The sequence below is a fragment of the Paraburkholderia acidipaludis NBRC 101816 genome, from assembly GCF_000684975.1.
Lineage (GTDB): Bacteria > Pseudomonadota > Gammaproteobacteria > Burkholderiales > Burkholderiaceae > Paraburkholderia > Paraburkholderia acidipaludis.
This window is the reverse complement of sequence record NZ_BAXZ01000026.1, coordinates 54,018-99,090: the sequence shown is the minus strand read 5'-3', so window position 1 is coordinate 99,090 and position 45,073 is coordinate 54,018. Positions and strand designations below refer to the sequence as shown.

Below are 45,073 nucleotides of genomic sequence, written 5' to 3'. Positions count from 1 at the left end.
GATCATGCTGTCCACGAGCTTCGCGTCGCCCATGCGGAAGCCGTCGCGCGAGCCCGGCAGCACGTGCGGCGCCGCGCTCATGTTCTCCTGGCCACCCGCCACCACGATCTCGGCGTCGCCCGCGACGATCGCGTTCGCCGCGAGCATCACCGCCTTCAGGCCCGAGCCGCACACCTTGTTGATCGTCATGGCCGGCACCGAGGCGGGCAGCCCCGCCTTGATCGATGCCTGGCGCGCGACGTTCTGGCCCGAACCGGCCGTCAGCACCTGACCCATGATCACTTCGCTCACCTGCTCGGGCTTGATGCCGGCGCGCGCCAGCGCTTCCTTGATCACCACCGCGCCCAGCTCGGGCGCCGCAATCTTCGCCAGCGAGCCGCCGAATTTGCCCACCGCCGTCCGGGCGGCCGATACGATCACAATGTCAGTCATTTCCAGTTCCTCCGGTCAGCACAACGTCGCGAACGACGCTGACCCGTCAAGTTAAAAACCATTGCCGCAGCATGACGCATTGACCCGCGTCACTCGCGCTGCTGCACGTAACGCCCTGGTGCCGGCTCGATCTCCGGAAACTCCGCCGATCCTGCCTGCGCGCGCGGCTTCACCTTCTTGCCGCCATACTGATCAAGCCATTCTGCCCACGTCGGCCACCAGCTGCCAGGCTTTTCCTGCGCCGTGTCGAACCACTCGTCGGCGCCTTCGGGCAGGTGCTTCGCGTCGCCCTCGATGCTCCAGAAGCTGCGCTTGTTCTTGGAAGCCGGATTGATCACGCCCGCGATGTGGCCCGACGCCCCTAGCACGAAGCGCAGCGGTCCCGAAAGCAGCGGCACCGACGCGTACGCCGTGCGCCACGGTACGATGTGATCCTCGCGCGAACCATAGATGAACGTGGGGACGTCGATGCGCGAGAGGTCCACCGCCTCGCCGCAAACCGTGAGCGCGCCCGGCTCGCGCAGCTTGTTCTCGAGGTACGTATTGCGCAGATACCACGTGTAGGCCGGGCCGGGGAAGCTCGTCGAATCGCTGTTCCAGAACAGCAGGTCGAACGGGGCCGGCGTGCGGCCCTTGAGGTAGTTGTCGACGACGTAATTCCAGACCAGGTCGTTCGGGCGCAGGAACGAGAACGTGTTGGCGAACTCGACGCCGCGCATGAGCCCGGGTTTCGTACCGTTCTTGCCGCCGATGGTCTGCTCGCGCATCTGCACGTGCGCCTCGTCGACGAACACGTCGAGCACGCCCGTGTCCGAGAAGTCGAGCATCGCCGTCAGCAAGGTCAGCGACGAAGACGGATGTTCGCCGCGCGCGGCTGCGACGGCGAGCGCGGTGGCCAGCATCGTGCCGCCGATGCAGAAGCCGAGCGTGTTGATCTGCTCGCGGCCGCTGATGCTGCGCACGGTGTCGATGGCCTTGAGCACGCCGTCTTCGATATAGTCGTCCCAGGTTTTATCGACAATCGACGCGTCGCCGTTGTGCCAGGACACGAGGAACACCTGCTGGCCCTGCTCGAGCGCGTAAGCAACGAGCGAATTCTCGGGCTGCAGGTCGAGAATGTAGAACTTGTTGATGCAGGGCGGCACGACGAGCAGCGGCCGCTCGTGCACGGTGGCCGTGCGCGGCTTGTACTGGATCAGCTGGAACAGTTCGTTCTCGAACACGACCGAACCTTCGGTCGTCGCGAGATTGCGCCCCACCACGAAACGCGACTCGTCGGTTTGCGAGATCTTGCCGCGCGTGAGGTCGGCGAGCAGGTTCATCACGCCCTGGCGCAGGCTCTCGCCATGCGTCTCGAGCAGCGTGCTCTGCGCGTCCGGATTGAGCGCGAGGAAGTTGCTGGGCGATGCCGCCGCCGTCCATTGCTGCACCGCGAAGCGAATGCGCTCGCGCGTCTTCGCATCGGTATCGATGGCGTCGACGAGTTCGTGCAGGTAGCGCGCGTTCAGCAGATACCACGCCGCCGTGAACGCATAAGCCGGCGTGGTCTTCCATGCCTCGGAGCTGAAACGACGATCCTTCAGTTCGGGCGCTTTGGGTGTGGTGTCCGACGCCTGACGCAGCAGATCGATCGCGTCGCGCGAGTATTCGGCCTGGAGCTGCTGAAGGCGTGCGGGTTCGACCACGACACCCGGCAACCGGAACGCGTCGAACGGCGTACCCATGCCGGCACCGCTCATACCGCTTGTGCCGCTTGCACCGTTGGCGACCGGAGGCCACCAGCCGGTGCCGAACGGCATCTGCCGGGTCGCCGCCTCCTGAGCCTGCTGCGCGGCATTCATGGCATTGCGCCACGCCACCGTCCACGCGTCGAGTATCTGCTGCATTCCGGCGGCATCCGGAGTGAATTGCTGCGCACCGCTAGTTGAAGCGCCCGTGCCCGGGGAATTCGTGGAACGTTCAGATGCCGTCATGCCTGCTTTTGACCGGTGTGCCCCGAAGGACTGGTTGAGAGGCAGGTGGTACGCCGACGAAGCGCGCGTTGCGCCCTGTCGCGTCCTGTCCCGTAGGTGAAGGACATTCTTGCTCCCCACTGCGAAGCGTGTCAATGCTTGTGCCCGATTTTGCCGCACTGCGATATTTTTTTTATTATCGTTTTCCCGATGTAAGCAATGCTTAAAACGCGGCAAGTCATGCGCAATAAGGCCTGCCCATAAAAAACCGCCATGGGGCCAAGCGCTTGCAATGCGAGGCAACTCGCGTTCACGCAATCGGTATCGAATTACGTGCTGCAATTCGCCGCGTTTCGCCGCTTTCGATGCAGCGCAGCAAAACGCGGGCAAAAGCCGTGGCAATAGAGTGAAATACGGAGCTGGATGCGTCCGCTAGTCAGGCAGCCAGCCAGACGAGCGCCGCCATGCGGCCCGTGACCCGATCCCGCCGATACGAGTAGAAAGCGTCGCGCTCCGTGTAGGTGCACCGGTCGCCGCCGCCCACGCGCGCGATGCCGAGTGCCGCGAGCCGCAGGCGCGCGAGCGCGTTGAGATCGGCCAGATACTTGCCGCTCGCCGCGGGCCTCGCCGCAAACGCGGCCGCCGTTGCGTCACGTTGTGCGCCGCCGACATCGGTTGCATGGGTCATGAACGCGTCACGCACGTCTGCGCCCACCTCGAAGGCCGTCGGACCGATGGCCGGGCCGAGCCAGGCATGCAGTTCGTGGATGGCGCAACCGGCGAGGGCGGCCACGCGAGCGGCCGTCCGCTCGATCACGCCCGCCGCCAGTCCGCGCCAGCCTGCGTGCGCGGCACCGACCGCGCGGCCCGCGTCGTCGCACAGCAGCACCGGCATGCAGTCGGCGACCATGACCGTGCAGGCGATGCCCGGCCGGTCCGTCACGCTCGCGTCGGCGGCGAGCGGCTCGCCCGCGCGCGCGGCGGCGAGCGCGTCGGCAGCGTCGGCCACGTCGGCGCCGTGCACCTGCCTGAGCCACGCCGCCGGCACGCCCGCGTAGGCGAGAAGGCGCACCCGGTTCGCCTCCACATGATCGGGCTCGTCGCCCGACAGCCTGCCGAGGTTCAGACCGCCCGGCAGGTCACGCCCCTCCCCGCCCGCGGCATCGGCCTGCCAGCGGCCGAACGGCGGCGCGCTCACGCCGCCGTTGCGGGTCGTCACCAGCGCCCGCACGTTCGAAGGCGCGCTCCAGTCGGGCAGCAGCAAGTCGGCGGAATTCAGTTCATGGGGCATGCTCATGCGCGGCGGTCCTTGCTGTCGTCGTGCTCGTCGTGCTCGTCGTGCTCGTCGTGCTCGTCGTGCTCGTCGTGCTCGTCGTCTTCGTTGTCTTCTTCGTCGCTGCCGATCACGAAACCTTCATCCGTATAGGCACTGTCGAACATCTCTTCGTCGAAGCCGTATTCCTCTTCCTCCGAGCCGAAGCCCAGCGCGGCGATCAGCTCATCCATGTCGTCGGGCACGTCGGCGCGCCACTGCATCGCGCGGTGTGTGACCGGATGGATGAGGCCGAGCCGCCACGCATGCAGCGCCTGGCGTGCGAAGCCGCCCGGCAATGCCGCGACCGAGCGCCGCCCGCGCGCGTGCCCGTACACGGGATCGCCCAGCAGCGGATGACGAATGTGCGCGCAATGCACGCGGATCTGGTGCGTGCGCCCCGTTTCCAGATCGCAGTGAATCGCGCTCACCGGCTGGCCGTGCCACAGGGTCGAATCGACGCGCCGGAAATGCGTGCGCGCAGGCTTGCCCGAAGCGCCCGCGACGACCGCCATGCGCGTGCGTTCGCGCGGATCGCGGCCGATCGGCGCGTCGATGGTGCCCTCGTCCGGCATGTTGCCCCATACGAGCGCCAGGTAGCGGCGCTTGACCGTGCGTGCCTGCAACTGGCGCACGAGGTCGGTCTGCGCCTCCAGCGTGCGCGCGACGACCATCAGCCCCGAGGTCTCCTTGTCGAGCCGGTGGACGATGCCCGCGCGCGGCAAGCCAGCGGCCGCCTCGCCGTAGCGATGCAGGAGGCCGTTGAGAATCGTCCCGCTCCAGTTGCCCGCGGCCGGATGGACGACGAGCCCCGCGGGCTTGTTGATGACGACGATGGCGTCGTCCTCGTAGATCACTTCGAGCGGAACCGGTTCGGGCGTGAATGCGAGCTGCTCGGGCAGCAGGTCGGGCACGAGCTCGATCGTCGCGCCGAGCGGCACCGCCTGACGCACCTTGGCGGGCGCGCCATCCACGCGCACGCGTTGCGCTTCGATCCAGCCCTGCAGACGGCTGCGCGAAAATTCGGGAAAGACCTTCGCGAGCACCTTGTCGAGCCGCTCGCCGGCAAGCTCGTCGGGCACCTGGACGCGCCGCGGCGCTTCACTGCCGCGGCCGCCGCTTTGCCCGGCACTTTGGCCAGCGCTTGCGCCTGATAAGCCGGCCGCAAGCGCCTCTCCGCCAAGATCGTCGTCGAGCGACTCACCGGACGCTGCGTCATCGGGCACTGCGCCTAGGCTATAATGGTCGATGCTGTTTTGGGCGCCGGGGGCGCCGCCTCCCGGAAGAACTGAACGGGTCATTGAGTCTGGGTCACCTGGGACCTGAAGCTGAACTGGAAAATGCGAGCCTTGAACACGATTACGAAACTGGCCCAACATGCTATTGCCCGGAACGCGGCTCTGAACACGGCGACCGGATCGACGATCCGCAAGGTCGGTAACGTCGTTCGCCTCGCCGCGTGCGGCGCCGCGCTCGCCGTCGTGGCGGCCTGCCACGGCCTGCCGGAGAAGACCGACGAAACGGCGACGTGGAACAACAACAAATTATATACGGAGGCCCAGGACGCGCTCTCCAGCGGCGACTGGAGCAAGTGCGCGAAGTACTTCGAGTCGCTCGAAGGCCGCGATCCGTTCGGCCACTTCGCCCAGCAGGCGCAGATCAACGTGGCCTACTGCAGCTGGAAGGACGGCGAGAACGACGCCGCCGACGAAGCCATCGACCGCTTCATCCGCCTGCACCCGGATCACCCGGACATCGCGTATGCCTATTATCTCAAGGGCATGATCCACTTCAACGACGACCTCGGCCTCTTCGGCCGCTTCTCGGGCCAGGACATGAGCGAGCGCGATCCGAAATCGCTGCGCGAAGCTTATGACGCGTTCAAGCAGGTGGTGGACAAGTATCCGCAAAGCAAGTACGCGCCGGACGCGGCGCAGCGCATGCGCTACATCGTCAACGCGCTCGCTTCGCACGAAGTGCACGTCGCCGACTATTACTACCGCCGCGGCGCCTACGTGGCCGCGATCAACCGCGCGCAGCTCACGATCACGCAATACAAGAGCGCGCCGGCTATCGAGGACGCGCTGCACATCATGATCCTCTCGTACCAGAAGCTGGATCAGCCGCAGCTCGCCGACGACACCCGCCGGGTGCTGGCGTCGACGTTCCCGGACAGCCCGTACATCACCGGCCATGCGCGCGCGAGCAGCGGCAGCAGCAACAGCAAGCCGTGGTGGCAACTCTGGTAAGACCGCTGCGCCGGGCCTCTGCCTGGCTGACGCCGGAAGAAAAAAACCCGCCTCGGCGGGTTTTTTCATTCGTGCGTCGGGCGGGCGCCCGGCACCAGCCTTCAGCGCTCAGTCGCGCTCGAACAGAGCGATCGATTCGACATGCGACGTATGCGGAAACATGTTCACGACGCCCGCGCCCTTGAGCCGGTAGCCGGCCTCGTGCACGAGCAGGCCCGCGTCGCGCGCCAGCGTCGCCGGGTTGCACGACACGTAGACGATGCGCTTCGGCAGCGGGCCCTCGCCGCTTTGCGCGATGTCCGCAAGCGCTTTGGATACCGCGAGCGCCCCTTCGCGCGGCGGATCGACGAGGAACTTGTCGAATGCGCCCAGGGCGCGCATGTCGTCCGCGGTCACTTCGAACAGGTTGCGGCACGCAAAGGACGTATGGCCGTCCACGCCGTTCGCGCGCGCGTTCTCGAGCGCGCGCGCCGTCAGCGTGTCGCTGCCCTCGATGCCCACCACCTCGCGCGCCAGCCGCGCAAGCGGCAGCGTGAAATTGCCGATGCCGCAGAACAGATCGAGCACGCGATCGCCCGGCTCGGGTGCGAGCAGCCGCAGCGCGCGGCCGACCAGCACGCGATTGATCTGATGATTGACCTGCGTGAAGTCGGTCGGCTTGAACGGCATCCGGATGTCGAATTCGGGCAGCGTGTAGTCCAGCTGCGCATCGAGCGGATAGAACGGAAACACCGTGTCCGGGCCCTTCGGCTGCAGCCAGAACTGCACGTTGTGCTCGTCGGCGAAGGCGCGCAGGAGCGCTTCGTCGGCGGCCGTGAGCGGCTCCAGGATACGCAGCACGAGCGCCGTCACGCTCGAGCCCACGGCGAGTTCGATCTGCGGCATGCGATCGCGAATCGACAGCCCTTCCACAAGCGCACGCAGCGGCACGAGCATCGCCGAAACATGCGGCGGCAGCACTTCGCAACTCGTCATATCGGCCACGTAGCTGCTCTTCCTTTCGTGGAAGCCGACCAGCACCCCGCCCTTCTTCGGCACATTGCGCACGGTCAGGCGCGCGCGGTAGCGATAGCCCCACGACGGCCCGTGTATTGGCCGGAACAGCGTTTCGGCGCGCACTTTCGAAAGATGCGCGAGGTTGTCTTCCAGCACGCGCTGCTTGACGGCAATCTGCGCGCGCACGTCCAGATGCTGCATCGAGCATCCGCCGCAGGTGCCGAAGAACGTGCATTGCGGCTTCGTGCGGATTACGCTTTCGCGCAGCACGTCCACCACCTGCGCCTGCTCGAAACTCGGCTTTCTGCGGTAGCTGGAGTAAGTCACGCGTTCGCCGGGCAGCGCGCCTTCGACGAAGATCACCTTGCCGGGCTCCCCGGTTTCGGTCACGGTGCGACCGACGCCGCGCGCTTCCATATCGAGCGATTCGATCTCGAGAATCGGGGCATGAAGCACCGACGCGTCGGCGGCGGCGCGCCGCTCGGCCCGGCGCTCGCGCTTGCTGCGCTTCGCAGGGGCGGTCTGCGCATCCTGAGCGGACGCGGCTGCTACAGGTTCGGCTTGAGGATCGGGGACGGCTTGAGACACCAGCGGATTCCTGACAAACAGTAATTAAAAACGGGTGATCGAAAAACGGGCAAAGGCGAGATTGTAGACGAAGTCGGCGCCGCCGCCCCACGCGGCAGAAGCCGCTCCGATTGTCGTTGACGGCGTCATTGCGACGATCGCGCCCACGATCGAGTCGTTCGCACCGCCAGAAGTGGTTCACGGGCAACGAATCATGCTAATGTTCGGCGGCCTTGCTGCACCCATCATGCCGATGGGGTTGTTGCTGGCCGTCCACATGTTGCCCGACCGACAACATGCGCGCCCGTACGGACCGGATGCGCAGCCTTTGCGGGCTGCCGTTTCGGCCTGATCCGATGGATCATACGTGCCTGGCGTATGGATCACTCACCTTAAACACCAGGAATCGACTTGAGCAAACTAATCTACCGCACCTTCGGCCCCATCGCTGCGGCAGCACTCCTGAGCCTCGCCGCATGCGCTTCGTCCGTCAAGCCCGAACAGATCATGACCAAGGTCACGCCCGGCATGTCGCAGACGGAGGTTGTCCAACGCATCGGCCCGCCGGACAGCCAAACCACGAACGCCGGCAACGACTGCTTCCAGTATTCGCTGGGCGACACCGGCACGCCTTTTGCGGTGTATTTCGACGGCCAGCATCGTGTCTCGGGAACGGCGCGCAGCGTGTGCTCCGGCATGCCGCACTAAGTGCATCCCAGAGGGCGACACTCCGGCTTGAGACGAAGGCGAGGGACGAAGATCTCCCCTTCGCCTACATTAGGATCATGCCGATCCCCCTCTGCGGATAGCCATGAAACTGCTTAGCTGGAACGTACAGTGGGGCCGCGACGCGGCGGGCGTAGTCGATCTGGCGCGCACCGTCCGCGAGGCACGGCGGCTCGCGGATTTCGACGTGCTCTGTATGCAAGAGCTCACGCGCGGCTTCGCGGGCCTGCCGGGCGGCCCTGGCGACGATCAGTTCACCGAACTGGCGGCGCTTTTGCCCGGCTACACGGTGTTCGAGGCCATCGGCGCCGATCTCCCGGCCGCGGCCGGCGCCGCCGGTACGCGGCGGCGCCAGTTCGGCAACGCGATCGCCACGCGCCTGCCCGTTGCGCAGGTATTCCGCCACACGCTGCCCTGGCCCGCCGATCCCGCCGCGCCGTCGATGCAACGCGTCGCCCTCGAAGCCGTGCTGGAGGCGCCAGGCGCCGCATTGCGCGTGCTCGTCACGCATCTGGAGTTCTATTCCGTGCGCCAGCGGCTCGCGCAGGTGAACGAGCTGCGGCGACTCCAGCAGGAAGCGGCAGAGCATGCCGCCTCGCCCGCGCCGGCCGAAAACGCGACCGGCCCGTTCGCCCCCACGGGCCGCCCCGTGAGCGCAATCCTCTGCGGCGATTTCAACAGTGCGTGGGGCAGCGAGGCGTACGTGCGCATGCTCGAACCGATCGCCGGCAGTCCCGCGTTCGTCGACGCATGGACGACGCTGCACCCTGGCGCGACCCCGCCTCCGACTGCGGGTGTCTACGACACCGGGCAGTGGTCGTCGGGACCGATCGCGTGCGACTTCGTGTTTGTCACGGAGGATCTGCGCGGGCGTCTGAAGCGCTGCGAAATCGAGGGTGCGACGCAGGCGTCGGACCACCAGCCGATCGTGCTGGAGTTGGCCTGACGCCCCCCGGCAGGCGAAACTCAGGGCAACTCAGCTGCCAAACGCCGCGAGATATTCGGCCCAGTGCGGCGCCGGTTCCGCGGCCAGCGCGTTCTTCACGTGCGCGATTTCGTCTTCGTATTCACGCTCGGTAAAACCGCCGCGCATCATCTGAAAGCGGCAGTAAAGCAGATACGTGTTGACCACGTCGGTTTCGCAATAGTTGCGAATCTCCTCGATACGTCCCTCCTGGAACGCCGTCCACACCTGGCTGCCGTCCATGCCGAGCTTGCCCGGAAACCCGCAGAGCTTCGCCAGCGCGTCGAGCGGCGCGTTGGCGCGCGCCTGATACATCGCCAGCACGTCCATCAGGTCGGTGTGACGCGAGTGATAGCGGCTGATGTAGTTGTTCCACTTGAAGTCGCGGTCCTCTTCGCCGAGATCCCAGTAGCGCGACGCGCGTATGCCATGCACGAGCGCCCGGTAGTGCAGCACCGGCAGGTCGAAGCCGCCGCCATTCCACGAGACGAGCTGCGGCGTGTACTTCTCGATCGTGCGGTAGAACGACTGGACCAGCGCGGCCTCACCGTCCGCAGGCGTGCCGAGCGAGCGCACGCGAAAACCCTGGCCGTCGCGGAACACGCACGAAATCGCCGCGACGCGCTGCAGGTGGTGCGGCAGGAAATCGCTGCCGGTCTTCTCACGCCGCGCGGCAAACGCATGTTCGGCCACTTCGGCGTCGGTGAGCGAAGCGGGGAGATTTTCGAGACGGCGAATGCCGTCGACATCGGGAATCGTCTCGATGTCGAATACGAGTACAGGTGTCATTCAGTCGAACATCGAGTCGAACTGCCGGATTGGCAAAACAAAAGGCGCGAAATGCGGAATTTACAGAACGGCGTCTTTGCGCACGCCGTTGGACGCGAAAAAGCGCTTGAGCCGCACGAGCGCTTCCTGCTGGATCTGACGGACGCGCTCGCGCGTCAGGCCCATTTCGTCGGCCAGCTCTTCGAGCGTCGCGGGCTCGATATGGTTCAGCCCGAAGCGCCGTTCGATGACGTGGCGGTGCTTGTCTGACAGGCGACCCAGCCAGGCGCGCGTGAGCGTCTCCAGCTCGCGATGCTGCACCTCGGCATCGGGCGACTGGCTCTGGTCGTCGGAGAGCAGATCGAGCAGACTGCTCGCGGGGTCGAGGTCGAGCGGCGCGTCGAGCGACGCCGTGTGCTCGTTGAGCGCGAGGATGTCGGTGACTTCTTCGCTCGTCTTGCCGGTGAGATAGGCGATGTCGTCGATGCTCGCGTCGCGCCGTTCGGATGCCGAATCAGCATTCAGCGAATTCTTCTCCAGATGGCGCTTCGCGCGCAGCACCTGATTGAGCTCGCGGATCACGTGCACCGGCAGCCGTACGGTACGCGCCTGGTTCATGATCGCGCGCTCGATACTCTGACGGATCCACCACGTCGCATAGGTCGAGAAACGGAAACCGCGAGCAGGATCGAATTTCTCGATGGCGTGCATGAGGCCGAGATTGCCCTCTTCGATCAGGTCGAGCAGCGGCACGCCGCGATTCAGATAGCCTTTCGCAATGCTGACCACGAGCCGCAGATTGCGCTCGATCATGACCTGGCGTGCTTCGAACTCGCCCGCCTTCGCGAGGCGCGAATAGCGCTGCTCTTCCTCGACCGTGAGCAGCGGCTTCACGCTGATGCGGTTCAGGTAGTGCTGGATGGTGTCGGCCGTCAACTCGGCCTGCAGCATCGCACGGAAGTCGTCCTCCGGCGCCGGCTCGGCGGCCTCGCGGCTGCCCTCTTCTTCCGTGGCAGCCTCGCGCTCGTCGAACTCGCGGCCGTTGTCGAGCTCGGACAGCGCTTCGTCCTCGCCAGACGCAGCGCCGTCTTCGACCGAAACCGGCGCGGCCTGACTGTCAGACTCGGTTTGCTGCGGACGACGCTTCGATTTCGGCATGGTCGGCTCGCTATTATTGCGGCGGCAAGTACTTCAGTGGGTCGACGGGTTTGCCCTGACGGCGGACTTCGAAATGCAGCATCACACGGTCGGAATCGGTGTTGCCCATTTCGGCGATCTTCTGACCTTTCGTAACGGCATCCCCTTCTTTTACCATCAAAGTGCGGTTGTGTGCATACGCCGTCAAATACGTGGCGTCATGCTTGATGATAATGAGATTGCCGTATCCGCGCAGCCCGTTTCCGGCATAAACCACGCGGCCGTCGCCGGCAGCCTTGACGGGGTCGCCTGCCGCCCCGCCAATGTCGATGCCCTTGTTCTTCGTGTCGTCGAAGCCGTTGAGCACCGGGCCGCGCACCGGCCATGCCAGCGCAATGCTGCCGGCAGGCGCAGCCATGTCGCCGGCGCTTGCCTGCGGCGGCGGCACAGCCGCGGCGCCGGCACCCGAGCCGACAATCGGCGGCACGGACGCCGACGGCACGCTCGTCACGTTGCCGCCCGGCACCGGTGCGGTAACGACGCCCGGCGTCGACGCCGCCGGATTCGCGCCCGGCGGCACGACGCGCAGCAACTGATCCACCTCGATCTGATTCGGATTGGCGAGATTGTTCCACGTCGCGATGTCGCGATAGCTCTGGCCGTTTTCGAGCGCAATCCTATAGAGTGTGTCGCCCGGTTTCACCCGGTAGTATCCCGGAGGCGGCGGCCCGAGCGGCACGGCCGGCTGCGCGGCGGCGGTGCCGAGCGGCGCGGTGCGGTCGACGACAGGCGCCTGGTCGAGCCTCGTCGCGCAGGCGGTCAGCAGGCAGAGCGCGATGACGGAAGCGCCGCGCCGGGCTGCGGTGAGATCGACATTCAAGCGGTTTCTTTGCATCGCGCGCAACATACTCATCGGTTTCAGATCACTCCGGATTTTAAGGGGACAAAGAAAACGCGATCAAGCCGCGACTCTCGCCACTGCGCCGGCCCCGTGCGCTCGACCACGATCAGCACCTGGGTTGCCTGGGCCGCATCGCCGTCAGGGGCGCCAGTCGACGCGACCGGCGCCACGAGCCGTCCGCCTATGGCGAGTTGCTCGAGCAGCGCCTGCGGCACATCAAGCCCTGCGGCCGCGATCACGATCGCGTTGAACGGCGCCACCGACGGCAATCCGAGCCTGCCGTCACCGTAATGCAGCCGGATATTCGGGATGCGCAGCGGACGAAGATTCGTCTTCGCCCGCTCGTACAGCGGCTTGATGCGCTCGATCGAATAAACGTCGCGTGCGATGTGGCTCAACACGGCGGCCTGATAGCCGCAGCCGGTGCCGATCTCGAGCACCCGGTCGAGCGCGCGGCCCGCGCCCGCGAGTTCGAGCATGCGGGCCACCACCGAAGGCTTCGAGATGGTCTGCTGATGGCCGATCGGCAGCGCCGCATCTTCGTAGGCCTGAGTCGCGAGACCGGGATCGACGAACATGTGGCGCGGCACGGCCGCAAGCGCCTGCAGCACCCGCGGATCGGCAATGCCGTTCGCACGCAGGCGTTCGACCATGCGTTCGCGAACCCGTTCCGAAGTCAATGCAAACGCGCTGTTCAACGGCACGCCGGGCGCACCGGAAGCCGGCACCGCGCCCGGACGCGGGACAGAAGTGCGCAGCGCGCTCGAACGGTTGGCCGACGTGACGGGTTGCGCGATCCGCGGCGCATCGCTGCGGCGCGCTTCGCCCGCGCGCGCGGTGGCCGACGACTTGACCGGCGACTTGATCGAGGGCTTCGCCGACGCTTCGCCGGGGCGCGCCGTGCGCGTTGCTCCGGGCTTGCCCGACCCGATAGCGCCAGGCGCAGCGCCCGCGCCGCCGGCGCGCGGCGCCTGCGCGGCCCCGCCCTTCACCGCGACGGGCTTCGCGCCGCTCGCGAGCGGCGCACGGGCTTCGCCAAGGCGCGCGTCACGCTGGCGCGGCTCGCGCACGAGATCCGCAAGTCCGAGCGGAAAACGCCGGGTGCGCTCGCCGGTCATGAAGCGCTGCCGCCTTGGCGCACCCATGCGTGCGTCTCAGGCAACATCTGCGTGTGGGTCAGATCGAGTTGCAGCGGCGTGATCGACACATGGCCGTGCGACACCGCATGAAAATCCGTGCCTTCGCTCGCATCTCGCGCGCTGCCCGCCGGGCCGATCCAGTAGATCGGCTCGCCGCGCGGGTTGGTCTGGGCGATCACGGGCTGCGAGGGGTGGCGCTTGCCAAGGCGCGTCACGCGCCACTCGCCGAGTTCGTCGTAAGGCAGGTTCGGAATATTGACGTTCAGCAATGGGTGTCCCGGCAACGGTTGGGCCAGGTAATGCGCCACGATTTCGGCGGCGACGCGCGCAGCCGTGTCGAGGTGCACCCAGTCCTTGTCGACCAGCGAGAACGCAATGGCCGGCACGCCGAACATGATGCCTTCCGTGGCGGCGGCCACGGTGCCCGAATAGAGCGTGTCTTCGCCCATGTTCTGGCCGTTGTTGATGCCGGAAACGACGAGGTCGGGCTTGTGCTCCAGCATGCCGGTGAGCGCGATGTGAACGGAGTCGGTGGGCGTGCCGTTCACGTAGTAGAAGCCCGTGGTCGCCGAGCGCAGTACCGACAGCGGACGCCACAGCGTCAGCGAGTTCGATGCGCCGCTGCAGTTCTGCTCCGGCGCCATCACGATGACCTCGCCGAGCGGCTGGAGCGCCTCGTAGAGCGCTGCGAGGCCGGGGGCGAGATAACCGTCGTCGTTGCTGAGTAGTATTCGCATCAGTCGATTGTAACCGAGGAAAGAAGGCAGGCGAACGACAGCCCGGCGCATCGCCCCCGGCGCCACGGGCCGCGCTTTCCACGCTCGCCGGCCTTGCCGCGCGCACATTCCTGTGCCCTTCGGCGTGGCTTCTCGGCACCGCGCGACACCGGTCATTAGCGCCAGACCGAATCGCACGGTCGTTCGCATTTTATCGATTTGCCGTACACTGTCCGCTGGTGCCGATTTCACGAACGACGCGACAGAACAGGAGACACGATGCGCGCCATCCGCTGCAACCAGTACGGTCCGCCCGATACGCTCACGCTCGAAGCACTGCCCGACCTCACGCCCGGACCGGGCCAGGTCATGATCGACGTGAAGGCCGCCGCCGTCAATTTTCCCGACGTGCTGATCATCGAAAACAAGTATCAAATGAAGCCGCCGCTGCCCTTCACGCCGGGCGCCGAAGTCGCAGGCGTCGTGCGGGCGGCAGGCGACGGCGTAAAACTCGCACCGGGCACGCGCGTCGTCGCCTACGTGGGCCAGGGCGGCTTCGCCGAACAGGCAATCGCCAGCGCCGACGCCTGCGTGCTGCTGCCCGAAGGCGCCGACTTCGCTTCGGCCGCCGCCTTCACCCTCGCCTACGGCACCTCGCATCACGCCGTGGTCGACCGTGCTGCGCTGCGTGCGGGCGAAACCATGCTCGTGCTGGGCGCCGCGGGCGGCGTCGGTCTCGCCGCCGTGGAGATCGGCAAGGTGCTGGGCGCGCGCGTGATTGCCGCGGCGTCGAGCGAAGAGAAGCTGGAGATCTGCCGCCGCTACGGCGCCGATGCCACGATCAACTACAGCACCGAAGACCTGCGCGAGCGCATCAAGGCGCTCACCGACGGCAAGGGCCCCGATGTGATCTACGATCCGGTCGGCGGCCAGTACGCCGAACCGGCGTTTCGCAGCATCGGCTGGCGCGGCCGCTACCTCGTGGTGGGCTTCGCCAACGGCGAGATTCCGAAGCTGCCGCTCAATCTCGCGCTGCTCAAGGGCGCGAGTCTCGTCGGCGTGTTCTGGGGTGATTTCGCGCGACGCGAGCCGCAGCGCAACGCGGCGGCATTCGCCGAAATGGTCAAGTGGATCGGCGAAGGCAAGCTCAAGCCGTACGTCTCGAAGCGCTACCCGCTCGCCGATGCCGCGCAGGCCCTCAAGGATATGGCGTCGCGCAAGGTGACCGGCAAGATCGTGATCGAGCCCTGAGCGCCTTCGCTCAGTTTCCGGCTAGTTTCCGCTCACAACGGCGCGCGCCATGCGCGCCGTTTTTCGTGCCGGGATTTTCGCGGCGTCTCAGACGATCTGTTGCGCGTGCAACCGTGCGATATCCTCGGCGCCGTAGCCCAGCGCCCGCAGGACTTCGTCCGTATGCTCGCCCAGTTCGGGGCCGAGCCAGCGGGTTTCGCCGGGTGTCGTCGAGAGTTTCGGCGTCACGGCGGGCAGCGCCACGTCCACCTTCCCCTGCCAGCGGAACTGCTGGATCATCTGGCGCGCCATGAACTGCGGATCGGTGAACATGTCGGCGACGCTATAGATGCGCCCCGCCGGCACGTCGGCCGCGTTGAGCACGTCGAGCGCTTCGTCGATCGTGCGCGTGGAGAGCCAGGCGGCAATGGCACCGTCGATCTCCGCGGTACGCGGCACGCGGCCATCGTTGTGCGCGAGGCCCGGGTCGCTTGCGAGATCTTCGCGGTCGATCGCCGTCATGAGGCGCTTGAAGATAGGGTCGCTGTTACCGCCGATCACGATGCTGCCGTCGCGGCACGGATAGGTGTTGGAGGGCACGATGCCCGGCAGCGACGCGCCGGTACGCTCGCGCACCATGCCGTAAACGCCGTATTCGGGCACGACGCTCTCCATCATGTTGAAGACGGCCTCGTAGAGCGCGACGTCGACGATCTGGCCGCTGCCGCCGTTCACGTTGCGATGATGCAGCGCCATCAGCGCGCCGATCACGCCGTGCAGCGCGGCGATGGAATCGCCGATCGAAATGCCGATGCGCGGCGGCGGTAGATCGGGATAGCCGGTGATGTGGCGCAAGCCGCCCATCGATTCGGCGATCGCGCCAAAACCGGGACGATCGCGATACGGGCCGCTCTGACCATAGCCCGAAAGCCGCACCATCACGAGGCCGGGATTGTCCTTCGAAAGCACGTCGTAGCCAAGCCCGAGCTTTTCGAGCAGACCGGGCCGAAAATTCTCGACGACGATATCGGCTTCCCTTGCGAGGCGGCGAACGATCTCCTTGCCCTCCTCGGCTTTCAGGTTCACCGTCACCGACTTCTTGTTGCGCGCCTGAACGGCCCACCAGAGCGAGGTGCCGCCCGCCTCGGGATACAGCTTGCGCCATTTGCGCAGCGGATCGCCGCCCTTGGGATCTTCGATCTTGATGACCTCGGCGCCGAATTCGCCGAGAAAACGCGCCGCGAACGGACCGGCGATCAGCGTGCCGAGTTCGAGCACCTTCACGCCGGCCAGCGGGCCCGCGGGGCGCTCGCCGGATGCGGATTCGTGAGTAGTGGCTGCGCTCATGAGTCTCCTTTCGTCTCTTCGATGCGCGCCGCGCGGTGCGCCCCGGCAAGGCGCGCGCGGCCCATGCGCATGCTACATCGAGCGCCGGTCGAGCATCGCGCGGGCAATCGTGCCCGCATCGACGTATTCGAGCTCGCCGCCCACCGGCACGCCCCGCGCGAGGCGCGTGACCGCGAGACCGCGCGCCTTCAGCGCCTGGCCGAGGTAGTGCGCCGTGGCCTCGCCTTCGTTCGTGAAATTGGTCGCGAGCACGACTTCCTTCACGATGCCGTCCGAGGCGCGCTTCACGAGCCGGTCGAAATGAATTTCCTTGGGGCCGATGCCGTCGAGCGGGCTCAGATGCCCCATCAGCACGAAATACAGGCCGCGCCAGGTCATGGTCTGCTCGAGCATGATCTGGTCGGCGGGCGTTTCGACCACGCACAGCAGCGTGGGGTCACGCTCCTCGTCGAGACATGTTTCGCAGACCTGAGCTTCGGTGAACGTGTTGCACTTTTCGCAGTGCTTCAGGTTTTCGGTGGCGAAAAGAAGCGCGCCGCCGAGCTTCTCCGCACCTTCGCGATCGTGCTGCATCAGGTGGTAAGCCATACGCTGCGCCGACTTCGGCCCGACGCCGGGCAACGCGCGCAGCGCCTCGACAAGCGCGGCCAGGGCGGAAGGTTGTTTCATGCGGATTCAGCGTGGCAAATCGGTAGGTCTTGCGCGAGACATCTTGCACGAGGTCTCGCGCAATCTCGTGCTGCAGGCTTTGCGTGCGAAGCACGCCCGGCGGGCCCGCGCGCGGCGGCCCGCCGGCACGGCATCAGAACGGCAGCTTGAATCCCGGCGGCAGCGGCAGACCCGAGGTCATGCCGCCCATCTTCTCCTGCGACGTGGCTTCGGCCTTGCGCACGGCGTCGTTGAACGCCGCGGCGACGAGGTCTTCCAGCATGTCCTTGTCGTCGGCGAGCAGGCTCGGGTCGATCGAGACGCGACGCACGTCGTTGCGGCACGTCATCGTCACCTTGACGAGACCGGCGCCCGCCTGTCCTTCGACTTCGATCTGGGCAAGCTGCTCCTGCATCTTCTTCATGTTTTCCTGCATCTGCTGAGCTTGCTTCATCAGCCCGGCGAGTTGGCCCTTCATCATGATCGTGACTCCTTCTGAATCGTCTGTATTCGTGGAAAGCGCGCGGCGCCGCGCAGACCCTGGCGCCGCACGCCGCAAATCAATGGGCGGCCTGGCTGCCGCCCGCGGCGGCTTCGGGCGCGAGTGGCCGGATCGAGCCCGGCACGATGCTCGCGCCGAACTCGCGTATCAGTTGCTGGACGAACGGATCGGCGCCGATCTCGCGTTCGGCGTCGCGCTGGCGTTCGGCGCGCGCGGCAGCGTCGAGCGCGGCTGCCGTGCGGCGTGCCGGGCCCACTTCCACCGCCACGTCCACCGTCTTGCCAAGACATTCGGCCAGCGCCGCCTTCAGCTTCGCGACCTGCGAAGCCTCCGCGTACTGCGGCACCGGCACGCTCAGCTTGAGCTGCATGCCGTCGAGCGCCGTCAGCTCGCTGTTGAACGCGAGCTGATACGAAATGCCCTTGAGAGGCAGTGTCGCGGCAAGCGCGGGCCAGTCGCCCGCAAAACCGATCGCATCGAGCGCGATGCCCGGGGGCAGCTTGCTCACGTCCACGACGACGGCCGCAGGCGCGGCCCTACGCGAGGCGGCCGGTTCGCCGTCGAAAGCCGGCACGAAACCGTCGTCGGGCTGCGCGAAGTACGCGTCGTCGGCGCCGAGCGGCACGTAGTCGTCCGGCGGGGTATCGCCCCACGGCGCGTCCCACGGCGGCGCGGCCGAGGCGTCCTGCGCCGGCTGGCTGCGCTCCGGACGGCGCGCTTCGGCTTCCTGCGCCGCCGCGGCGCGGCGCGCGGGATCGGGCGTCGGCACCTTCACTTCGGCGCGCGGCGCGGCAGGCTTCGGTGCGGCGGCGGGTGCTCCAGCAGGCGCGCCAGCGGCACGGGCGCCGCGGTCGGTCGCGACGCGCATGCCCTTGCTGCGCAGCACGTCGAGCGCTGCGCTCGCTCCGCTGCGCGCACCGGACGCCGCGAACGGATCAGCAGCCTCGTCGGCCGCCGCTGCGCGCGGCGTTTCGGGCTGCGCCACGGCCTGTGCGCGGGGTTCGGCGGGGGCGGCAGGCGCCGCTGCGGGCTCGTCGGCCGACTCCCACGGCGGCACGACGCCGGGTGCGGCGGCGGCAATGCCTGCTGCCCTCTCCGGCGCCGGATCCGCGGCCTTGACCGGCTCCGCCGCGCGAACCTCGGGGCTCGGCAGTGCAACGGCTGGTGCCGCCGCCGCGACGGGCTTCGGTGCAGCAACCGCTCGCGGCGCGTCCGCCGCGCTGCTCGCAGCCGCCGATGCGACCGCCGGCGCACCGGCCTGGGCACCGGCGCGCGCCGCCGGCTTCGAGGCCGGCGCACTGCCTACGCTGCCGGCGCCGGCCGCCGCCGGCTCGAACGCCAGCATGCGCAGCAGCGTCATCGTGAAGCCCGCGTATTCGTCCGGCGCGAGTCCTAGCTCGCTACGGCCAAGCGTCGCGATCTGATAGAACAATTGCACCTGCTCCGCGGCGAGTTCGGCGGCGAACCGGCGCAGATCGGCGGCTTCCGGCCATTCGTCGAGCACCGAGCCCGGCGCGAACTGCGCCCACGCGATCCGGTGGAAAAGCCCGGCCAGATCCTGGAGCGCGGTCGAGAACGACAGGCTGCGCAACGCCATCTCGTCGGCGATCGAGAGCACAGCCGAACCCTCGCCCGCGACGAGCGCGTCGATCAGGCGGATCAGATAGCTTTGATCCAGCGCGCCGAGCATGCCGCGCACGGCCTCCTCGGTCACCTGGTTGGCCGAATACGCGATGGCCTGGTCGGTGAGCGAGAGCGCGTCGCGCATCGAGCCGTCGGCCGCGCGCGCGAGCAGACGCAGCGCCTGCGGCTCGAACTCGACCTTCTCCTCGCCGAGAATGTGCGTGAGATGCTCGACGATATTCGCCGCCGGCATCTGCTTCAAGTTGAACTGGAGGCAGCGCGAAAGCACCGTCACCGGAATCTTCTGCGGGTCGGTGGTCGCGAGAATGAACTTGACGTGCGGGGGCGGCTCCTCCAGCGTCTTCAGCATGGCGTTGAAGGCGTGGTTCGTGAGCATGTGCACTTCGTCGATCATGTAGACCTTGAAGCGCGCATCGACCGGCGCGTAGACGGCGCGCTCGAGCAGCGCCGCCATTTCGTCGACGCCGCGATTGCTCGCCGCGTCCATTTCGACATAGTCGACGAAGCGGCCCTCATCGATCTCGCGGCACGCCCGGCAGACGCCGCACGGCTTCGACGTCACGCCGGTCTCGCAGTTGAGCGCCTTGGCGAAGATACGCGAGAGCGTCGTCTTGCCCACGCCGCGCGTGCCCGTGAAGAGATACGCGTGATGCAGGCGACCGCCGTCGAGTGCATGCGTGAGCGCGCGCACCACGTGCTCTTGTCCGACGAGCGAAGCAAAGTCCTTCGGTCGCCACTTGCGTGCGAGAACTTGATAGGTCATCCGGAAATTGTATCAGTAACGCCCGGGCGCACCGATGAATCGCGGGACCTCGAAACGCACGGCCCGGGAAGCCCCGGCGCGGTGCAAGGCGGAGCGCGAAACGCCCTTTCGCCGGTGAGGTCGCGACAGGAAACGGCTACCTGGTTCGCGCTCGTTTCGACGACACGCAGCGGCCCGGCTCGACGGCCAGAGAGGAAAAATCCAGAGGAAGTATTACGGAATGTTGCGGAGAATACCGCGGGGTAAAACCGGAAGAGATGGAAGGTGACGAGCCCGACCCTCGGCACTGGCGGAAAACGGCTGTGGCTGCTTCGTTCCCGACCTGACCAGGTTGACCGCCCCTCCATGCGAGGAGGCCCGTCACGTCGCATTCTAACATTGGTTGCGCTGCAATGCGACACCGGCGCCGGGAAAGTTAGCCGGGAGTCCTGCCCCGCGGTCGCCCGAGCCGGCTCTTGCAATGACGCGCGGCGCCTCAATATCGTCGACATGAGGCGCTGAAGCGAGCGCAAAAGCAAACGCGAGACGGACGCGCAAGCACCCGCCCAGTGCGGTCCACATGACTGAAACCCTGCTCGCGGTATGAGTACTATCACCGTCGGCAGCGCATAGGGATTTAGGCTACACTGGCGTCGCCATCGGGCTTGCGCCTGCGCGGGCCGCCCGGCATGGGGCTTGCGCAAATCACGAGGCGCCTTGGCAGCCCCGACCGGGTTTTCAGTTTTGGTGTATCGTGGCGAGCAATTCAATCAGCCTCGATTCGAAAGAGGTATTTATACAATGAGCGAACAAATCAAGCACATCAGCGACGCATCGTTCGAACAGGACGTCGTGAAATCCGACAAGCCGGTTCTGCTGGACTTCTGGGCCGAATGGTGCGGTCCGTGCAAGATGATCGCGCCGATTCTCGATGAAGTCGCGAAAGACTACGGCGACCGTCTGCAGATTGCGAAGATCAATGTGGACGAGCATCAGTCGACGCCGGTCAAGTTCGGCGTGCGCGGCATCCCTACGCTGATCCTTTTCAAGAACGGCGCGGTTGCCGCACAAAAGGTCGGCGCGCTCTCCAAGTCGCAGCTCACCGCGTTCCTGGACAGCCACCTGTAATTTGCGCTCGCCGTCGCACTGCCCTTCGCGGAGGGCAAACTGCGGACATTCCGCAGTGGCGCGGCCAGCAGAAGTGCGTGTTGTCCTCGGACAACACGCACGCTAAAAACATGCCGATCGACCGCACTGGCGGTTTTTGGCGTGTGCTATGCTAGAATCCATAAAGCGTCTATCCGACGCCCTATAAAGTCCTAGAGCGGTTCCGCTCGCTTCTTCCCCCAGACTTCTTTTCGTCGCACTCCTCCCCGACGGGTTCTCCGTATGCATCTTTCCGAGCTTAAGTCTCTGCATGTCTCCGAATTGATCGAGATGGCCAACGGCCTCGAGATCGAAAGTGCGAACCGCCTGCGCAAGCAGGAATTGATGTTCGCGATTCTTAAAAAGCGCGCCAAGACGGGCGAAACGATCTTCGGTGACGGCACGCTCGAAGTGCTGCCGGACGGCTTCGGCTTTCTGCGCTCGCCGGAAACCTCGTATCTCGCGAGCACGGACGATATCTATATCAGCCCGTCGCAGATCCGCCGTTTCAACCTGCACACCGGCGACACGATCGAAGGCGAAGTGCGCACGCCGAAGGACGGCGAGCGCTATTTCGCGCTGGTGAAGGTGGACAAGGTCAACGGCCAGCCGCCCGAGGCCTCGAAGCACAAGATCATGTTCGAGAATCTCACGCCGCTGCACCCGAACAAGGTGCTGCTGCTCGAGCGTGAAATGCGCGGCGAAGAGAACGTCACGGGCCGCATCATCGACATGATCGCGCCCATCGGCAAGGGCCAGCGCGGCCTGCTGGTCGCCTCGCCGAAGTCGGGCAAGACCGTGATGCTCCAGCACATCGCGCACGCCATCAAGCAGAATCACCCCGACGTGATCCTGTTCGTGCTGCTGATCGACGAGCGTCCGGAAGAAGTGACGGAAATGCAGCGCTCGGTGGCGGGCGAAGTGATTGCCTCGACCTTCGACGAACCGGCCGCCCGTCACGTGCAGGTCGCCGAAATGGTGATCGAGAAGGCCAAGCGCCTCGTGGAAATGAAGCACGACGTCGTGATCCTGCTCGACTCGATCACGCGTCTCGCGCGCGCCTACAACACGGTTGTGCCCGCATCGGGCAAGGTGCTGACGGGCGGTGTGGACGCCAACGCGCTGCAGCGTCCGAAGCGCTTCTTCGGCGCGGCGCGCAACATCGAAGAAGGCGGTTCGCTCACCATCATCGGCACGGCGCTGATCGAAACCGGCAGCCGCATGGACGACGTGATCTACGAAGAGTTCAAGGGCACCGGCAACATGGAAGTGCACCTCGAGCGCCGTCTCGCGGAAAAGCGCGTCTATCCGTCGATCAACCTGAACAAGTCGGGCACGCGCCGCGAAGAGCTGCTGATCAAGCCGGACATCCTCCAGAAGATCTGGGTGCTGCGCAAGTTCATCCACGACATGGACGAAGTCGAGGCCATGGAATTCCTGCTCGACAAGATCCGCCAGACGAAGAACAACTCCGAGTTCTTCGACATGATGCGCCGCGGCGGCTAACGCCCACCGTTTCCGCATCCACACGAACGCCCGCGCAAGCGGGCGTTGTCGTTTCTGCGGACGCCCCGCCCCGTCTTGCCGGATCGGCCAGGCAAGGCCACAACCTGTACGTGAACGTACAGGTTGTACTATAATGCGCGGCAGATTCAACAGCCGCCGCTCGGCCGGCCGCCGATGCCAAAAGATTTCCCCGCGGATTCTCCCCCGGATACCCCCGCGCCACTCACCGTGCGCGACGCGGCAGAGCGTCTCAATGTCACTCCGCGCACGCTCAAGTATTACGAGGAGCGCGGGCTCGTCACGCCCACGCGCAGCGAGGGCAGATATCGCCTCTACGATGAGCAGGATCTCGAGCAGTTCGCGCGGATCCTGCGTTTGCGCTCGCTGGGGTTTTCGCTGCACGGCATCGCCGAAATGCTCAAGCGCCCGCTCGAATCCGCGGGCGACGGGCGCAGACGCTATTCGCAGGAGTCCTTGCAGCACATCGCCGACGCGCTGAACCGGCAAATCGAAACGCTCGACGCGCGCATCGCCGCAGTGCGCCGCGAATTGAAGGAAGCGCAGACCGTGCGCGCCGAGCTTGCCGACGACCTCGACTATCTGAACAAGCGCCTCGCGGGCGTTCCCTCCGAAACGCTGATCGACGAACGGCTTGCGGCCAGAAAAAAGCGCCGCACGTCTCCGGCCACGCAGGACGACCACGGGGCGAGCAAAGACGGCGACACTCGATCATGAGCACCGCGCCGACCGGTCAGCCGCTCTTCAGCGCGGAACGCCTGCGCGGCGATTTCTTCCCGTGGGTCCTCGCGCTCGCCACCGGGCTCGATTACTTCGACAACGCCATCTTCTCGTTCTTCACGAGCCATATAGCAGGCGGCATCAACGCTTCGCCGGACGAGCTCGTCTGGTCGTCGAGCGCCTATGCCGTGGCCGCCGTGCTCGGCATCCTGCAGCAACAGTGGTGGGTCGAGCGGCTGGGCTACCGGCGCTACGTGGGCGGCTGCCTGCTGCTCTATGCCGCCGGCTCGGTGACGGCCGCCCTGTGCGAATCGTCGATCGAGCTCGCTTTCGCACGCGGCTTCCAGGGCTATTTCATCGGTCCGATGATGGGCACTTGCCGCATCCTCATCCAGAGCTGCTTCACGCCGCAGCAGCGCCCTGTGGCAACGCGCGCGTTCCTGATCCTGATCGTGCTCTCGAGCGCGCTCGCGCCGCTGGTGGGCGGCCTGCTGGTCTCGCATTTCGATTGGCGTGCGCTATTCGCCTGCACGGCGCCGGCCGGCGTGCTGTTCGCCGTGCTGGCGCTCGTCGCCCTGCCCGACTCGGGCCATGTGCTGCCCGAGGAACGCGGCGAATCGCATTTCTGGCCCTACATCATCTTCGCCTTCGCCCAAGGCGCGCTGCAGATCGCCATGCAGCAGGTGCGCTACGAGCTCTTCAGCACCTCGCCCGGGCTGATCGTGCTCACCGTCGCCGGGATCGGCGGGCTCGCCTGGTTCGTCTGGCAACAGTGGCATCATCCGAAGCCGCTCATGCGCCTGCACGCGCTGCGCGAAAAAACCTTCCAGGTCGGCATCCTGCTCTACATGGTCTATTACTACCAGAGCACGGCGCTCAGCTATCTCGTCTCGCGCTTCCTCGAAGGCGGACTCAACTATCCGGTCGAAAACGCCGGCCGCCTCACGGGCATCACGTCGCTGATCTCGGCCTCGGCATTGTTTCTCTATTTCCGCTACGCGAAGTTCGTCACGCGCAAGAAGTGGATCATCGTGCCCGGCTTCGTGCTCTCCGCGTTCGTCTCGTTCTGGATGACGCAGATGCCGCCCAACGTCAGCGAATCGTGGCTCATCGTGCCCCTGCTGCTGCGCGGCCTGCTGCTGCTCTTCATCGTGCTGCCGGTCGCCAACGTGACCTTCAGCATCTTCGCGATCGAGGAGTTCACGCACGGCTACCGGCTCAAGAACATCGTGCGCCAGTTGACGATCTCGTTCGCCACAGCCAGTGTCATCATCATCCAGCAGCATCGGCGGGCGCTGCACGAATCGCGTCTCGCCGAGTTCGTGAATCCGTTCAATCCCGTCTTTCAGAACCTGTTCGCGACGCTCACACGCGGCTTCGAGGCGCTCGGCAGCACGCCCGGCGAAGCGCACGGACTCGCCATCGGGCAGATGAGCCGGCTGGTGGCCCAGCAAGCCAGCTTCCTGAGTTCGCTCGACGGCTTCTATTTCCTCATCGGCGTGGCGCTCTGCGGTGGTATCTTTGCGGCCTGGCAGAAGCAGATCAACTGACGACGAAACTCCTTTCACGAAACGATCCGGCGATGCTATCGAAACTGTCCCAGTGGTTCGGCGCGCGCCGCCGCGAGAAGGCACTGCGCACCCACGCGATCGACGACGCGCTCTGGCAGGCGACGCTCGACGGCCTGCCCTTCCTCACCCATCTCGACGCCGCCGATCTTGTGCGCCTGCGCGAACTCACGAGCCTCTTCATCGCGCAGAAAGAATTCTCGACGGCCCACGACCTCGAACTGACCGACCGGATGGTGGTCGCGATCGCCGTCCAGGCGTCGCTGCCGGTGCTGAACCTCTCGCTCGACCTGTACCGCGGCTGGGTGGGCGTGATCGTCTATCCGGGCGAATTCGTGATCCGCAAGACCGTGGAAGACGAGGACGGCGTGGTGCACGAAGTCGAGCACGACGCGAGCGGCGAGGCCTGGGAAGGCGGCCCCGTGATTCTCTCCTGGGAAGACGCGCAGATGACCGACGGCAGCGATGCCTATAACGTCGTGATTCACGAGTTCGCGCACAAGATCGACATGGTGAACGGCGAGACGGACGGTCATCCGCCCCTTTATCGCCGCTGGCACGCGCCGCTCGACGCGCAAACCTGGTCGGACGTGTTCGACAACGCCTACGACCAGTTCTGCGCCAGGGTCGATGCCGTCCCCGAGCGCCGTTGGGCGCGCTTCGAGCGCGAATCGCTGATCGATCCCTATGCTTCCGATCACCCGTCCGAATTCTTCGCGGTATGCAGCGAGGCGCTGTTCGTGAAGCCGCTCGAGTTCGAGGCCGAGTATCCCGAACTCTACCGGTTGCTCGCACGCTACTACCGGCAGGATCCGGCGAAAACCGGCATTCTCGCCGGCCACGGCGAGTGAGCCCGCAAAAATTCGCCAACCAGCTGATTTTCTGGCATAATCGCCGTTTTTCGACCTTGGGCAAGTGGCTCGCGCCTGACCGTAAGTAAATAAACGCGGGTAAATAAACGCGGGTAAAAGCGCCTGGCAGCATGACGCAGCCCGGCACGCGAGTTGGCTACCGCCAGATTTAAGGAAAAACCATGAAAGAAGGCATTCACCCCGATTACCGCGAAGTCCTGTTCGTCGACGTTTCGAACGACTTCAAGTTCGTGACCCGCTCGACCATCCAGACGCGCGAAACCGCCGAGTTCAACGGCAAGACCTACCCGCTCGCCAAGATCGAAGTGTCGTCGGAATCGCACCCGTTCTACACGGGCACGCAAAAGATCATGGACACGGCCGGCCGTGTCGAGAAGTTCAACAGGAAGTTCGGCGCACGCGCCTCGGGCAAGGCAGCGAAGTAATGTCTGCACCGGCCCCTGCGCCGGTTCCGAACCCGCAAGAAGGGCAGCGATCGCTGCCCTTTTTTGTTGCCCGTGCATTGCCTGTGCGTTATCCGCGCCATCGGGCCGGCCGGCACCGCCCTGTTTCCGTGGTTATCCCGTGTTTTCGGCCCGCTGTTCGCCGTGACGCGCACTCTCCGGCCCGGCTAGAATGCCGGATTCGGGGCCGCCGAGCATGTGCCGGTCCGGTTACCCGCTTACCTAGTACTGAATGAAGCCAGCCATCCGACTGACCGCCTCTGCCACCAGCGCGCTGCCGCGCTGGCTGCTGCTGACCATGTGTATCGTCTTCGCCTCGTTCGGCCTGTTCGGCCGCGATCCGTGGAAGAACGAGGACGCGGCGGGCTTCGGCGTGATGTGGACGATGGCCGGCGGCACCGCGCACGACTGGCTGCTGCCCAACCTCGTCGGCAAGTACATCACCGAAAACGGTCCGCTCGGCTACTGGCTCGGCGCGCTGTGCATCCGCGTTTTCGCCCCGTGGGTCGACGCGAGCAACGCCTCGCGCGTGGCCACCGGCGTGCTGTTCTGCCTCGCCTGCGCGTTCGTCTGGTACAGCGCCTATCTGCTCGGCCGGCGCCCCGAGGTCCAGCCCTTCAAGTACGCGTTCGGCGGCGAACCCGAGCCGCGCGACTACGGCCGCACCCTTGCCGACGGCGCACTGCTGATCCTGCTCGCCTGCTTCGGTCTGGCGGAACGCGGCCATGAGACCACACCGCAGCTCATGCAGTTCGTGGGCATCGCGATGCTGCTGTACGGCATCGTGCGCGCCATCGACAAGCCGATCCAGGGTGCGCTCTGGTGGGGCTTCGCGCTCGGCGTCGTGATGCTCTCCAGCGGACCGGTGCAGGTGGGCGCCCTGCTCGTGGGTACGCTCGCGATGCTCGCCATCGCGCCGGAGACGCGCTCGCGCTGGCTGCTCGTTGCGGGGCTGCCGCTGGCGCTCGTGATTTCGGCGTCCTGGCCGTTCCTTGCGCTCCACCTCTATCCCGACGACGCCGTGTGGTTCCTCAACCAGTGGGCCAGTTCGAGCGTCAATGCCTATGCCGGGCCGCCGGGGTCGGTGCTGCGCTACGCGGCGAAGAACCTGCCGCTCTTCACATGGCCCGCCTGGCCGCTCGCGATATGGGCCTGGTTCAGTTGGGCCGGCCTGCGCCGCGCGCCGCATATCGCCATTCCGCTTTCGGTCATCGTGCCGCTGCTGATCCTCGTGGTCGTGCAAAGCCACGAGACCAACCGCCTCTTCATGCTCGTGCTGCCGGCGCTCTCGGTGCTTGCCGCGTTCGCGCTGCCCACGCTCAAGCGCGGCGCGATCAACGCCATCGACTGGTTCGCCGTCCTGAGCTTCACCATACTCGGCACCTTCGTCTGGCTCGTGTGGCTCGCCGGCATGACCGGCTTTCCCGCGCCGCTCGCACGCAATCTCGCACGCCTCGCCCCGGGATTCACGCCGCAGTTCAAGATTCTGTCGTTTGCCTGCGCCGTGGCTGTGACGGTGTGCTGGATCGTCCTCGCGCAGTGGCGCATCGCGCGGCATCCGAAAGTGCTGTGGCGCAGCGTCGTGCTTTCGAGCGGCGGCACCACGCTCATGTGGGTGCTGCTCATGACGCTGTGGCTGCCCGTCGTCAACTACAGCCGGACCTACAAGGACGTCGCGCAGCAGATCGCGGCGCACCTGCCCGCCGATTATTCGTGCATTTCGCCGGTGCGCCTTGGCGACGCGCAGATCGCGACCTTCGCCTACTTCGGCAAGATGCACTTCTCGTTCGACGAAGACTGCGACGTCATCCTGCGCCAGGATACCCAGGACTACGGCGAGCCGAGCTCGATGTCCAACTTTGCCTGGAAGCTGGTGTGGGAAGGCCGCCGCGCCGCCGACCGCGACGAGCGCTTCCGCCTGTACGTGCGCATCGACCGTCCGCAGCCGCCCGTGAAGCGCCACATCTGGCGCCAGCGTCCGAACTGAGGCCGCGGTGAGCGGCACCGTGCTCGGCGACGTTCGCCGCATCGCCAGCCTTGCATGGCCGGTGCTGGTCGGCCAGCTCGCCATCATCGCGTTCGGCGTGATCGACACGGCGATGGTCGGACGCTACTCCGCGCTCGACCTCGCCGCGCTCGGCCTCGGCTCCTCGATCTACGTCTCCGTCTACATCAGCCTCACCGGCGTGCTGAGCGCGCTGCAGCCGCTCGCGGCCCAGCTCTACGGCGCCCGGCGCGACGCCGAGATCGGCGAGGAAGTGCGCCAGGCGCTCTGGCTCGCGCTCGTGCTGATGGTGATCGGCGGGGCGATCCTCTATTTCCCGGGCCCGCTGCTCGACCTCGCCCGCGCGCCCGAAGCGCTGCGCGAGCGTACCGTCGACTACCTGCGGCTGCTTGCGTTCGGCCTGCCCGCGGGACTCGCCTTTCGCATTTACAGCTCGCTCGCGAATGCCGTGGGCCGGCCGCGCCTCGTGATGTTTCTCCAGCTGGCCGCGCTCGTGCTGAAGGTGCTGCTCAATCGCTGGTTCATCTTCGGCGGACTCGGCGTGCCGGAGCTCGGCGGCCCCGGCTGCGCGCTCGCCAGCACCGCGATCAACTGGGCGCTCGCCGTTTTCGCGGTGCTCGCCCTCACCCGCATCGACGTGTTCGCGCCGTTCGGCATCTTCCGGCACTTCTGCCGGCCGCACTGGAAACGCCAGGCAGAACTGCTCAAGCTCGGCATCCCGATGGGCCTCTCGTATCTGATCGAGGTGACCTCGTACACGTTCATGGCGATCTTCATCGCCAGGCTCGGCACGACGACGCTTGCCGGCCACCAGATCGCGGGCAACATCGGCGCCGTGCTGTACATGACGCCGCTCTCCATCGGCGTGGCGACCTCGACGCTCGTGGCTCAGGCGCTAGGCGGCAACCGTCCCGCCGAGGCGCGCACGCTCGCGCGGCACGGCATCGCGACGGCGGTAAGTCTTGCCTGCTGCTTCGCGCTCGCCGTGTTCGTGCTGCGGCCGCTGATCATTGGCGGCTACACGCCCGACCCGGCTGTGCTGACGCGGGCAATGCCGCTCGTCGCCATCGTCGCGCTGTATCACGTTTTCGACGCACTGCAGGTCACTACGGCGTTTGCCTTGCGCGCCTATAAAGTCGCCGTCGTGCCGACCGTGATCTATGCCATCGCGCTCTGGGGCGTGGGACTTGGCGGCGGCTACGCGCTCGGCTTCGACGTGACGGGCACGCTGCCCATATGGGCCACGGGCGCACGCGGCTTCTGGCTCGCCAACATGGCAAGCCTCGCGATTGCGGGCGCCGGCCTCACGCTTTATCTTTCGCGCATCAGCACGCGATATCTGCGCGAGCCGGCGTAATCCGCGTTGTTAGCTTGGCACCTGCGTTGCCACCTGCATTGCCACCTGCGCTGCTTCGGCGGTCTGCGCCGCGTGATACGACGAACGCACGAGCGGCCCGGCCACCACCTCCCTGAAGCCCATCGCGAGTCCCGCCTCGCGTAGCGCGGTGAATGCTTCCGGGCTCACGTAGCGTCGCACCGGCAAATGGAACCGCGACGGCGCGAGATACTGCCCGATCGTCAGGACTTCTACGCCATGTGCGCGCAGATCGCGCATGGTCGCAAGCAATTCGGCATCGGTCTCGCCGAGGCCCACCATCAACCCCGACTTCGTGACGAGCGAAGCGCAAGCCGCCTTCGCCCGCGCCAGCAAATCGAGCGAGCCGCGATAGTCCGCACCCGGACGCGCCGCGCGATAGAGCAACGGCACGGTCTCGACGTTATGATTGAAGACGTCGGGCCATGCGGCCGAAAGCGCGTCGAGCGCACGTGTGATGCGACCGCGAAAGTCCGGGGTCAGCAGTTCGACGCCGATGCCCGGCACCCGCTCGCGCACGGCCGCCACGCAGCGCGCGAAATGCTCGGCGCCGCCGTCGCGCAGATCGTCGCGGTCGACCGAGGTGATCACGACGTGCCGCAGGCCGAGCGCCGCGACCGCCGCTGCGAGACGGGCCGGCTCCTCGGCGTCGAGCGGGTCCGGACGGCCGTGCGCGACGTCGCAGAACGGACAGCGGCGCGTGCAGAGTCCTCCCATGATCATGAAAGTCGCCGTGCGCTGCGCGAAGCACTCGCCGATGTTCGGGCACATCGCCTCTTCGCACACCGAATGAAGCCGATGCTCGCGCAGCACCGCCGCCACGTCCGCGACCGTCGCGCTCATCAGCGGCCGCGCGCGCAGCCAGGGCGGCTTGGGCAACACCGCTTCGGCTTGAACGATCTTCACGGGAATGCGCGCGAGTTTCTCGCGGCTGCGCAGGCCATGCTGACCGAGCGCGGTCGTGCCCTCGCGCGCCGTTTCGAACGTGGCGGCGCTCATGCTCAGGCCTCTTCGTCGAAAAAGGCCCTGAGCAGGCGATTGACTTCGGCGGCGGCTTCCATCTGCACCATGTGGCCCCGGCCCTCGATCACCTCCACGTGGACGCCCGACGGCAGACCTTCTGCGTGACGCACGGGAATGATCTGATCGGTCGCCCCCCAGATCACGAGCACGCGAGGCGCAAGCGTGCCCAGCCGCTCGCGCAGGACATGGCGCTGCGCGCCGCCCTCGAACGCCTGCGAAGCGATCTTCCTGAGCGCGTCCTGCACGCCTTCGAGCCGTTTGTACTTCACGAGATCCTCCACGAGCTGCCGGGTGACGAGGGCAGGATCGGCAAAGAGCTTCGTGACCGGCGCCTTCAAGGTGTTGCGGTTCGTGGCCGCGACGAAGCCCTCGATATAGGCCCCGTCGATCTCCTCGCCCAGGCCTGCGCTGGAGATCAGCGCAAGCGAGGCGACCCGCGAAGGCGCGCGCTGCGCAACCGTCATCGCGACGGCGCCGCCGAGCGAGTGGCCGACCAGATGCACGCGCTCGAGCTTTTGCGCATCGAGAAAATCGATCACGCTCTGCACGAGCTCCTCGAGGCTACCGGACTCGACGGCCTTGCCCGATTCGCCGTGCCCCGGCAGATCGAACGCCCAAACCGCACGCCCGGCGGCGAGATCGGCGTGATTGAAGAGCCAGTTGTTCAGATCGCCGCCGAAGCCGTGGATCAGCACGACCGGCACGCCGCCACCCTCGCCGAGCTTCAGATAGCGTATCGTGCGCCCGCCAATCTGCGCCTTCTCCGGCTGTGGCCCGGCATCGCCGTCGGCGGCAGCGGCCGGCACGAAATCACGCTGGAATTCGGCCACCGCGGTGTCAATGTCGGCGTCGGCCGCCTCGGCGTCCGCCACCACACCCAGCAGCGCGCCAACCGGCAATGTTTCGCCCTCCTGCGCGATCTGCCGGCGCAGCACGCCCTCGAACGCGCATTCGACACCCGAGGCAATCTTGTCGGTCTCGACATCGAGCAGTTCCTCGCCCTTCGCCACCTTCTCGCCCACCGACTTCAGCCAGCCGTTCACCTGGCCCTGCTCCATCGAAAGCCCCCATTTGGGCATCGTGATCATGTGAATCGGCATGACTTCAGCTCCTGGCTTGGCGTGCGGCTTCGGCGATTTTCTCCGCCGACGGAATGTACCGATCTTCTAGCACGCCCGCGAACGGCACCGGCGTATGCGGCGCGGTGACCATGCCAACGGGCGACTTGAGGTCGTGGAACGCGCGCTGCGCGACGAGCGCCGCGATATCGGTGGCGATCGAGCAGCGCGGGTTCGCCTCGTCCACGACCACGACGCGGCCCGTGCGTCGGGCGCTTTCGAGGATCGTCTCTTCGTCGAGCGGCGAAGTGGTGCGCAGGTCGATCACATCGGCTTCGATGCCTTCCTTCGCGAGCTTCTGCGCCGCGTCGAGTGCGTAATGGACCATACGGCCATACGTGACGATCGTGACATCGTCGCCGTCGCGCGCGATGTTCGCCTCGCCAAACGGAATCGAATAGGACTCCTCGGGTACGTCGCCTTCCATGCCGTAGAGCAGCTTGTGCTCGCAGAAGATGACCGGGTCGTTGTCGCGTATCGCTTCGATCAGCAAGCCTTTCGCGTCATACGGCGTGGCCGGGCACACCACTTTGAGGCCGGGAATGTGGGTGAAAAGCGAGGTCAGCATCTGCGAGTGCTGCGCCGCCGCGCGCAGACCCGCGCCGCACATCGTGCGGATCACCACCGGCGTCACGGCCTTCCCGCCGAACATGTAGCGGAATTTCGCCGCCTGGTTGAAGATCTGGTCGAAGCACACGCCCATGAAGTCGATGAACATCAACTCCGCCACCGGCCGCAGCCCGCAGGCCGCGGCGCCCACCGCCGTGCCGATGAAACCGCCTTCCGATAGCGGTGTATCGAGCACGCGCCCCGGAAACTTGCCGTACAGCCCTTTCGTCACGCCGAGCACGCCGCCCCATGCGTCCTGCTCGCCGGGCGAACCCGCGCCGCCCGCGTTGTCCTCGCCCATCACGATCACGGTCTCGTCGCGCGCCATTTCCTGCGCCAAAGCCTCGTTGATCGCTTGCGAATAGGTGATTTTCCGTGCCATTTTCGTCTCCTTGATCTGGAATCCTGATGAGATTAAGCGTCTGGGGTTCAGGGATACGACACGTACACGTCGGTGAGCAGCTCTTCGTCGGCGGGCAACGGAGCGGCCTTGGCTTTCGTCACCGCGTCGTCGATCAACTGCTTCACCTCCTCATCCACCTTGCGCAGGTCGGCCGCGCTCACCAGCTCGGCACGCACCGCGCGCTCCTCGAAACGCTTGAGGCAATCCTTTTCCTCGCGCAGCTTCTGCACCTCGCCCGGCGCGCGATAGGTCTGCGCGTCGCCTTCGAAGTGGCCAAAATAACGCGACAGCTTCATCTCCACGAGCGTCGGGCCGCCGCCGTTGCGCGCCCGGGCGATCGCTTCGCCCATCGCCTCGTGCACGGCGAAGAAGTCGAAGCCGTCCACGATCACACCGGGCATGCCGAAGCCGTTCGCGCGATCGGCGATGTTGTCGGCGGCAACCGACCACGTCGACGAGGTCGCTTCCGCGTAGCCGTTGTTCTCCGCCACGAAGATCACCGGCAGGCGCCACACCGACGCGAGGTTCATCGACTCGAAGATCACGCCCTGATTCGAGGCGCCGTCGCCGAAAAAGCACACGCCCACACCGCCGGTCTTTTTCTGCTTCGCCGCGAGCGCCGCACCGCAGGTAAGCGGTCCGCCCGCCCCGACGATGCCGTTCGCGCCGAGCATGCCCTTCGAGAGATCAGCAATATGCATCGAGCCGCCCTTGCCGCGACACGAGCCCGTAGCGCGGCCGTAGATCTCGGCCATCATCTCGCGCACGTCGACGCCCTTGGCAATGCAGTGGCCATGGCCGCGGTGCGTGGTCGCGACGTAGTCGGCATCGTTCAGATGGCTCATCGTGCCGACTGCCGACGCCTCCTCGCCGGCATACAGGTGAACGAAGCCCGGGATCTCGCCGGTGGCGAACTCCACGTGCAGCCGCTCTTCGAATTCGCGGATCGTGCGCATCGAGCGATATGCGCTTAGCAACTGCTCTCGGTTCAACTGGGACGTAACAGACATGGTTGTCTCCTGGGTTGTCTGTCGGGTTGGGAAGCGGGTTGAAAAGCGGGTTGAAAAGCGGGTTAGAGGGTTCTCGCCGCCACGTCGCGCAGCAATTGATGCGAGGCGGCATAACGCAACGTGCGTGCAACGTCGACCGTAAGCGGGCCGCCCCAGTCGAGCGACACCTCGTAGCGGTCGCCGCGCGCGGGCTCGATTTCCCGCTCGCCGTCGAAGGCGAGCGTGCCGTGGCCCGCGTCGAGCGGCAGCGCCACGCCCGCTTCGAGCCGCTGGCAGGTGCGCAGCGTGAGCCGTTCGATGCGGCCGGGCGCAATCGGGGCGATGAGCGGCACGCCGTCCTGCTCGCCTTCGGGCGCGAAGGTCATGTGCAGGCCATGCGCGGCATCGCGTCCGACCGGCGCAAAGGCGCCGCCGATAGCGGAAAGTCCGATGCCGTCCGGCATGGCGAAAGCGAGGAATATCGATTCGATATCCGAACTTTCTGAAATGGCGCGTGCGCCGATGAACGGTTGCCGCGCCACGCAGATATCGACGAGGGCAATCTCCTCGCGCCCCCGGCTCGGCCCCTCGATACAGCGCGCCACGAGCCGCTTGTTCCGCGCGAACGCGACGTCCGCCGGCACGGCGCCGGTCGCGACCAGCGCCCCCGCGAGTCCGGCGACCGTCGCCTCGCGCAACTCGGGAAACGCGTTGTTGGTGCCTGTGGAGAGGGCGAGCAACGGCGTGTCGCCGCAATGCGCGGCGACCGCGCGATGGGTGCCGTCACCGCCCAGCACCGCGATCAGCGACACTTCCTCGCGCACCATGTGCGCGACGCCGGCGTGGGTGTCGGCCGCGCTCTCGGTAATCGGCAGCGGAATGAACTCGACTTCGGGCCAGGACTCGTGCGCGGCGACGGCAAGGTGCGTTTCGATCGCGCGCAGCAGCAGCGCCGCAACACCGGTCTTGTCGCGCAGAGTCAGCACGCGCGCGACGCCTAGCGCGCCCAGCCCTGCAAGAAGGCGCACGGCCATGTTGGCTTTCTCCGCCGTGGGAAAGACGGAGGCATGCGTGGTGAGACGGCGGATGTCGCGCCCCGATGCGGGGTTGACGATCACGCCAACGGTTGCGGGCGTCGGCACGGGCTATGTCTCCGGTTCGCGCCGATGAGGCGCAAACGCTTTATCGATATTCCGGCGCATTCAGACGCATTCGGGCGCCGGCTCTGCCCGCCAGTTCTGCAAGCGCTGTGCCAGATAACTGCGATCTGCGGCAATCGCCCGCAAACCGGCTTGCGACGGCCTGTACCGCGTTTCGTCCGGCTTGGCGGCGCGCGCGAAACGGGCGCATCTCACGTCTCATTCACGACGTCACGCGACGCCAACGCGAGACGCCCCGGCACCCGCGCGCGGCCGCATCCCGCTCGCAGGCCCGTCCCGCAAGGGCGTGCGCCTGTCTCTCGCGCAGCCGGCCGGACTGGCGACGCCCTGAGACAACCGTCTCAGGCGTCTCGCATGCTGCAATGCGGTGTGATTGCGCGGCGCAGATGTGCTACAAGAAAATCCGCGAGGCATGCTTCGCCATGCCCGACGCCAGAGCCAGGATCCGCCCATGCCCTACGCCGTTGCGTCCAGCCGGCACGCCGAGCGCGTGCGCGGCGCCGTCGAAGGCCGCCTCCCCGCACCGGCCGATTCGCCGCGGCTCGTCTCGTCGTGGCAGCGCTCGTTCGAGCGCTACCAGCTCGACCCCGGATCGGTGATCGGTCCGCGCGTGCTGAGCGCCGGGGAGCTGCGCGAGATCCGCGAGCGCGAGGAGGCTTTCCTGCGCGCCTCGGGCCAGTGCCTCTCGCGCCTGCACGAGACGATTCGCGACGCCGATTACTGCGTCATGCTCACCGATGCGCACGGCGTCACCATCGACTACCGCATCGACCGCGAGCGGCGCAACGACTTCAAGCACGCGGGGCTCTATATCGGCTCGTGCTGGTCCGAAAGCGAGGAAGGCACCTGCGGGATCGCGAGCGTGCTGACCGACCTCGCGCCCATCACGGTCCACAAGACCGACCACTTCCGCGCCGCCTTCACCACGCTCACCTGCAGCGCCGCGCCGATCTTCGCGCCGGGCGGCGAGCTGATCGGCGTGCTCGACGCCTCCGCCGTGCAGTCGCCCGACAATCGCGACAGCCAGCGCATCGTCAATCAGCTGGTGCGCCAGAGCGCGACGCTCATCGAAGACGGCTACTTTCTTCACCGCACGTCCTCGTGCTGGATCCTCTTCGGGCATCAGAGCCGCAATTACGTCGAGGCCCAGCCCGAAGTGCTGATCGCCTTCGACGAGAACGGCAACGTCGTCGCCGCGAACCGGCGTGCGCGCGAATGCATCGCGGGACTCGACGGACCGCGCCACATCGACGAAATCTTCGATTCGTCTCACGTCCAGCTGCGCGATCTCGGCCGCATCGAGGCCATCGCCACGCTGCGGCTGCGCGCGACGGGCATGACGCTCCATGCGCGCATCCGCGCGCCGCTGGGGCGAACTGCGGCACCTGCCGCCGCCGTCATGCACGGCGCCGTGCCGCTGCGCCAAGAGCGCGCCGACGCACGCTTCGACTGCAGCGCGCTCGGGCCTTTTCTGCGCAGCGCGGACGCGCGCGTCGCCGCAAACGCCCGCATCGCCCAGCGCATTGCGGGCAAGCGCCTGCCGATCCTGCTGCTCGGCGAGACCGGTGCGGGCAAGGAAGTGTTCGCGCGCGCGATCCACGACGCGGGCCCGCGCCGCAACCGTCCCTTCGTCGCCGTGAATTGCGGCGCGCTGCCGGAGTCGCTGATCGAGAGCGAACTCTTCGGCTATGCGCCGGGCGCCTTCACGGGCGCGCGGCGCCACGGCGCGCGCGGCAAAATCGCCATGGCCGACGGCGGCACGCTCTTCCTCGACGAAATCGGCGACATGCCGCTCGCCTTGCAGACGCGCCTGCTGCGCGTGCTGGCCGAAGGCGAGCTCGTGCCGCTCGGCAGCGAGGCGCCGGTGCGCGTCGACCTCGAAGTGATCTGCGCGACCCATCGCGATCTCGCGCACATGGCGGCCGAAGGCGATTTTCGCGAGGATCTCTACTACCGGCTCTGCGGCGCCGTGCTCACGCTGCCGCCGCTGCGCGAGCGGCGCGATATCGGCACGCTGATCGAAACGGTCTTCGCCGAGGAAGCCCAGGCCGCCGGCCGCCCGCTCGTGCTCGACGGCGCCCTCGCCGCGCGGCTGGCGTCCTGCGCCTGGCCCGGCAATCTGCGGCAATTGCGCAATGCCCTGCGCTACGCCTGCGCCGTCTGCGACACGGTGCGCGTCGAGGCGCGCCATCTGCCCGGCGATCTGGCCGCACGATTGCCGGGCGCCGCCCTCGGGCCGGAGAACGAGACCGGCGACGATGCCGTCGCCCGCGAGCGCGAGCGCATCGTCGCCGCGCTGCGTGCCCACCACTGGCGGCCCAACGCCGCCGCGCTGGCACTGGGCATCTCGCGCGCGACGCTATACCGGCGCATCGCGAAGCTCGGGATCGTCGCCCCGCACCGGGTCTGAGCCGGCCTGGCGAGACCCGGGAGCCAGGTGTTTTCGTTGCGCCCGCCTCCACTGGCCGCGTTGCCAGCGCACAGAAGTATTAAAGATTGTGCGACGCGATTTACTTGCCACAATTCGATCGGTATAAATCGAGCGCTTCCCGTTCACGGATACACCAACTGGCCTATTCTTGTAGCGCAGCACTAACGACTACTGGATGCGTCGTCCGTTCCCGGCTAACTGGATTTGCCCTCAATGGAGTGATTGCCATGCTGAAAAAGCTGCTGATGCTGTTCGTTGCGCTCGGATTGTCCCTTTCCACGCTGATGGCCGCCGCCGTCGAAGTGAACACCGCCGACGAAACGGCGCTGGAAACCGTCAAGGGCATTGGCCCGGCCCACGCGAAGGCGATCATCGACGAGCGGACGAAAAACGGCCCGTTCAAGGACGCCGACGATCTCGTGAGCCGCGTCAAGGGCATCGGCCCGAAGTCGGTGCAGAACCTTGAAGCTGCGGGGCTGACGATCAACGGCTCGTCGGCGCCGCCGGCGGGCAACGGCAAGACTGCAGCGTCGAAGAGCAGCAAGACGGCAGCCGCGACTCCGGCCGCTGCGACCACTGCAGCAGCTTCCAGCCCTGCAACGGCAGCGGCTCCGGCCGCCAACGCGGCATCGGCAGCGACGGCGACCAGGTCGAAGCACAAGAGCAAGAAGGACAAGGCAGCCGAGGCCGCCAGCGCTGCGGAAGCCGGCTCGGCGGCTTCCGCGCCGGCAGGTGCCTCGAACACCACGGCGAAGAAGAGCAAGAAGTCGAAGAAAGCCAAGGCCGCTTCGGCCGCGGCGGCTTCCGGCGCCTGATTCCCGGCGCGCGGTGCAGCACAGCGCCGCGCATGACGACAACAGACCGTGCAACACGGCGCGCGAACCGGCATCCCGCTGACGCGCCGCCCGTTTTTCCGGCCGCACACGCTCCGTGGCGGCCAACTACCAGAGAGATCGACATGAGCCTGCTAGACACCCTCGGTTCCCTGCTCGGCGGATCGTCGCAAGAAGGCGGCGGCCAACAGCAACTCATCGCCACGGCGATGGAATTCGTCAACAACCAGCCCGGTGGCCTGAACGGGCTGATCGAGAAGTTCCAGCAAGGGGGCTTGGGCGACGTGGTGCAGTCCTGGGTCGGCAACGGCGAAAATCAGGCGATTTCCGGCGACCAGTTGCAGAACGTCCTGGGCTCGGATGCCGTTGCGGGCCTCGCGCAGAAGGTCGGCCTGCAGCCCGACCAGGTGAGCGGCCTGCTCGCCCAGGTGTTGCCGCACGTCGTGAACGCCGGCACGCCCAACGGCGAAGTCCCGAGCGGCGGCCAGATCAACGGCGAGAGCGTGCTCGGCACGCTCGGCAGCCTTGCTTCGTTGTTCGGCGGAAACAAGCAGGCGTAAGCGTCGCTGGGCTGGCGCGGGAAATTTCCCTCGCCCATGAAAAAAGGGCAACGGATCACTCCGTTGCCCTTTGTGCTCATAAAGCCGCCGCTCAGTGCACGACGCGTTCGAACACCAGCTTCCCGTCGTGCACACCAACCGGTATCACGTCCTTCGGACCGAACTTGCCCGCGAGAATCAGCTTCGCGACCGGATTCTCGATATCCTGCTGGATCGCGCGCTTGAGCGGCCGCGCGCCGAACAACGGGTCGTAGCCAACCTCGGCGATCTTCGCGAGCGCCTCGTCCGACACCACGAGTTCCATCTCGAGCTTCTCCAGACGCTCACGCAGGCGCTGCAGCTGGATCTTCGCGATCGACTCGATGTTTGCCTTGCCGAGCGCATGGAACACGACCACCTCGTCGATCCGGTTCAGGAACTCAGGGCGGAACTGCTGCTTCACTTCGTTCCAGACTGCGTCCTTCACCGCTTCCTGCGGCTCGCCCGCCATCGCCTGGATCAGATGCGAGCCGAGGTTCGACGTCATCACGATCACCGTGTTCTTGAAGTCGACGGTGCGGCCCTGGCCATCGGTCATGCGGCCGTCGTCGAGCACCTGCAGCAGCACGTTGAACACGTCCGGGTGCGCCTTCTCGACTTCGTCGAGCAGGATCACGCTATACGGCTTGCGGCGCACCGCCTCGGTCAGATAACCGCCCTCTTCGTAGCCCACGTAGCCCGGCGGCGCGCCGATTAAACGCGCGACGCTGTGCTTCTCCATGAACTCGCTCATGTCGATGCGGATGAGATGCTCCTCCGAATCGAACAGGAAACCTGCCAGGGCCTTGCACAGCTCGGTCTTGCCCACGCCGGTCGGCCCGAGGAACAGGAACGAGCCATAAGGCCGGTTCGGATCCGCGAGGCCCGCGCGCGAACGGCGGATCGCGTCGGCCACCGCGGTGATCGCCTCGTCCTGGCCCACCACGCGCTCGTGCAGATTGTCTTCGATGAGCAGCAGCTTTTCGCGCTCGCCCTGCATCATGCGCGACACCGGAATACCGGTCGAGCGCGAGACGACTTCCGCGATTTCCTCCGCGCCTACCTGCGTGCGCAGCAAACGATGACGCGTCGGGTTGTTCTGCTCGTCGGCCTCGGCCTGGGTGACCTGTTTCAGTTGCGCTTCGAGTTGCGGCAGCTTGCCGTACTGCAGCTCGGCGACCTTTTCGAGCTTGCCTTCGCGCTGGAGCTTCGTGATCTCGGCGCGCACGCGTTCGATCTCTTCCTTGAGCTGCGCGCTGCCCTGCACGGCCGCCTTCTCGGCGGTCCAGATTTCTTCGAGATCCTTATATTCGAGGCTCAGGCGATCGATCTCCTCTTCGATCAGCTGCAAACGCTTCTGCGAGGCTTCGTCCTTTTCCTTCTTGACGGCTTCGCGCTCGATCTTCAGCTGGATGAGGCGACGGTCGAGCTTGTCCATCTCTTCGGGCTTCGAATCGATTTCCATCTTGATCTTCGAAGCGGCTTCGTCGATCAGGTCGATGGCCTTGTCGGGCAGGAAGCGGTCGGTGATGTAGCGGTGCGAGAGTTCCGCCGCCGCAACGATCGCCGGATCGGTGATCTCCACGCCATGATGCAGCTCGTACTTCTCCTGCAGGCCGCGCAGGATCGCGATGGTCGCCTCGACCGACGGCTCGTTGACGAGCACCTTCTGGAAGCGGCGCTCGAGCGCGGCATCCTTTTCGATGTACTTGCGATATTCGTCGAGCGTGGTCGCGCCGATGCAATGCAGCTCGCCGCGCGAGAGCGCCGGCTTCAGCATGTTGCCCGCGTCCATGGCGCCTTCGGCCTTGCCCGCGCCCACCATCGTGTGAATTTCGTCGATGAAGACGATGGTCTGGCCTTCGTCCTTGGCGATGTCGTTCAGCACGGCCTTCAGGCGCTCCTCGAACTCGCCGCGATACTTCGCGCCCGCCAGCAGCGCCGCCATGTCGAGCGACAGCACGCGCTTGCCCTTGAGCGTTTCCGGCACTTCGCCGTTGACGATGCGCTGCGCAAGCCCTTCGACAATCGCCGTCTTGCCCACGCCCGGCTCGCCGATCAGCACCGGATTGTTCTTGGTGCGGCGCTGCAGGATCTGGATCGAGCGACGGATTTCGTCGTCGCGGCCGATAACCGGATCGAGCTTGCCGGCACGGGCGCGCTCGGTCAGGTCGACGGTGTACTTCTTGAGCGCCTCGCGCTGGCTTTCGGCGTCCTGGCTGTTGACCTGCGCGCCGCCGCGCACGGAGACGATCGCCGCCTCCAGCGCCTTGCGCGTAAGGCCGTGCCGGCGCGCGATCTGGCCCGCGTCGCCCTTGTCCTCGGAGACGGCGAGCAGGAACATTTCGCTCGCGATATAGCTGTCGCCGAGCTTCTGCGCTTCCTTGTCGGCCTGATTGAGCAGCCCCGCCAGTTCGCGGCCGATCTGCACGTTGCCGTCGGTGCCCTGCACCTGCGGCAGACGATTGATCACGTCGTTGAGCGCGTTCTGCAACGCTTGCACCTGTACACCGGCGCGCGACATCAGCGAGCGTGCCGAGCCGTCCTGCTGCGCAACCAGTGCGGCAAGCAGGTGAACCGGTTCGATGTACTGGTTATCGTGCCCGACCGCCAGGCTCTGCGCGTCGGAAATGGCTTCCTGAAACTTGGTGGTGAGCTTGTCGATTCTCATTGGAACGAGACCTCCAGATTTTTAACTGTCACCAAATTTGAGGGAGATTGCGCCAGTTTCAACAGGGGTTATGTCAAATTTTCCGATCCGGCGGCTCGGATGTGCGCAGAAGCCCGGCGCAAGACCCATGCGACCGATTGCCATTCTGGCCAGCAGAGAAGTCGAGTCAATGTCCGCGCGACGGCGAACGCGCTGCCGCTTTTTTCGCGGGCGGCACGAAGACAACCGGCGCAAGGCCAAGCAGGCCCGCCAGCTCCGCCCTGGGCCTTGCGAGTTCGCCTATCGTATGACGATCGAGTTCGGCGAGAAACGCGTCGCGCGCGGCCGCCAGGGCGTGCTTGAGGCGGCAATGGGGCTCGATCGCGCAGGCGCGGCGCTCGCCATGCTCGTCGGGAAAACAGCCGACCAGCGCAAAGTCGCTCTCGGTCTGCCGCACCACCTCGCCAACCGAAAGCGCGAGCGAATCGGCCGCCAGCCGCAGGCCGCCGTTCCGCCCGCGGATCGTGTCCACCCAGCCGAGTTCGCCGAGACGCTGGACGACTTTCATCAGATGGTTTTTCGAAATGCCGTAGGCGTCCGAAATCTCCTGGATGGTCGTCAGACCGTCGCGGCGCAGCGCGAGGTAGAGCATCACCCGCAGCGAGTAGTCGGTGTAGTCGGTCAATTTCATGATTCTGGCGGCGCGCGAGATAACGTCGAAGTCTGCACAATAACATGCAGACACAGTGCACATTTTAGCGCGGTTGGGTATCATCCCAAGGTGGGTTCGAGCCGAACCCGACTCCCCGATCCGCCTGCAGCAAGATGACCGCCTACGCCCCAGCCTGCGCCGCCGACACGCGGCACGCCGAACCGACCGAAGACAACATTCGCGAACTCGTCTACGCGTTCTACGAGCGCGTGCGAGACGACACACTGCTCGGTCCGGTGTTCGACAACGTGCTCGCGGGGCGCTGGGACGATCATCTGCCGAAAATGTGCCGCTTCTGGACGAGTCTCGTCCTCTCCACCAAAAGCTATCGCGGCAACGTGCAGCAGGTGCATCAACCGCTGCCGGGCATCGAGCCCCAGCATTTCAGCCGCTGGCTCTATCTGTTCCTGGATACCGTCGAATCGCGCTATCGGCCCGCCGCCGCCGTGCAATTCATGGAACCGGCGCTGCGGATCGCGCAGAGCCTGCAATTGAGCCGCTTCGGCTGGGATTACACGATTCCGGCCGAGCAACAGGCGCTGCTCGAGCGCGTCGCGCCGCGACGCCGTCCGGCAGGTGTTGGGGATGATCACGACTTGCCGGCCCGTCCTGCTGGCGAGCCGTTTCCGGCGAAAATCGTCGGCCAGGCGATGGATTGATTCGAAGCGCTCGCGCGGATTCTCCGCGCGTCGGTGCCCGGTGGCATCGGATGGCTGTTAGTTGCGTTTCTGGGGGGGGGCAGTCAAAGATATCGCTTCTGCACTTCGAGCATCGAGGCCACGCCCTACTGCTTCGTCCCCGCCCCGTTCCCCGAAGCCACGCCCCAGCGCGCGAGGGCCACATCGTCGCTCACGCGGGCATCCACCCAACGGGCGCCCTGCCCGGTCTCTTCCTTCTTCCAGAACGGCGCCTCGGTCTTGAGGTAGTCCATCACGAACTCGCACGACGCGAACGCGTCACCGCGATGCATCGAGGTCGTCGCCACCAGCACGATCTGGTCGAGCGGCGCGAGCTTGCCCACCCGATGCACGATCAGCACCTCGATACCGGGCCAGCGCCGCTGCGCCTCGGCCACGATATTTTCGAGCGCTTTCTCGGTCATGCCGGGGTAGTGCTCCAGTTCCATCGTCGCGACGGTGCTGCCGTCGTTCAGATCGCGCACGGTGCCGACGAAGCACGCTACGGCGCCAATCGCCGGATTGCGCGCGCGCAGTTGCGCGACCTCCGTCGTCAGGTCGAAATCTTCGGTTTGCACGCGCACCGGCATGGCCGCTCTCCTCCTCGCGCCTCAGCCGCCCGTCACGGGCGGAAAGAACGCCACCTCGCAGCCTTCGGTGATGCGCGTGCCCGGCTCGGTCATGACGTGATTGCAGGCCATGCGCAGCGCGCGGCCTTCCGCCAGCGTCTCGGCCCAGACGCCCCCGCGCGCGCGCAGCCAGCCGCGCACGTCGCCGACCGTCGCGATGCCGTCGGGCACCGTCGCCGATTCCTGCGCCACGCCCAGTGCCTCGCGCACGCTCGCAAAAAATCTCAACTCGATCTTCATGAAGTCCGGCTCAACTCAATACAGCAATTCAGTGAAAGGAATGAAGCGCACCGTCTCGCCCGCGCTGATCGCGTGATTGGGCGGGTTGTCGATCAGACCGTCGCCCCAGACCGTGGACGTCAACACCGCCGAACTCTGGTTCGGAAACAGCTCCAGCCCGCCCGCCCCGTTCACGCGAGCGCGCAGGAATTCGTTGCGGCGGTCGGCCTTCGCCTGGGTGAAATCGGCGCGCAGCGACAGCGCGCGCGGACTCACCTGCGCCGCGCCCGCAAGACGCAGCAGGAACGGCCGCACGAACAGCAGGAAGGTCACGAAGCTCGATACCGGATTGCCGGGCAGGCCGATGAAGAACGCCTCGTCTTCCGACACATCCGCCGTCTCGCCGCGCCGCACCGCACCGAACGCGAGCGGCTTGCCCGGCTTCATGGCGATCTGCCACATCGAGAGCCGCCCTTCGGCTTCCACGGCCGGCTTGACGTGATCCTCCTCGCCCACCGATACGCCGCCGCAGGTCAGGATCAGGTCGTGACCGGCGGCCGCCTCGCGCAGGGTCGCACGCGTGGCGTCCAGCCGGTCCGGCACGATGCCGTAGTCCGTTACCTCGCAGCCGAGGTTGCGCAGCAGCCCGTTGAGCGTGTAGCGATTCGAGTTGTAGATCGCGCCGGGACGCAGCGGCTCGCCGGGCATCGTCAGTTCGTCGCCCGTGAAGAACACCGCGACCTTGACGCGGCGCACGACGGCGAGCGTCGCGCAGCCCACCGATGCCGCGAGGCCGAGCGCCTGCGGCGTAAGCCGCGTGCCCGCGGGCAAGATGACCGAGCCCTTGCGGATATCCGCGCCCTGCGCCGTGATCCATTCGCCGGCCTTGGGCGTGTGCAGAAAGGTCGCCTCGCCTTCCGCGACTTCCGTCTGCTCCTGCATGACCACCGCGTCCGCGCCGGGCGGCACGGTCGCCCCCGTGAAGATGCGCGCGGCCGTGCCCGCCGCCAGCGGCTGCGGCGCGTGGCCCGCCGGAATGCGCTGCGACACCGGCATGCGGCGGTTGCCCTGCACGAGATCGGCCACGCGCACCGCGTAGCCGTCCATTGCGCTCGTGTGCATCGGCGGCACGTCGAGCGGCGAAACGACGTCGGCCGCCAGCACGCGGTTCAGCGCGTCGAGCGTCGGCAGTGTTTCGGTTGCGTTAGCGGTGCCGGCAATCGACTGGGCCGCGCCGAGCAGCGTTGCCAGAGCGTCGGCGGTGGAAAGCATCGGGGCGCGCGGCGCCGGTGCGGAAGTGAAGGAAGTGGACATCGGAGCGGCTGGAAGGCGGCCGCAGGCCGCCTTCAACGGTTGGTCTGCCGTTATTGTAGCGGTGCGGACGCGGCGTTGCGCCGCGTCCTTCGTATGCCGCGGA

At 66.3% G+C, this 45,073-nt stretch carries 41 protein-coding genes and 1 other RNA gene; 16 read left to right on the top strand and 26 right to left on the bottom strand.

Annotated features, from left to right (window positions below; genetic code table 11):
• The 4 genes from BAC01S_RS25340 to BAC01S_RS25325 form a co-directional block, all read right to left on the bottom strand.
• Nucleotides 1–432: thiolase family protein (locus tag BAC01S_RS25340; protein ID WP_027797281.1), on the bottom strand; the 432-nt coding region annotated here is incomplete at its 3' end.
• 89 nt (nucleotides 433–521) lie between these two features.
• The gene (gene phaC, locus BAC01S_RS25335; protein WP_084168857.1) at nucleotides 522–2,405 is read right to left on the bottom strand and encodes a class I poly(R)-hydroxyalkanoic acid synthase; all 1,884 of its coding nucleotides are present in this window, start codon (nucleotides 2,403–2,405) and stop codon (nucleotides 522–524) included.
• Nucleotides 2,406–2,820: 415 nt separating this feature from the next.
• The gene (gene pgeF, locus BAC01S_RS25330; protein WP_027797279.1) at nucleotides 2,821–3,681 is read right to left on the bottom strand and encodes a peptidoglycan editing factor PgeF; all 861 of its coding nucleotides are present in this window, start codon (nucleotides 3,679–3,681) and stop codon (nucleotides 2,821–2,823) included.
• Entirely contained in the window at nucleotides 3,678–4,997 is a 1,320-nt protein-coding gene (locus tag BAC01S_RS25325) for an RluA family pseudouridine synthase (RefSeq protein ID WP_027797278.1), read from the bottom strand. Before BAC01S_RS25325 ends, pgeF begins: the two co-directional genes overlap by 4 nt.
• 39 nt (nucleotides 4,998–5,036) lie before the next feature.
• Between BAC01S_RS25325 and BAC01S_RS25320 the strand changes: the two genes are divergently transcribed.
• Nucleotides 5,037–5,945 (top strand): outer membrane protein assembly factor BamD, encoded by a 909-nt coding sequence (locus BAC01S_RS25320; protein ID WP_027797277.1) that lies wholly within the window; start codon nucleotides 5,037–5,039, stop codon nucleotides 5,943–5,945.
• Between the two features lie 108 nt (nucleotides 5,946–6,053).
• On the opposite strand, the gene rlmD is transcribed toward BAC01S_RS25320, so the two are convergent.
• Both rlmD and BAC01S_RS35835 read right to left on the bottom strand, forming a co-directional pair.
• Nucleotides 6,054–7,358, bottom strand: coding sequence for a 23S rRNA (uracil(1939)-C(5))-methyltransferase RlmD (gene rlmD, locus BAC01S_RS32565; RefSeq protein WP_245616676.1), 1,305 nt, complete (start codon nucleotides 7,356–7,358; stop codon nucleotides 6,054–6,056).
• Nucleotides 7,359–7,553: 195 nt separating this feature from the next.
• Nucleotides 7,554–7,676, bottom strand: a complete 123-nt coding sequence (locus tag BAC01S_RS35835; RefSeq protein ID WP_281175948.1) for a hypothetical protein — start codon at nucleotides 7,674–7,676, stop codon at nucleotides 7,554–7,556.
• Nucleotides 7,677–7,919: 243 nt separating this feature from the next.
• Here BAC01S_RS35835 and BAC01S_RS25300 point away from each other — a divergent pair, with 243 nt between their 5' ends.
• Both BAC01S_RS25300 and BAC01S_RS25295 read left to right on the top strand, forming a co-directional pair.
• Nucleotides 7,920–8,216, top strand: coding sequence for an outer membrane protein assembly factor BamE (locus BAC01S_RS25300; RefSeq protein WP_027797276.1), 297 nt, complete (start codon nucleotides 7,920–7,922; stop codon nucleotides 8,214–8,216).
• Nucleotides 8,217–8,319: 103 nt separating this feature from the next.
• Nucleotides 8,320–9,180, top strand: coding sequence for an endonuclease/exonuclease/phosphatase family protein (locus tag BAC01S_RS25295; protein ID WP_027797275.1), 861 nt, complete (start codon nucleotides 8,320–8,322; stop codon nucleotides 9,178–9,180).
• A 30-nt stretch (nucleotides 9,181–9,210) separates the two neighbouring features.
• On the opposite strand, the gene BAC01S_RS25290 is transcribed toward BAC01S_RS25295, so the two are convergent.
• The 5 genes from BAC01S_RS25290 to surE are packed head-to-tail and all read right to left on the bottom strand — an operon-like array spanning nucleotide 9,211 to nucleotide 13,880.
• Complete coding sequence (locus tag BAC01S_RS25290) at nucleotides 9,211–9,987, bottom strand: 3'-5' exonuclease (protein ID WP_027797274.1); 777 nt, start codon at nucleotides 9,985–9,987, stop codon at nucleotides 9,211–9,213.
• A 60-nt stretch (nucleotides 9,988–10,047) separates the two neighbouring features.
• Nucleotides 10,048–11,124 carry an RNA polymerase sigma factor RpoS gene (gene rpoS / locus BAC01S_RS25285; RefSeq protein WP_027797273.1) on the bottom strand — a complete coding sequence of 359 codons (1,077 nt, stop codon included), beginning with the start codon at nucleotides 11,122–11,124 and terminating at the stop codon, nucleotides 10,048–10,050.
• A gap of 13 nt (nucleotides 11,125–11,137) precedes the next feature.
• Nucleotides 11,138–12,016: a peptidoglycan DD-metalloendopeptidase family protein gene (locus BAC01S_RS25280; protein ID WP_027797272.1), complete on the bottom strand. Its 879-nt coding sequence runs from the start codon at nucleotides 12,014–12,016 to the stop codon at nucleotides 11,138–11,140.
• Between the two features lie 5 nt (nucleotides 12,017–12,021).
• On the bottom strand, nucleotides 12,022–13,122 hold the full coding sequence (locus tag BAC01S_RS25275; protein WP_027797271.1) for a protein-L-isoaspartate(D-aspartate) O-methyltransferase: 1,101 nt from the start codon (nucleotides 13,120–13,122) through the stop codon (nucleotides 12,022–12,024).
• Nucleotides 13,119–13,880, bottom strand: coding sequence for a 5'/3'-nucleotidase SurE (gene surE / locus BAC01S_RS25270; RefSeq protein WP_027797270.1), 762 nt, complete (start codon nucleotides 13,878–13,880; stop codon nucleotides 13,119–13,121). The genes BAC01S_RS25275 and surE overlap by 4 nt, the downstream gene beginning before the upstream one ends.
• A 258-nt stretch (nucleotides 13,881–14,138) precedes the next feature.
• Between surE and BAC01S_RS25265 the strand changes: the two genes are divergently transcribed.
• Nucleotides 14,139–15,110, top strand: coding sequence for an NADPH:quinone oxidoreductase family protein (locus tag BAC01S_RS25265; protein WP_027797269.1), 972 nt, complete (start codon nucleotides 14,139–14,141; stop codon nucleotides 15,108–15,110).
• An 87-nt stretch (nucleotides 15,111–15,197) separates the two neighbouring features.
• Here the strand turns inward: BAC01S_RS25265 and BAC01S_RS25260 are convergent, their stop codons facing one another.
• The 5 genes from BAC01S_RS25260 to ffs form a co-directional block, all read right to left on the bottom strand.
• Entirely contained in the window at nucleotides 15,198–16,436 is a 1,239-nt protein-coding gene (locus BAC01S_RS25260; protein ID WP_027797268.1) for a CaiB/BaiF CoA transferase family protein, read from the bottom strand.
• A 72-nt stretch (nucleotides 16,437–16,508) separates the two neighbouring features.
• Nucleotides 16,509–17,105: a recombination mediator RecR gene (gene recR, locus BAC01S_RS25255; RefSeq protein ID WP_027797267.1), complete on the bottom strand. Its 597-nt coding sequence runs from the start codon at nucleotides 17,103–17,105 to the stop codon at nucleotides 16,509–16,511.
• 133 nt (nucleotides 17,106–17,238) lie between these two features.
• Nucleotides 17,239–17,565 (bottom strand): YbaB/EbfC family nucleoid-associated protein, encoded by a 327-nt coding sequence (locus BAC01S_RS25250; protein WP_027797266.1) that lies wholly within the window; start codon nucleotides 17,563–17,565, stop codon nucleotides 17,239–17,241.
• Between the two features lie 79 nt (nucleotides 17,566–17,644).
• Nucleotides 17,645–19,993: a DNA polymerase III subunit gamma/tau gene (dnaX, locus tag BAC01S_RS25245; RefSeq protein ID WP_027797265.1), complete on the bottom strand. Its 2,349-nt coding sequence runs from the start codon at nucleotides 19,991–19,993 to the stop codon at nucleotides 17,645–17,647.
• 263 nt (nucleotides 19,994–20,256) lie between these two features.
• Nucleotides 20,257–20,355, bottom strand: an RNA gene (gene ffs, locus BAC01S_RS33485) — signal recognition particle sRNA small type.
• A gap of 418 nt (nucleotides 20,356–20,773) precedes the next feature.
• On the opposite strand from ffs, the gene trxA reads away from it, so the two are divergent.
• The 8 genes from trxA (at nucleotide 20,774) to BAC01S_RS25205 (ending at nucleotide 29,607) form a co-directional block, all read left to right on the top strand.
• Nucleotides 20,774–21,100, top strand: a complete 327-nt coding sequence (trxA, locus tag BAC01S_RS25240; RefSeq protein WP_027797264.1) for a thioredoxin TrxA — start codon at nucleotides 20,774–20,776, stop codon at nucleotides 21,098–21,100.
• Nucleotides 21,101–21,361: 261 nt separating this feature from the next.
• Entirely contained in the window at nucleotides 21,362–22,624 is a 1,263-nt protein-coding gene (rho, locus tag BAC01S_RS25235) for a transcription termination factor Rho (protein WP_027797263.1), read from the top strand.
• A gap of 174 nt (nucleotides 22,625–22,798) precedes the next feature.
• Nucleotides 22,799–23,359 carry a MerR family transcriptional regulator gene (locus tag BAC01S_RS25230; RefSeq protein WP_027797262.1) on the top strand — a complete coding sequence of 187 codons (561 nt, stop codon included), beginning with the start codon at nucleotides 22,799–22,801 and terminating at the stop codon, nucleotides 23,357–23,359.
• Nucleotides 23,356–24,912, top strand: a complete 1,557-nt coding sequence (locus tag BAC01S_RS25225; protein ID WP_027797261.1) for an MFS transporter — start codon at nucleotides 23,356–23,358, stop codon at nucleotides 24,910–24,912. Before BAC01S_RS25230 ends, BAC01S_RS25225 begins: the two co-directional genes overlap by 4 nt.
• Before the next feature lie 32 nt (nucleotides 24,913–24,944).
• Nucleotides 24,945–25,781, top strand: a complete 837-nt coding sequence (locus BAC01S_RS25220; RefSeq protein ID WP_027797260.1) for a M90 family metallopeptidase — start codon at nucleotides 24,945–24,947, stop codon at nucleotides 25,779–25,781.
• 182 nt (nucleotides 25,782–25,963) lie between these two features.
• On the top strand, nucleotides 25,964–26,227 hold the full coding sequence (locus BAC01S_RS25215; RefSeq protein ID WP_027797259.1) for a type B 50S ribosomal protein L31: 264 nt from the start codon (nucleotides 25,964–25,966) through the stop codon (nucleotides 26,225–26,227).
• Nucleotides 26,228–26,477: 250 nt separating this feature from the next.
• A complete protein-coding gene (locus BAC01S_RS25210; RefSeq protein ID WP_027797258.1) occupies nucleotides 26,478–28,232 on the top strand; it encodes an ArnT family glycosyltransferase in 1,755 nt (584 codons plus the stop codon).
• Nucleotides 28,233–28,251: 19 nt separating this feature from the next.
• Nucleotides 28,252–29,607, top strand: a complete 1,356-nt coding sequence (locus BAC01S_RS25205; RefSeq protein WP_027797257.1) for an MATE family efflux transporter — start codon at nucleotides 28,252–28,254, stop codon at nucleotides 29,605–29,607.
• Nucleotides 29,608–29,616: 9 nt separating this feature from the next.
• Here the strand turns inward: BAC01S_RS25205 and lipA are convergent, their stop codons facing one another.
• The 5 genes from lipA to BAC01S_RS25180 form a co-directional block, all read right to left on the bottom strand.
• A complete protein-coding gene (lipA, locus tag BAC01S_RS32560; RefSeq protein ID WP_043203636.1) occupies nucleotides 29,617–30,624 on the bottom strand; it encodes a lipoyl synthase in 1,008 nt (335 codons plus the stop codon).
• 2 nt (nucleotides 30,625–30,626) lie between these two features.
• Nucleotides 30,627–31,748, bottom strand: a complete 1,122-nt coding sequence (locus BAC01S_RS25195) for an acetoin dehydrogenase dihydrolipoyllysine-residue acetyltransferase subunit (RefSeq protein ID WP_027797256.1) — start codon at nucleotides 31,746–31,748, stop codon at nucleotides 30,627–30,629.
• Nucleotides 31,749–31,752: 4 nt separating this feature from the next.
• The gene (locus BAC01S_RS25190; RefSeq protein ID WP_027797255.1) at nucleotides 31,753–32,757 is read right to left on the bottom strand and encodes an alpha-ketoacid dehydrogenase subunit beta; all 1,005 of its coding nucleotides are present in this window, start codon (nucleotides 32,755–32,757) and stop codon (nucleotides 31,753–31,755) included.
• A gap of 47 nt (nucleotides 32,758–32,804) precedes the next feature.
• Nucleotides 32,805–33,788 carry a thiamine pyrophosphate-dependent dehydrogenase E1 component subunit alpha gene (locus BAC01S_RS25185; RefSeq protein ID WP_027797254.1) on the bottom strand — a complete coding sequence of 328 codons (984 nt, stop codon included), beginning with the start codon at nucleotides 33,786–33,788 and terminating at the stop codon, nucleotides 32,805–32,807.
• 62 nt (nucleotides 33,789–33,850) lie between these two features.
• Nucleotides 33,851–34,909: an ATP-NAD kinase family protein gene (locus BAC01S_RS25180; RefSeq protein ID WP_027797253.1), complete on the bottom strand. Its 1,059-nt coding sequence runs from the start codon at nucleotides 34,907–34,909 to the stop codon at nucleotides 33,851–33,853.
• A 469-nt stretch (nucleotides 34,910–35,378) separates the two neighbouring features.
• On the opposite strand from BAC01S_RS25180, the gene BAC01S_RS25175 reads away from it, so the two are divergent.
• The 3 genes from BAC01S_RS25175 to BAC01S_RS25165 all read left to right on the top strand — a co-directional run bounded on the left by BAC01S_RS25175 (nucleotide 35,379) and on the right by BAC01S_RS25165 (nucleotide 38,751).
• Complete coding sequence (locus tag BAC01S_RS25175; RefSeq protein ID WP_027797252.1) at nucleotides 35,379–37,337, top strand: sigma-54-dependent Fis family transcriptional regulator; 1,959 nt, start codon at nucleotides 35,379–35,381, stop codon at nucleotides 37,335–37,337.
• Nucleotides 37,338–37,585: 248 nt separating this feature from the next.
• Nucleotides 37,586–38,173, top strand: coding sequence for a ComEA family DNA-binding protein (locus BAC01S_RS25170; protein ID WP_027797251.1), 588 nt, complete (start codon nucleotides 37,586–37,588; stop codon nucleotides 38,171–38,173).
• Nucleotides 38,174–38,316: 143 nt separating this feature from the next.
• Complete coding sequence (locus BAC01S_RS25165) at nucleotides 38,317–38,751, top strand: YidB family protein (RefSeq protein WP_027797250.1); 435 nt, start codon at nucleotides 38,317–38,319, stop codon at nucleotides 38,749–38,751.
• 91 nt (nucleotides 38,752–38,842) lie between these two features.
• Here BAC01S_RS25165 and clpB read toward each other — a convergent pair whose 3' ends face one another.
• Both clpB and BAC01S_RS25155 read right to left on the bottom strand, forming a co-directional pair.
• Nucleotides 38,843–41,440, bottom strand: coding sequence for an ATP-dependent chaperone ClpB (gene clpB, locus BAC01S_RS25160; RefSeq protein WP_027797249.1), 2,598 nt, complete (start codon nucleotides 41,438–41,440; stop codon nucleotides 38,843–38,845).
• A 166-nt stretch (nucleotides 41,441–41,606) separates the two neighbouring features.
• Nucleotides 41,607–42,110 carry an Rrf2 family transcriptional regulator gene (locus BAC01S_RS25155; RefSeq protein WP_027797248.1) on the bottom strand — a complete coding sequence of 168 codons (504 nt, stop codon included), beginning with the start codon at nucleotides 42,108–42,110 and terminating at the stop codon, nucleotides 41,607–41,609.
• Between the two features lie 134 nt (nucleotides 42,111–42,244).
• Between BAC01S_RS25155 and BAC01S_RS25150 the strand changes: the two genes are divergently transcribed.
• The gene (locus BAC01S_RS25150) at nucleotides 42,245–42,790 is read left to right on the top strand and encodes a group III truncated hemoglobin (protein WP_027797247.1); all 546 of its coding nucleotides are present in this window, start codon (nucleotides 42,245–42,247) and stop codon (nucleotides 42,788–42,790) included.
• 125 nt (nucleotides 42,791–42,915) lie between these two features.
• On the opposite strand, the gene BAC01S_RS25145 is transcribed toward BAC01S_RS25150, so the two are convergent.
• From BAC01S_RS25145 to BAC01S_RS25135, 3 genes are read right to left on the bottom strand one after another with little or no spacing between them, the layout of a single operon-like run.
• Nucleotides 42,916–43,398 (bottom strand): molybdenum cofactor biosynthesis protein MoaE, encoded by a 483-nt coding sequence (locus BAC01S_RS25145; RefSeq protein ID WP_027797246.1) that lies wholly within the window; start codon nucleotides 43,396–43,398, stop codon nucleotides 42,916–42,918.
• A 21-nt stretch (nucleotides 43,399–43,419) separates the two neighbouring features.
• Entirely contained in the window at nucleotides 43,420–43,677 is a 258-nt protein-coding gene (gene moaD / locus BAC01S_RS25140; RefSeq protein ID WP_027797245.1) for a molybdopterin converting factor subunit 1, read from the bottom strand.
• A gap of 15 nt (nucleotides 43,678–43,692) precedes the next feature.
• Entirely contained in the window at nucleotides 43,693–44,928 is a 1,236-nt protein-coding gene (locus BAC01S_RS25135) for a molybdopterin molybdotransferase MoeA (RefSeq protein ID WP_043203648.1), read from the bottom strand.
• Between the last annotated feature and the right edge of the window lie 145 nt (nucleotides 44,929–45,073).

Coding starts and splice junctions, on each gene's coding strand:
- phaC (WP_084168857.1), bottom strand. CDS start 2,405: ATGACGGCATCTGAACGTTCCACGAATTCCCCGGGCACGGGCGCTTCA.
- pgeF (WP_027797279.1), bottom strand. CDS start 3,681: ATGAGCATGCCCCATGAACTGAATTCCGCCGACTTGCTGCTGCCCGAC.
- BAC01S_RS25325 (WP_027797278.1), bottom strand. CDS start 4,997: ATGACCCGTTCAGTTCTTCCGGGAGGCGGCGCCCCCGGCGCCCAAAAC.
- BAC01S_RS25320 (WP_027797277.1), top strand. CDS start 5,037: ATGCGAGCCTTGAACACGATTACGAAACTGGCCCAACATGCTATTGCC.
- rlmD (WP_245616676.1), bottom strand. CDS start 7,358: ATGGAAGCGCGCGGCGTCGGTCGCACCGTGACCGAAACCGGGGAGCCC.
- BAC01S_RS25295 (WP_027797275.1), top strand. CDS start 8,320: ATGAAACTGCTTAGCTGGAACGTACAGTGGGGCCGCGACGCGGCGGGC.
- BAC01S_RS25290 (WP_027797274.1), bottom strand. CDS start 9,987: ATGACACCTGTACTCGTATTCGACATCGAGACGATTCCCGATGTCGAC.
- rpoS (WP_027797273.1), bottom strand. CDS start 11,124: ATGCCGAAATCGAAGCGTCGTCCGCAGCAAACCGAGTCTGACAGTCAG.
- BAC01S_RS25280 (WP_027797272.1), bottom strand. CDS start 12,016: ATGAGTATGTTGCGCGCGATGCAAAGAAACCGCTTGAATGTCGATCTC.
- BAC01S_RS25275 (WP_027797271.1), bottom strand. CDS start 13,122: ATGACCGGCGAGCGCACCCGGCGTTTTCCGCTCGGACTTGCGGATCTC.
- surE (WP_027797270.1), bottom strand. CDS start 13,880: ATGCGAATACTACTCAGCAACGACGACGGTTATCTCGCCCCCGGCCTC.
- BAC01S_RS25265 (WP_027797269.1), top strand. CDS start 14,139: ATGCGCGCCATCCGCTGCAACCAGTACGGTCCGCCCGATACGCTCACG.
- BAC01S_RS25260 (WP_027797268.1), bottom strand. CDS start 16,436: ATGAGCGCAGCCACTACTCACGAATCCGCATCCGGCGAGCGCCCCGCG.
- recR (WP_027797267.1), bottom strand. CDS start 17,105: ATGAAACAACCTTCCGCCCTGGCCGCGCTTGTCGAGGCGCTGCGCGCG.
- BAC01S_RS25250 (WP_027797266.1), bottom strand. CDS start 17,565: ATGATGAAGGGCCAACTCGCCGGGCTGATGAAGCAAGCTCAGCAGATG.
- dnaX (WP_027797265.1), bottom strand. CDS start 19,993: ATGACCTATCAAGTTCTCGCACGCAAGTGGCGACCGAAGGACTTTGCT.
- trxA (WP_027797264.1), top strand. CDS start 20,774: ATGAGCGAACAAATCAAGCACATCAGCGACGCATCGTTCGAACAGGAC.
- rho (WP_027797263.1), top strand. CDS start 21,362: ATGCATCTTTCCGAGCTTAAGTCTCTGCATGTCTCCGAATTGATCGAG.
- BAC01S_RS25230 (WP_027797262.1), top strand. CDS start 22,799: ATGCCAAAAGATTTCCCCGCGGATTCTCCCCCGGATACCCCCGCGCCA.
- BAC01S_RS25225 (WP_027797261.1), top strand. CDS start 23,356: ATGAGCACCGCGCCGACCGGTCAGCCGCTCTTCAGCGCGGAACGCCTG.
- BAC01S_RS25220 (WP_027797260.1), top strand. CDS start 24,945: ATGCTATCGAAACTGTCCCAGTGGTTCGGCGCGCGCCGCCGCGAGAAG.
- BAC01S_RS25215 (WP_027797259.1), top strand. CDS start 25,964: ATGAAAGAAGGCATTCACCCCGATTACCGCGAAGTCCTGTTCGTCGAC.
- BAC01S_RS25210 (WP_027797258.1), top strand. CDS start 26,478: ATGAAGCCAGCCATCCGACTGACCGCCTCTGCCACCAGCGCGCTGCCG.
- lipA (WP_043203636.1), bottom strand. CDS start 30,624: ATGAGCGCCGCCACGTTCGAAACGGCGCGCGAGGGCACGACCGCGCTC.
- BAC01S_RS25195 (WP_027797256.1), bottom strand. CDS start 31,748: ATGCCGATTCACATGATCACGATGCCCAAATGGGGGCTTTCGATGGAG.
- BAC01S_RS25190 (WP_027797255.1), bottom strand. CDS start 32,757: ATGGCACGGAAAATCACCTATTCGCAAGCGATCAACGAGGCTTTGGCG.
- BAC01S_RS25185 (WP_027797254.1), bottom strand. CDS start 33,788: ATGTCTGTTACGTCCCAGTTGAACCGAGAGCAGTTGCTAAGCGCATAT.
- BAC01S_RS25175 (WP_027797252.1), top strand. CDS start 35,379: ATGCCCTACGCCGTTGCGTCCAGCCGGCACGCCGAGCGCGTGCGCGGC.
- BAC01S_RS25170 (WP_027797251.1), top strand. CDS start 37,586: ATGCTGAAAAAGCTGCTGATGCTGTTCGTTGCGCTCGGATTGTCCCTT.
- BAC01S_RS25165 (WP_027797250.1), top strand. CDS start 38,317: ATGAGCCTGCTAGACACCCTCGGTTCCCTGCTCGGCGGATCGTCGCAA.
- clpB (WP_027797249.1), bottom strand. CDS start 41,440: ATGAGAATCGACAAGCTCACCACCAAGTTTCAGGAAGCCATTTCCGAC.
- BAC01S_RS25155 (WP_027797248.1), bottom strand. CDS start 42,110: ATGAAATTGACCGACTACACCGACTACTCGCTGCGGGTGATGCTCTAC.
- BAC01S_RS25150 (WP_027797247.1), top strand. CDS start 42,245: ATGACCGCCTACGCCCCAGCCTGCGCCGCCGACACGCGGCACGCCGAA.
- BAC01S_RS25145 (WP_027797246.1), bottom strand. CDS start 43,398: ATGCCGGTGCGCGTGCAAACCGAAGATTTCGACCTGACGACGGAGGTC.
- moaD (WP_027797245.1), bottom strand. CDS start 43,677: ATGAAGATCGAGTTGAGATTTTTTGCGAGCGTGCGCGAGGCACTGGGC.
- BAC01S_RS25135 (WP_043203648.1), bottom strand. CDS start 44,928: ATGCTTTCCACCGCCGACGCTCTGGCAACGCTGCTCGGCGCGGCCCAG.